The organism is Bacillus sp. S4 (assembly GCF_040838205.1).
GTDB lineage: Bacteria > Bacillota > Bacilli > Bacillales > Bacillaceae_G > Bacillus_A > Bacillus_A cereus_U.
Genome location: NZ_JBFPJI010000002.1, coordinates 1 through 57,671 on the forward strand (window position 1 = coordinate 1; position 57,671 = coordinate 57,671).

Below are 57,671 nucleotides of genomic sequence, written 5' to 3' on the forward strand. Positions count from 1 at the left end.
ATATATTGTAATAACACCCTTGATAAATTAATTACTAATTTCGCCTCAGTTTCCTCTAAAATCTCATCATTGGGATGTGAATAACTAAGTTGATTGCGTATATCATTGATATTATGTACTGCCTTGCCAATTGCATCTACACATTGATTTATTGGTTTATTGTACTCTTTTACATTAACTTTAAACTTCGGATGTTTTTGTTTAATTTCACTCCACAAATCCTGTATTTTAGGTTCTGCTTTAATGAAAATAATCCCTTCATTTTTGCATATCTCCTTTAAATAACCATGTAAAGCCGCATGTACTCTGTCGATAGCACTACTAAAAGAATGTTGGCTAATTAACGTTTCTGCATGATTAAGGACCTCTTTTACATACTCAAAATCATTTGTAAGTTCACCAAGTTCGATCAATCCTTTGCCTTGTAATTCATTAGCCCACTTAGTAATCTTTTCATGGAGCTCTACTTTTCCTTTATAATAAACTTCCTTAATGAACTCATTCTCTAAAGCCTGCCCATGGTAACTTAGAGGATATTTTTCAAGTACTCCCCTCAAAATCTTAGTTTGGTCTTCAGGAGTGCTACTACTTAAAATCTCAATAAAACGCTCTTTTGTAGTTCCTTCATAATCAAACGGATTTATGTCCAGTCCACAATAATGCGGGTAAAAATCTGCATGACTGTTATAAGAAAAATTACCTAAATACCCTCCGTTGACCCCTATATAAGAAACGACACTATTTACCTCTTTTTTTCCTAATTTATCCATAAAAACTGCCACCTTTGTATATTAGTCAATTAAACTATTATACCTAAAAGTGGCAATAGGTGAAATCTATTCTATGTCTTCCTTCAACAATCCCTCCTAGGCACGGAAACCGTGCATCGTAACCCGCGTAATATCGACCTCCTAAATCTTCTCATTTCGTCAGTTTTTAACCACTACACGCAATCATTCCGAAACTTATAACGACCTGTATGATGACTTGTTTTTACGCAATATAGAAGGGGATGGCTATGATGTTTATATTATAAAAATTGGCTGTCACTTCGGATGCTCTACTGGAAAGATAACCACGTCACAAAAATAGCCACTATCTCAAGCGGCTTTAATCGTTATATGCTAGATTCAGAAATCACTTTACTGCTACGAATTCATTTACAAGTCTAGCTCTACCTTCTTTTGGATATGCGTGTCTTTCTAGAAATTCTTGATGCCACGTTCTATCCTGGACGCTTAAATCCTCTATTTTATATCCTAAATAAGCGTTCAATTTATCCCGATTCAATTCGATTTCATGAACTAATCCTTTATAAGGAATACTGATTGAAATGTTATCTAAAAACGAAAATTGGCGTAGTAGGCGGGCGCTTTCTTGAGTTAGGATTTTATTAATCTTGTCGCCTGTTTCGAAGTATTCTTCGTATGCTTTAGCATCATTACCCGTTTTTTCATTTAGTGCGACATATTCTTCGAAAGAATTAACGTATTGAATGTTGACGTTTTTAGAATCCTCGCTTATGCATACGTCCTTTAGAAATGGGCTTCCTTGTATATTCTTTATATACAAACGTAATGCGGGATGACCTTGTGTAGCATCGATTACCCACGTTTTCCCTATCTTTTTTGATAGTACATCACCTTTTGCGCATAGATTTTTTATGTATCCAGGCGATAAGTTCCATAAAATTGCAGATTCTTCAACTCCAATTACTTTATCTAAAATCATTCGAATCCTCCTTTTTAGTGCGATAACGCACATTTATGTTGTTGTTTTTATATTAACATGCGTTATCGCATTTGTAAAGTTATGGATGTGTGTACACTATTAATAATAGAAGGTAGAGTGCGAGCATAATACGAGATATTAAGGGAAAATGAAAAATAAACGAAGTATACGCCACTGGCTACGAGAGAGATAAATGACAAGGGAGGACGGTAGCGATTGCCACTAACTAAACGGTAGGTAAGTGGACGAGGGCGGTATAGGTCGGTACATAAAGAGGCATTAGGAGGATTGGCGAACTGAGCGGATCAGTAGTACAAGACGCGGCAAAGGTCGGAAAATGTTAGCGAACGGAACCCGACTACACCACTAGCCGCATTATATGGAATCATGAAAAGAGCGTTAGGACTAACCATCCTAGCGCCTTTTTATATACCGCTATATGTATTCGAGTGTAGCCAAGTGTAATCGATTGTAGTTATCGATAGCTATCGTTATATATTCGTTGGCATCGTGTAAACTATATTCTATATATGAAATATAACGTAAGAATAACGGTGTAACAACATCGGTTACGCTTACAGGTATAGATCGCATGTTTACGCTTGTTTACTGGTACGAGATACCGAGGGGGATGTCGTTAGGACGGCGATAGGGATTCGTATAGGATTCGTTAGAATCTATTATGCGCATTAAGTGGGGATCGTGTAGGATCTTCGCTACATGAGCCGAACACCATATAGAGGACGCCCTCCATGACTCAGGGGGTTATAATCCATCGATCTGATCTGCCACACCCTCGTAATTTTATTTAATTTATGTTCGTGATCGTATACAACTCATGGCGTCGTAGAGGTCTAAGGATTCGAATGATCTTCGCTAGGGCTTCGTGAGAGATCTTCGCAAAAAAAGACAACGCCACTCAAAGCGCTGCCTCGTACTCTTTTACCTTTTTATAAAACGTCGCTTTCTTCATATTGACCGCTGCCATAAACTCGACTGCCATGATCTTCTTCGCTTTCCATTCACCATATAGTCGATCCCAGTCTGCGGGAAGTTCCATGATCGGGCGTCCGATATGTTTTCCTTTTTCCTTCGCTGCGTCGATTCCCTCTCGTTGGCGCTCCTTTATCGTTCTACGTTCTTGTTCAGCGATAGATGTATAAACCTCGATAATAATATTATTAATCATATCAATAACCCAGTCTTGCCCCGCAGGAACATCGGTCATTGTCGTAGGTAGATCGATAATTTTAACGCGGATCTTTTCTTTCTTAAAGTATTCGAGATACTCTTTGATCTGCTGCTTATTACGCCCGAGACGGTCGATCGATTTTATGTATAAGGTATCTCCTGCGCGCATCGCTTTAAGCATATTCTGAAAGCCGTCCCTTTCGAAGTCTTTTCCACTTGCCTTATCACTATAGATATATTTCTCATCTGTTACATATGGCTGCAATGCTTTATATTGTCGGTCAAGATTCTGATCGTTAGATGAGACCCTTAAATATGCGAAATTAATTGTCATAATGAAAACCCCTGTTTCTTTTTATCGTTAACCTAAATATACATCGCTAGTACATAAAGGTCAATTCTTTTATAGGCGTCTACAAAGGTTTAATTATGCAGGTTGATAGACGGATATAGGATCGTTTTCTCAGTGTCTACAAATGTGTACCTTTTTAGACTACTATCCACGACGTATATTTATATAACAGTACCCCGCTATATGTTTCGTGTTAGGATACACCGCCGTACTTAGCCACTTATCTGATCGACCAACACCCCGCACTATATTACCAACAGGCGCCCACATATCCAAGACACCCGACCATATGCCTACACACCTTACGGGGCGGCGTCACACGGCTCTACATGCTGCGCTATATCGTCTCAGCTAAGGATTTACTCGAATAACATAGAAGTTCGCACGGGCTAATCTATAGCGCCTGATAGGTGTTGTACATAACGCCATACATACGCACACTATACGGCTACACTACGATGTACTACATCAGCGCAGAGATAATCGTAAAGGATCGAGAGCAGCGAGAGAAGTATTCGATTGCTTTCTTCTTTCATTGTTGCGATTGAATTGTTATTCATGTCATTCATTGATCTTTTTTCTTCGTTGTTTTCTTCGAATGATTAAAGTCTGATCGATTGAATTTGATTAATCTTCTTCGCGTTGGATTTCGTTTGTGATTCGTTTCTTCTTTCTTCGCATTGAATCGAATTAAGTTATTGATTAAATTTTGTTTGTTGTATCTTCTTCGTATTTCTTTTCATGAATCTTTCTTGATCTTAAACTTCGAAACTTCCTTTAAGGGTCTTCTCTTGCTCGCTGCTGAATTTTAAGCGATCGGACATATCGCAACATCCCAAATCGAAAAAAGTCGCCATCCCCCAAAGACCGTGTACGAGGGCTATCAGCAGTCGGCTTCCCAAAGCGAGCACGATTTTTACCTTAGGGGGTTAAATATCACAAGCTCTAACGAAATAAACGCAGCCCAACGAATGACTTTTTACCCAATCCTCGACGAGCTTCTACTATATATAGATCCAAAAAAATTTCCGCATATATTTTTTTCGTTCAAGGTGTTTAACCCGAAATGCTGCGCTCCTGCACCTATGTTTTTGTAAGGATATCCGCAGCCTGTACGAATTACATACGAAGTCACCCGAAATATGTAAAGGTTGGCGTCTATGTTTACGTAAGCACGGTGACGATGCGAACAAAACTTATCCTCTTATTACGCATCACTTGACCGAAAATGATCGGGTCATCGCGTATATATTAACGTAAGGATGGCGACGGATATTATTTAAAAGACTTTCACGCCTTATCCTTATCTTATGCGTAATAGAAGAACAAAAAAGAACGTAGTTATATTTTTTAGTTATAGTTCTTTAATTCTTGTAAATCTAGTTGACCTGTAGCGGGCTGCATATAAGAAACGTAGTGTACTTCCTATGAGAAACGCAGTTTACCGCCAACTCATACGCAGTTCATTGCCTCATATGCAATTTACCGCTAAATAAAAAAGGAGCGATCAGGTAATGAAAACAGAAAATCTAGTCCAACAAGTAGAAGAAACGTTACAAGAAATCAGGAATCACGAGAATTATGCCAAGTCAGCAGCGGATATCCAAAAGGATCGGATCGATCAGCCGATGTTCGATAAATCTATCAATCCTAAAGAAAAAGATCGTACGCTAGATTTTATTAAAATGCCGACCAACCTGCGCTACTACTCATTTATGCAGGACTACAGCGTAACAGAAAGCGCGTTGATCCTATATCAAATCATTATCGATTTTTTCAACGCAGAAGAAAAGAAAGCATTTCCGTCACAATATCGCCTAGCGATGGAAACGGGCAAATCTATACGAACGATTAACCATAATATAAAAATCCTACAAAACGTCGGATTGGTAGCGGTTAAGCGCCGCGGGATCGGACGCAGTAACGAATATATTCCATTATTACCGCTAACATTAGATGAATTATTAAAACGATTCCCAAAAGCCGAGGAACGTTATTACAAGCATGCGCTAGCAGTCGAGAAGATCCGCAAGAATGACGAGGAAAAGAAACACGAGATCATGCAGCGCATAGAACTACGTAAAGTAAGAGAAGCCGCGCAGCAGGTCGAAGAAAAAAGCGAAGATCCGCAAGAAATGACGTTTTAAACATCGAAAAAGGGGGCGGCTGCGTGTCAATATACATAGAAATCCCCGAAAAGCATCGTAGATATCTCGATATGCCCGATGATAAGAAAAAAGAATTAGAGAAAAAGGCGAAGAAACGACGGCGACGGCGGAAAAACCTCGTGGACTATTCTACGAAACTAGGCGTAAAGGAGGCAGATCTAATAATCCAATTGACTGCGGATCATGTAGCCGATCAAGGTGAAGAAAAAACGCTATATGATCGAAATTTGCATAGTTCGCAGCAGAAAAATAAAAAAGAATCGATAAAAACAACGTTCAATGGCGGGCGCGATCTCAATAACTGGGATTACGTGAACAATAGACCGCTAAATTAAAAAATTCGGAGGTAACAAAAATGAGAAACAAAGCAAACGATCTAGTATTAATACTAAACGAGGACTTCAAAACGCAGCAGGTCGAAGAAATTCACGATATTATCGACGCACGAGCAAAACGGGATGAGTTAGCGGAAAGGATCGACATATTAGAGAAGGTCAAGGCGCTCGTATTACTACCTAATATCGGAATGTTAACGACAAGGCAGATCGCAGAATACTACGAAACCGATCCGACAACGATCCGTAAAGTATATTCACGTCACCGCGAAGAGATTCGAAGCGACGGATATGTGTCTATGACAGGAAAGGAATTAGTCCGTGACACCTTGTCACACACTAAATTCGAAACTAGGAAAGGTCATTATTTAGTCGATTTAGGGAACGGATCTAATATAAAACTAGCTACGTCAATGAATGGACTATTTTCACCCCGTGCCGTGCTACGATTCGGCATGTTATTACATGATAACAAGATTGCCGAACAAGTACGAACGCAACTATTAAATATTCGGGATAATGCGGACGACGGTACGAAAACGAAGGCAATCGACGCAGAATTACTAGAATTACGTGAGAAGGCAGCGAAGTATGATGCACTAATAGGCGATATGCCTGCCGAGGTTATCGGATCATATGAAACTATCATCAAATATGAGAAGGAAAAGCGCGAAGCAGCGGAACAAAAAGTAACGAAATTCATCGGAAATGATAGTCTAGTGCCATTCGATCACATCGGTGTAAATCATTTGGACGGCATGTCCTCGAATGCGGTGCGATTCATACTACAAGGACTAGGCGTACTAGGAAAACGACCAGTAGGCGGAATTTATACACCAAATGGCGAGTATAGAAAAAAGCAATGGTTTAGAGTTCACGAGAAAACGAGCGAGTACAACGGCGCTACATATCGTCAACTATATGTAACACGCGCTGGCATCATCGGAATTACGGAATTAGTCGAAGAATACGAGAATGCAGCAGGCTAAAAAACAATGTACATTCTGCCGTAAAATGAAGGATCTGAGCGAATACCACATGTGCGGTGGGCGAATGGCTAAATGCAAGAAATGTCATCGAGAAAAGCAGCAAAAAAGCTACGCTATGAGAGAGGCATTAAAGGCGACAAAATAAAAAAATGTAATAAAAACTAAAAAAAATATAACAATGACCGAAAAAAACGTATCAACAGAAGTACATATTAGGTGAGAAGTAAAGGTTACTAGATCTCTTATATTCTCATTTTGGCACTTCCGATGATCAAAAATAGCGGCGGGGTCTTCTCCTTCCTCGTCGTTATCTATTGGAACGGTTTTGGCGTTTGGATCACGCTATTATCGTTCAACGGTGATCCACTTCATTCCCTTTTTCTTCGTTGTCGCAGGTCTTGCATTTCCCTACCCGTCTTCCTGCGGCGACACCTTGAAAATAGTAAATTAACATAAATCAATTTCGGGCAAATAAAAGACCTAATTCGAGGCAATACGAAAAAGGTCGCTTTCATGTAATCGGTGGGAGCCCGCCTGCCATGCCTGTTTTATTTAAAATACCGATGTAACAACGTTCGTAACTCAATAGGATAGCGTTACACAACGAAAAGGAGCGGTGCAAATGTATCAAGTAACTAGCGATAAACTACGACTAATCCGAGCACTAGCGGGGATCAGTCAGCGAGAATTCGCCGATATCATCAAGGCGGATAAGAAAAGTGTAAGCGCGTGGGAAGTCGGCAAGTCACGACCTAACGAAGATAGTGTAAAAAAGATCGTCGATTTTGTAGGCGAGAATGATTTCATGCTACTAGATTCGACTGTATATGCGTTACCAATGCAAGAAATGATGATCAGATTAAAAGATCGAGCAGAACACAGATTATGATCGTAGAACATCACGGCGAACATATGACGATCGAGCACGACGAAGACGTTTTACAAATAGCGAATTTTAACGTTGAGCCTACGCCGCTTAAAGATCAAGAGCCGCCGCTAAACTATGCGACAGTTCGACATCTATATGAAAGAGCGCGGCACACGAAACGACGAGATCACGCCGTACTATATGTGATAGCTCGCGTTAATTATATCTATCAGAACGACAAACGAAAATAAACCAAAAAACTAATCGGGGGTACTTAAAATGACAACAACAACTAAATCTAGCGAACTACAAGGAAAACTAATGGAAGCACGAGGAATTCAAAAAGGACTAACTTCATATATGGCACAGGAATTTTTGCCGCAACTACGTTGGACAAGAACGAAAATAAACGGTGATCGCGACTTGACTGCGAGCGGGATCGCGAAGAAAGTCGAACAACATAGACGACAACAGGAAGTAGCGCTACTGGCTCATATTGACGGGCAGCATAAAGTATATACGGACATCGTAAAGGAAGTTCGCAGAGAAGCGGAAGATCTCTTAATTCAAGGCGTAGAGGCACCGAGCGAACGCGATCAAAAGTTGTTCGACATCGAAAAGAATAAACTTAAAAATGCGGCATTATTCGCGCCAACATCACAATCAAAAATCGCAGCACTAGGAAAATTCGCAGCACTAGGCGATCAAGGACAAGCATTCGCGCAACAAATTCAAGGCGAGTTCATGGAAATGGCACAAACTGCGATCACAGGCGCGTCAAATCCTGCCGACGTTATGGCATTAACGAAGTCACTAGGGCGAATTAATACGCAGCTAGAGGCGAGGGCATTCAGCGAGGAACAACACGAAGTAGCGGAAATCATAAAATCAGCTACGGCATTAGAAAAGATCCACTTCGTTAATACTGCGGTACTAGGGAACGCGTTAACGGAAGTATCAAAAGATGCGCTAGACTTCGCGAATGATAGAGATCGTTATCTAGTCGTACACGAAGAACGCAACAATCAATATCTTTTCGATCGTAATCACGGATATCTAATTAACTAGTAATAATAGTAGCGGATGCGCTAGAGCTTCCCTATAAAACGACAACGATCTATAACTAATCGATCAATAAAACATCGGAGGTAACAACAATGGAGAATATAACGCAGGCAGCAGAGCCAACAACGCAAGAAGTAACAAAGGCGAAGAAAATGAAAAGTTCCGACATCGTTGCGATGTTAGCAGAAGGACGAGAGCTGCACGGCAGTGCGTTTATTCTAGTAAATCAGGGTAGCGAAGACGTTTCAAATTGGACGATCATCACACAGGAGCCAAAAGGAAACGCAGGAATGTTTCGATATCAAGAGTCGATCAGACTGCGACAGGAAGTAGCGCAGCAGCATAGACCGTCAGTATTGTCGGGATGTCTATAATTTCACATAGCGTGTTGAATAATGAAGTCATAAATAAAAAACATATCGGAGGTAATACGATGGAATACGTAGATCAAAGGCGAGCGGAGTACGAAGCATGGAAGAAAGAACAGGCTGCGAAGAAAGAGGCAGAGAAAGTGAAGTAAGCCGCAGCAAGAGAGAAGAGACTAAAAGAGCAAGCCGAGATAAACCGTAGAGAGGTAGAACGCGGAGGAATCCGATCTGGCTGCGTATATGCACGTAATCTCGTTCCCGCGTTGGAAGAAGTGCCTTAAAGAGCAACGAACACAGTTTGTTCGAGGAATGGCGATGGCAAGGCATTTAAATAGCCGATAATATGCGGAAGGTTATCAAATGGAAATGATCGCAGCAGCTAACGATCATATCGATACGTATGTGATCAGCAACGAAGATTGGCGGGGAATATCCCGCCTTTCTTTCTTTTTGTAGACTATATTCAAAAAACACGATACCGAGAGTGGCGGCACTCTATATATCTTAGGCAACGAAACGGTCAAGGAAGAAGAAGTCGTTAAGGCGTTAGCTAAAACGAAATAATCGAAAATGATCGGCTAGGGCTTCGGCTCTAGTCGCTTTTTTATGCGTAAACGATATAGATTGGTAACGAATGGAATCGCATCATTTACATTCAAAGAAAATAACGTTTCTAGTGTGATTTGGCAGCCGTTATCGGAACTTATCCCCGACAGTGTGTTACAATTAAACGAAGCGGAAAGCGAGGATCTCCAATTGACTGGACGTGTGATTGGTTGGACAGTTTAAGAAGGTTGTATAAAAAAGGGAGATGGCGCAAAGATGGCGAGAGCAAACGAGAATGATATAACGGAGAAATTGGCAGAAGGTCACCGAAAATATGGTGACGGCAACTTTACAATACAGAACATCGGTGATGAAACTAACCCAAATTGGACTGTCTTAAAAAACGTGAGGAAGGGAGCGGCGGGTATTCACGAGGGCGAAGATATATTTAGCCTGCGATCAAAATATATAAAATAGTGCGGAGATGGGCGGGCATCACTTCGTCTGTCTTTCTTTTTATAGACTATATGCGGAAATTGCGATGCCGAGAGAAGCAATTCTAGACGATTAGATTTAATGTGATGAACAGGTTATGCGCCTATATGCGTTCTATTTCGATTTAATTAGATTAAGAGACGGGCGGAAGTGAGGTGAGCGGCAGATTTGCTACACCTTTTTTATTATTTATGTGATATATTTAGAAGATAATATTGTAAAAATTAGATAATACAATATTACGCAAGTTGCGTAATAAGAAGGAGAGGATCATGTGAAAATTGAGGAAGTAATAGCGTTGTTGAAAGAAAGTAACGCTAAGGAAGTTGGAAAAGAAATTGGTATGTGTGATAAAAGGTTGTTAAAGGGGTTAAAAAATGCAGGGTATAAATATAGTAAAAAAGATGGTATAGGTTGGTATTTTACAGGACAAGGGGAAGCGCCTTTAAAAGCGGATATCCGAGAATTTGTAGAGGTTGCCGATGCTAAGAAGCTAGAAACTACAAATGATGCACTTACGAAAAAAGAAATAAATATGTTTCGAAAACTCATGAGCGAATGGGTTCAGATTAAAAACGTATTTAATGAGATCATGCAAGAAAAGGAAAAGATTTTGGCGCAGAAGAATACTAATACGATTCATTCGTTACATGAACGCATTAGAGAAAGTGGATCGAAAGAAAAGGTTAGCAGAACGGTGAATCTCGGCAAGGAGGTATGTACGAAATTAGGTACAGTCGAAGATAAGCATCGTTTAAATCGTGATGAAATTGTAGAGATTGCGCTTTTTGAGTTCTTCAAGAAGTATAAGGTGTAATAGCGGTGAGAGGGACGTAGGATTTCGTTATCTACGCCCTTTTTTCGAATATAAGTGCATAAGGTTGCGCTGAGAAACACAATTTGAGACGATTATCTTGTCTTCCGTGGATATAGTATCATCTAAATGCGTCAGAATCGTCGATAGGAAAATCGGTAGAATAAAAGAGTTTTCAACGTTGACGTAGAGCCGTACTATAGCGTATAATATTAATTAACAAAAACGGTCAGTTGACCGCCCAAATGAACGTTCAGCAAACGATGAAAGAGTCGTTTATATATCGTAGGTAAATGACGGAACGGGAGTTCGAATCTCTCCTGGGACGCTAAAAAAACCTTGTTATCTTTTGATAACAAGGTTTTTTGTTTGTCTAAAAAGTGATGTGTGCATGCAAGATGCAATTGAAGAGAATTACGAGGGAGTTGCGGAGGAATTATACTATGAAATTTAATACGAAATTATTTTTATTAGGTGCGACGTCTGTATTGATTCTTAGTGCCTGCTCTACGAAAGAACAAGCAGAATACGAGCCATATAAGAAACACGACTCTGTTGCAACTGCGCAAGGGGAAGAGGAAACGTCCAACTCGACTAAGGTCGAAAAGGTTGCCGAAGAACCTGCGAAGGGCGAGAAGCCGCAGGGATCAGCGAAGGAAGATAAGGAGATTAACGATAGACGTCCATATTATAAAGATGCGAATAACGACGCACCAACCGTATCGCTAGAACAGTATGACGGAATCAAGGTCGGAATGTCTGCGAACAAAGTCAAAGAGATAGCAGGAACACCTAGATTCATCGAGAAATATAAGTCGTTCTCTATCTACGGATATCTAGGGCATAGTGGAGAAGGTTCGATGACTATAACGTTTAATCCTGATGGAAGTGTAACGAAGAAAGAGCAAGACGGTCTTAGAAATACTGGAGTTAAAGATGAGAAAGCTAACGAAGGGAAAGAGGACCGTGTAACAGGTAATCGTAACCATGATCCTAAACCTGCTACGAAATCTAGTACTAAAATTCCGAACGATTATTGCGGACACGGACACGATGAAACGAAGGAGCTAGCGCACGGCTGCGAAAAGATTATTGATAAAGATGCGCATAGAAGACATCTGGAGCAACAGGAAAGAGAATACGAAGAACAACAACGCGAGGAAGCGAAGAAATACCAATCTGAAATGACTGAAGAAGATAAGGCGAGAATCCTGCGTCAAGAAAAGCGCTGGAATACACCTAGTGGTGGTATTGGTGGTACGTGGCAAGATGAAATGAAAGAGATGGAGAGTCAGGAATAAAACAACGTATATTTCGATTGTATATATAATAAGAAGTTTAGTTGTATTAAACATAACTAATACGAGTAGAAGATTAACGCAAGAGGAAAGAAACTCGTGAGTAATTGTAACATAATATAGGTAATAGACAGATCGAGAGTTCGAATCTCTCTTGGACGCTAAAAAACCTTGTTACCAAAAGATAACAAGGTTTTTATTTAGTTATTAATAAATTTTTCAAAGACAAAACCGTAATCTTTCACGTTATATTGCTTTTTCGTATCAACGAGCCAGTTAAAGGCGATATCGTTCATTTCTTTAAACTGTTCTGCTAAATTTACTTGTGCATTTGAAATACGGCTGAAAGCGTTAGATGCCATATCTAAACTTTTATGTGCATACTGCAATGTAATGTCGTTGTCGTATGAAATTTCTTCGATTTTAAGAAGAGCCTTATATAAATCTTTTAATTCTTCAATATGTTTTTTATGAACATCAATTGAGTAATGCTCATCTCCCATTTGAAATTTAATTTCTACATCTAAATCAATCGTTCCTGCAGTTTCGAGTGCTACGTTTTTAATTTGATATTTACTATAGCTAAAGCGGCGTAATGTACGTTTTTTGCTTGTGGCACTTGTACCATCTAGATGAATTAATCCTTTGTTTGTGAAACAATATTCATCCGATTTTGATTTAATAAGAAAGTAAATTTTCTCCCCATCTTCATGCATCACGTAATCATCAGCTTCAACCTTATCATAATCTTTTGGTGTAATGACAGAACCTACATCGCTTAATCCTAAAACATCAGCAGCCATTTTTTTGAACATATATAATCCCCCTTATAAATTAAATTCTTAATTGTACAAAAATATATTAACATGATTTTAAACTTATTTTTGAAATCTTACAATTCTGTAAGGTAAGTGTAAGGAAGTTCGATGGTAACAAATTACTAATCCTATATAATGAAGATAACAACGATACATGAGGAGGAAGAGATGATGAAAGGATTAATCGTAACGGGTTTAACAGTAGCTTTTGGGTTTGTGGCGTATGAAAAGTTAACATATGTAATTGATGTTGTAAAACATTTAGTAGCGTAGAAAAAACTGCCATGAGAGGGAAAGGGAATGAGTGAATGAATGGAATGGTTATTTGGAATTATAGGTACTTGTAGTGTAGTTTTATTGTTCTTTGTCCCGAGTGGTATACTTAGTTCGACAACAAGTTTGTTCTTTTTAAGTTTGTTTGCTTGTACGATGCTTATTATTATGTTTTTGATGAAGCGAAGTAAACCGATCTTCTATTTTAGCATGATTGTTATGGCAATTATTTTTCTCCAAATTATTACCCTTGTTATATACCCCACAATTATAAAAGCTTTCCATTAATGATGAATCCTCTGCTTCTGTTGCTGAGGGTTTTTGTTTGTGAAAAATGAATTTCATTTAAAGGTTTTTGCTTTTTTGTTACGAAAATAGAATATTCCTATATTTCAAATAAATAATTTTGGAATGTTGTGTTCTCATTACGCATTTGATATATTTACTTTGAAGATCATTAAAATCTAGAAAAAGAGGCGGACGTATGGATAAAAAAGAAAATACGGTCGTATTGTTTCCGCAACTATCAGAACGCTATATTGATAAAGGTTTTTTAGCGTTGAAAGAGCGGGAATTCGAAGATGCATTGCGCTGCTTTGAAATATTACGTCAGTATAATGCAGAAACGGAACAAACAGAATTAGCTTCAGTTATTTGTTTGCTAGAATTAAAACGTATGGAAGAAGCGAAAGAAAAATGTGAGCAGTTGCTTGAAATAGGAGCTGTATTATTTGGTGATATTCTTGAAACGTATGTAACTATTTTAGTTCAAACAAATGATTATGAAGGTGTCATCGAAACTGTTGAGGAAGTTTTGCAAACGAAAGATATAAATCCTGAGCAAAAGGAAAAATTGGCGCAGCTTGCTTTGTTTGCGCAAGGGATGCTGAATGAAGAAGATATACCGCTAGTGGATTCGAATTTTGAATTAGAAGAATTTACCGAGGGGCTTTTTGGAGAAAACTTTGGTCAAAAGCTAAGAGTGATCCAGAAACTTTCGTTAAAAGACCTGGATCTCGCACTTCCTACTTTAAAGAAATTTTTAATAGACGAAGATCAGCACCCTTATTTAAAAACTTCTATTTTGTATAAAATGGTAGAAAATCAAATAGAAGAAGAGGTAGAAGTAGAGAAGTTTGGAAATACGATAAAGGTGATTCCAGCATTTACGGGTCATAATGAGGAGCAATCCGATAAAATTATACATAAATTCTCAAACCGATTAGAGCAAAATTATCCAGATATATTTGATGCGATGGTTACATACTGGAAAGAATTACAAATTAGCATTTTCCCATTCCCTCTATTAATGGACAAAGTAGAAATTTGGGCTGCCGTCTTAGAGAGAATTGGAAGAAAGCGTTTCGGATTGGCTATTGATGAAGAAGAACTTATGACAGCATACAATATTGAGTTTGAGGAATTTCATATTGCCTATCAATGGTTACTGCGCATTGAAAGAGAAGGGTATTTGCCCGTATAATTATGAAAAAGAATCGTTCAGTTATTGAAACGAGCACATTCTATGTTATAATGTAAGGGTTGCAAAAGGCAGAAATCTGCCTGTTTGTAAGAGAAGAGGAGTATAATTCTCTTACTTAATATGTTTCATATTAGTCTCGAACAAAATATACCGTAGTTGTCTTTTAGACAATTAGTAGATTGGAACATTGTATCTGAAAGCTTTTTGCTAGAGGGTTATTTGTACATTTGTTATTTCAAAAAAGAGATAATAAAAATCTTAATCTATAGAGGTATGTGCATACATTATTATAGTTGGAGGGAAAGAATAAATGTCTACAAAATGGGAAAAATTAGAAGGTAACGTTGGCGTTTTAACAATCGAAGTTGATGCTAAAGAAGTAAATAACTCTATCGACGCTGCATTCAAAAAAGTAGTAAAAACAATTAATGTACCAGGTTTCCGTAAAGGAAAAATGCCTCGTCCATTATTCGAACAACGCTTTGGTATTGAATCTTTATACCAAGATGCTTTAGATATCATCTTACCAAAAGCATACGGTGAAGCAATCGATGAAGCTGGTATCTTCCCAGTTGCTCATCCTGAGATTGACATCGAGAAATTCGAAAAAGGCCAAAACTTAATTTTCACTGCAAAAGTTACTGTAAAACCTGAAGTTAAATTAGGTGATTACAAAGGTTTAGCAGTAGAAAAAGTTGAAACAACTGTAACTGACGAGGATGTAGAGAACGAAGTAAAAGCTTTACAAGAGCGTCAAGCTGAACTAGTTGTTAAAGAAGAAGGAACTGTTGCAGATGGTGATACAGCTGTAATCGACTTCGAAGGTTTCGTTGATGGCGAAGCATTTGAAGGCGGAAAAGGCGAAAACTATTCTCTTGCAATCGGTTCTGGTACTTTCATCCCAGGTTTCGAAGAGCAAGTAATTGGTCTTAAATCTGGTGATTCTAAAGAAGTTGAAGTATCATTCCCAGAAGAGTACCATGCTGCTGAATTAGCTGGTAAACCAGCAACATTCAAAGTAACAATTCACGAAATCAAAACAAAAGAACTTCCTGAGTTAAACGACGAGTTCGCTAAAGATGCTGACGAAGAAGTTGCAACTCTTGATGAATTAAAAACAAAACTTCGTACAAACTTAGAAGAAGGCAAAAAGCACGAAGCTGAGCACAAAGTACGTGACGAAGTAGTAGAATTAGCTGCTGCTAACGCTGAAATCGACATTCCAGAAGCTATGATTGACACTGAGTTAGATCGTATGGTTCGTGAATTCGAGCAACGTTTAAGCCAACAAGGTATGAACCTTGAGCTTTACTACCAATTCACAGGTACTGACGCTGACAAATTAAAAGAGCAAATGAAAGAGGATGCACAAAAACGTGTAAGAATCAATCTTGTTCTTGAAGCTATCATTGAAGCTGAAAACATCGAAGTTACTGAAGAAGAAGTAACTGCAGAAGTTGAAAAAATGGCTGAAATGTACGGTATGCCAGTAGACGCTATCAAGCAAGCTCTTGGAAGCGTAGACGCTTTATCTGAAGATCTTAAAGTGCGTAAAGCTGTAGACTTCTTAGTAGACAACGCTGCATAATAAAATAACAAGGCGCGATTTTAATCGTGCCTTGTTTTATAAATATAGAAATATATTTATAAAACTTTTCGATGAAGAAGGAAAAGTTCCTTTGTAAGTCGAATATACATATTTCAAAAGTTTTAAAATTTTTTTGTTTGTACATAACTAGTCATATTATTTGTATTTCTCGCCACGTAGTGACATAATATGTATTTACATACGATACATTTATCGTGTACATACGAAGGCAAGAGGTTAGCACTTTGTAAGGGGTGTGAAAATATGTTTAAATTTAATGATGAAAAAGGTCAATTAAAATGTTCTTTCTGTGGTAAAACACAAACGCAAGTTCGAAAGCTAGTTGCAGGTCCAGGTGTTTACATTTGTGACGAGTGTATCGAGCTTTGTACTGAAATTGTACAAGAGGAGCTTGCGAAGGACGAAGAAGTAGAATTCAAAGATGTACCGAAACCGGTAGAAATTCGTGAAATCTTAGATGAGTATGTCATCGGACAAGATAACGCGAAAAAAGCTCTAGCGGTAGCGGTATATAACCATTACAAACGCATTAATTCTAACAGCAAAATTGATGATGTAGAATTGGCGAAGAGTAATATTTCACTTATTGGGCCAACTGGTAGTGGTAAAACATTATTGGCACAAACATTAGCGCGTATTTTAAATGTTCCATTTGCGATCGCGGACGCAACATCTTTAACAGAAGCTGGATATGTAGGGGAAGATGTAGAAAACATCTTACTAAAATTAATCCAAGCAGCTGATTATGATGTAGAGAAAGCGGAAAAAGGAATCATTTATATTGATGAGATTGATAAAGTGGCACGTAAGTCCGAAAATCCATCAATTACACGTGATGTATCTGGTGAAGGCGTACAGCAGGCACTTCTGAAAATTTTAGAAGGTACTGTAGCAAGCGTTCCACCTCAAGGTGGTCGTAAGCACCCGCATCAAGAGTTTATTCAAATTGATACAACGAACATCCTATTCATTTGTGGTGGAGCGTTTGATGGCATCGAGCCTATTATTAAACGTCGCCTTGGTGAGAAAGTAATTGGATTTGGTGCTGAGAAGAAAAATGCTGATGTAAATGAGAAGCATGTTTTATCTCACGTTTTACCAGAGGATCTTTTAAGATTCGGTTTAATTCCGGAGTTTATCGGTCGTCTTCCAGTTATTGCGAACCTAGAGCCGCTTGATGAAGATGCTCTTGTAGATATTTTAACTAAACCGAAAAATGCACTTGTTAAGCAATTCCAAAAACTATTGGAGCTTGACGATGTTGAGTTAGAGTTTGAAGAAGGTGCACTAGTTGAGATTGCGAAAAAAGCAATTGAACGTAAAACAGGTGCTCGTGGACTTCGTTCTATTATTGAAGGCTTGATGCTTGATGTAATGTTCGAACTGCCATCTCGCAAAGATATCGAGAAGTGTATTCTTACGAAAGAAACAGTAGCTGATAATGAACCGCCGAAATTGGTGTTACAAGACGGCACTGTACTTGATACAAAAACATCTGCATAATGCGAAGAAGAAACAGCAATTTTTATAATTGCTGTTTTTCTTTATGTTTAGCACTATTCCTCCCAGGAAATACTAAAAGGTAAAACATAGCGGGAGGAAATGAATTATGAGCTGGACAAATATATTTTTACTTGTTCAACTTGTTTTTGGCGTAATTGTCGGATTGTATTTTTGGCACTTACTTCGAAATCAGCGAACACAAAAAGTTTCAATTGATCGAGAATCGAAAAAAGAATTAGAGCAGCTTCGTAAAATGCGTGAGGTTTCTTTAACAGAGCCACTTGCGGAAAAGGTACGTCCTACATCCTTTATAGATATTGTAGGGCAAGAAGACGGGATTAAGTCGTTAAAAGCGGCTCTTTGTGGTCCTAATCCGCAACATGTGATCATATACGGTCCGCCAGGTGTCGGAAAGACAGCGGCAGCACGCCTTGTATTAGAAGAAGCGAAACGAAATCCGAAATCTCCATTTCGTACAAATGCAACATTTATCGAACTTGATGCAACGACAGCTAGGTTTGATGAGCGTGGTATTGCGGATCCATTAATTGGTTCAGTGCATGACCCGATTTATCAAGGAGCAGGTGCAATGGGGCAAGCGGGTATCCCGCAACCGAAAAAAGGGGCTGTAACAGATGCGCATGGTGGTATTTTGTTCATTGATGAGATTGGTGAATTACATCCAATTCAAATGAATAAAATGCTGAAGGTGTTAGAAGATCGGAAAGTATTTTTGGAAAGTGCGTACTATAGTGAAGAAAATTCGATGATTCCAACGTATATACATGATATTTTTCAAAAAGGTTTACCTGCAGATTTTCGCTTAGTTGGTGCAACGACGCGTTCACCAGAGGAAATTCCTCCTGCAATTAGGTCGCGTTGTTTAGAAGTGTTCTTCCGTGAGTTAGATACAGAAGAAATTCAAAAAGTAGCGAAAAATGCAGCTGACAAAGTGGAAATGCAAGTAGGTGAGAACGGTATCGAAATGATTGGAATGTATGCAAGAAATGGACGAGAAGCAATTAATCTCGTGCAAATTTCTGCTGGTATGGCGATAAATGAAGAACGACCTTTCATTAAAGATGAAGATATTGAGTGGGTTGTTCATTCTAGTCAGCTTACACCAAAGTACGAAAAACGTATTTATCCAATTCCGAGAATCGGTCTTGTGAACGGGCTTGCTGTATATGGGCCGAATACAGGTACGTTATTAGAGATTGAGGTAACAGCTATTCCTGCGAAAGATAAAGGGTCAGTGAATGTCACTGGAATTGTAGAAGAGGAAAGTATTGGTAGTCAAACGAAATCAATCCGCCGTAAAAGTATGGCGAAAGGTTCTGTTGATAATGTGTTAACAGTCCTTCGTTCTCTAGATGTGTTGCCAGAAGGGTATGATATACATATTAATTTTCCTGGTGGTATCCCGATTGATGGTCCGTCAGCAGGTATTGCTATGGCAACAGGTGTCTATTCAGCGGTGCATCGTACGTATGTGAATAATGAAGTAGCGATGACAGGTGAGATAAGTATCCACGGAGAAGTGAAGCCTATTGGTGGTGTGTACGCAAAAATAAAAGCTGCGAAAAAAGCGGGAGCTAAGAAAGTCATCATTCCGGCTGAAAACATGCAACCATTTTTGTATACAATAAAGGGAATTGAGATCATTCCTGTTCGCAAATTAAAAGAAGTATTTGAATTAACATTTATGCAGGAAAATATGCATCGTGAGCTTGATGCACATACTGCTTTGGACGAAACAGATGCGCAATCAATGTGAGAATATACAATAATAAAAATTTGCCAGACTTCGTTTAAGTTTGTATGCTTAAGCGGAGTCTTTTTTCTTTTCGTGAGGCACAAAAAAACAGGGGATTTACAATTGCGAAGAATCTCTGCAATTGCATCTAGATGTATTGTAATATAAAATAGTTGAACAGGAGTTTAATTTATTATGGAGGTGCTATGTCTAGTATGAATACGAATGAAAGAATTGTGCCCCTCCTACCATTAAGAGGCATTCTCGTATATCCAACGATGGTTCTGCATCTTGATGTAGGACGTGATAAATCGATACAAGCACTAGAGCAGGCGGCAATGGATGAAAATATCATCTTTTTAGCAATGCAAAAAGAAATGAATATCGACGATCCGAAAGAAGATGACATATATAGTGTAGGTACAGTGGCGAAAGTGAAGCAAATGTTAAAATTGCCGAACGGTACGCTTCGTGTCCTTGTAGAAGGTTTACATAGAGCAGAAGTAGTAGAGTTTATCGAAGAAGAAAATCTGGTACAAGTTTCTATTAGAACAGTAACTGAAGAAGTAGAAGATGATTTAGAAGAGAAGGCTCTTATGCGTACGTTACTGGAGCATTTCGAACAATATATTAAAGTTTCGAAAAAAGTTTCAAATGAAACATTTGCAACGGTAGCTGATGTAGAAGAACCCGGAAGACTAGCTGATTTAATTGCTTCTCACTTACCGATTAAAACGAAGCAGAAACAAGAGATTTTAGAGATTGTATCTGTGAAAGAACGACTACATACACTTATTTCGATTATTCAAGATGAACAAGAGTTACTTAGCCTAGAAAAGAAAATTGGACAAAAAGTGAAACGTTCAATGGAGCGCACGCAAAAAGAATATTTCTTACGTGAGCAAATGAAGGCGATTCAAACTGAACTTGGCGATAAAGAAGGCAAGGGCGGGGAAGTTGAAGAACTTCGTGAGAAAATTGAACAGTCGGGAATGCCTGAAGAAACAATGCAGGCTGCACTGAAAGAATTAGATCGTTATGAAAAGTTACCTGTAAGTTCTGCTGAGAGCGGTGTAATTCGTAATTATATTGATTGGTTATTAGCGCTTCCGTGGACAGAAGCAACAGAGGATATGATTGACCTCACTCATTCGGAAGAAATTTTAAATAAAGATCATTACGGTCTTGAAAAAGTGAAAGAGCGAGTACTTGAATATTTAGCTGTACAGAAGTTAACGAATTCATTAAAAGGACCAATTCTTTGTCTAGTAGGCCCTCCTGGGGTTGGGAAAACTTCGTTAGCGCGTTCTATTGCAACATCGTTAAATCGTAATTTTGTACGTGTTTCTCTTGGTGGTGTGCGTGATGAATCTGAAATTCGTGGTCACCGTCGTACATATGTAGGAGCGATGCCAGGACGTATTATTCAAGGTATGAAAAAGGCGAAAACAGTTAATCCAGTCTTCTTATTAGATGAGATTGATAAAATGTCTAACGATTTCAGGGGAGACCCATCAGCGGCGTTACTTGAAGTGTTAGATCCAGAACAAAACCATAACTTCAGTGATCATTACATTGAAGAGCCATATGATTTATCGAAAGTTATGTTCGTTGCAACTGCTAATACACTTGCAAGTGTTCCGGGCCCATTGCTTGACCGTATGGAAATCATTTCGATTGCTGGCTATACAGAACTTGAAAAGGTACACATTGCTCGTGAGCATTTATTGCCGAAACAATTAAAAGAGCACGGCCTACGAAAAGGTAATTTGCAAGTGCGTGATGAAGCGCTTCTTGAAATTATTCGTTATTATACACGCGAGGCTGGTGTTCGTACGTTAGAGCGTCAAATTGCAAAAGTTTGTCGTAAAGCAGCAAAAATTATCGTTACAGCAGAACGCAAGCGCATTGTTGTAACAGAGAAAAATATTGTTGATTTACTTGGTAAGCATATATTCCGTTATGGTCAAGCTGAAAAAACAGACCAAGTTGGTATGGCAACAGGTTTAGCTTACACAGCAGCGGGCGGCGATACACTTGCAATTGAAGTGTCTGTAGCGCCAGGAAAAGGGAAATTAATTTTAACAGGGAAACTTGGGGATGTTATGAAAGAATCCGCACAAGCCGCGTTTAGCTATATTCGTTCTCGTGCAGAGGAACTTCATATTGATCCGGATTTCCATGAGAAAAACGATATTCATATTCATGTTCCAGAAGGAGCAGTTCCAAAAGATGGACCGTCAGCAGGTATTACGATGGCAACGGCACTTATTTCTGCACTAACAGGTATTCCTGTAAGTAAAGAAGTTGGTATGACAGGTGAAATTACACTTCGTGGTCGTGTATTACCAATTGGTGGTTTGAAAGAAAAAACATTAAGTGCTCACCGCGCGGGATTAACAAAAATTATTTTACCGGCGGAAAATGAGAAAGATTTAGATGATATTCCAGAGAGCGTAAAAGAAAACCTTACGTTTGTGCTTGCATCTCATTTAGACGAAGTATTGGAGCACGCATTAGTAGGAGTGAAACAATGAAAGTAACAAAAGCAGATATTGTAATTAGTGCCGTTAAACCGGAACAATATCCAGACAGTGATTTACCAGAAATTGCCTTAGCAGGTCGTTCTAATGTCGGGAAGTCTTCCTTTATTAATAAAATTTTAAATCGTAAAAAGTTAGTACGTATTTCTTCTAAACCAGGAAAAACGCAAACGCTGAACTTTTTCTTAATCAATGAAATGATGCATTTTGTTGACGTTCCAGGTTATGGATATGCGAAAGTATCTAAAACAGAGCGCGCGGCATGGGGCAGAATGATTGAGACTTACTTTACAACACGTACGCAATTAGACGCAGCTGTATTAGTAGTTGATTTACGTCACCAACCAACAAAAGATGACATTATGATGTATGATTTCTTAAAGCACTATGAAATCCCAACAATTATTATTGCAACGAAAGCCGATAAAATTCCGAAAGGGAAATGGCAAAAGCATTTAAAAGTTGTAAAAGAAACGCTTGCTGTTGAAATTGGCGATGAAATCGTTCTATTCTCTTCTGAAACAGGTCTTGGAAAAGAAGAAGCATGGAAAGCAATTCATAAAATGACAAAAACGAAAAACGCGTGACGAATGTCGCGCGTTTTTTTTTATTTACTAAACTTTTAGCGTACGTTTAATGTAACTTCAATATTTCCTCTTGTTGCTTTAGAGTAAGGACATACACCGTGAGCGGCTTCTACAAGTTCTTGTGCTTCGTTATGAGAAACACCAGCAACATGTATGTCAAGTACAGCAGACAGTCCGAAACCACCATCTGTATCTTTACCGATAGAAACGTGTGCAGTCACTTCTGTACTTTCCACTTTCACACGTTTTGTACGAATTACAAGTTGCAATGCGCTATCAAAGCAAGCTGCATAACCAGCTGCAAATAATTGTTCTGGATTTGTTGCCTCTCCGCCTGCGCCACCTAGTGCTTTTGGCATTTTTACATCAAGATTTAATATGCCATCATCTGAAATTACCTTACCGTTTCTTCCACCTGTTGCTGTTACTGAAGCAGTATATAATTTATCCATGTTTATTCCCCTTTTCTATCATTAATTTTTTTCATTGTTTCAATTAATGTGTTTAATTGGATTAATAAAGAATGATATTCTTGCTCTGTAATTCCTAAATTTGTAGCCATCGTTGTCGGTAATGAACAAGCTATTTCTTTTAAATCTTTACCTTGTTCTGTTAATTCAATACAAACTTTTCGCTCGTCTTCTTTTGAACGAACACGTTGTACAAGTTTTAATGATTCCATCCGTTTTAACATAGGTGTTAAAGTACCAGAATCTAAAAATAGACGTTCTCCAATTTCTTTTACTGTTAGTCCGTCTCGTTCCCAGAGTACGAGTAAAGTAATGTACTGGGGATACGTAATGCCCATTTCTTCTAAATAGGGTCGGTAAAAACGAGTAACCTCTTTAGAACAAGCGTAAATAGAAAAACAAAGTTGGTTATCTAGATGTAGAGGATTTTCTTTCATAAGCAACTCCTTATATTTTTAAATTGTGCACAATTTAATTTTGTAAAATCAATATAACGAAAAATAAATACAATGTCAAATGCATTGCATTGAGAAAGTGAGTACTATATTTTGGAACAATCATACATATTTTCCTTCATGATGAAAGAAGATAGAAAAGATGATGTTATAATTAATATGGAATAGTTTCCATCACTTGATTATGAGGACTTTTTTTGGTAACGTACAAATAGAGTTATTATTTTATAATCATTATAAAGTAGAGAGTTCTTTATTAATCTTACTGAAGCTCCTTTATTACATATGGAGAAAAAATAATCAGTTGTTCACACGATTGTCAGATTCATAAGAGGAAAGTTGTATTATGATAGTAGATAAAGTGATAAAACGGGTGAAGGGGGACATGCTGCGTGCATATTCTTGTTGTTAGTGTAAATTATCGAACAGCCCCTGTAGAATTTCGTGAGAAACTCACATTTCAGGCAGCAGAGCTAGAGCAAGCAATGACTACATTACAAAACCAAAAGAGCGTACTAGAAAATGTCATTGTATCAACTTGTAATCGCACTGAGATTTACGCTGTTGTCGATCAATTACACACGGGACGGTATTACATTAAGAAGTTTTTAGCTGATTGGTTTCAGCTTGAAATAGAAGAAGTCGCACCATACTTGTCTATTTTTGAACAAGATGGCGCAATAGATCATTTATTCCGCGTAACGTGCGGTCTAGATTCTATGGTTGTTGGAGAAACGCAAATTTTAGGTCAAATAAAAGATAGCTTTTTAGAAGCGCAACAAGTAAAAGCGACAGGTACAATTTTTAATGAGTTGTTTAAGCAAGTGGTTACGTTAGCAAAACGTGCGCACTCAGAAACAACGATTGGTGAAAGTGCGATGTCTGTTAGTTATGCTGCTGTTGAGCTCGGAAAGAAAATATTTGGCGATTTAACAGATTGTCATGTACTTATTCTTGGTGCTGGTAAGATGGGTGAACTTGCACTGCAAAACTTATACGGAAGCGGTGCTCGTAAAGTAACAGTTATGAATAGGACGCTTACGAAAGCGGAAGTGATGGCTGAGAAATATATGGGACATGCAAAGCCTTTAAGTGAATTGCAATGTGCATTATTAGAAGCGGATATTTTAATTAGTTCAACGGGTGCATCAGAATATGTCATTACGAAAGAGATGATGACGAAAGTAGAGAGAATGCGCTCTGGTCGTCCGTTATTTATGGTTGATATTGCAGTACCACGTGATATTGATCCTGCGATTGATGAATTAGAAGGCTCTTTCTTATATGATATCGACGATCTGCAAGGTGTAGTTGAAGCAAACCGTGCTGAACGTTTAAAAGAAGCAGAGAAAATTCAATTTATGATTGAAGAGGAAATGGTTTTATTTAAAACGTGGTTAAGTACGCTTGGTGTTGTACCGTTAATATCGGCTCTTCGTGATAAAGCGCTAGCAATTCAAAGTGACACGATGGAAAGTCTTGAGCGAAAAATACCAAACCTTAGTAATCGTGAGAAAAAAGTAATTAGTAAACATACGAAAAGTATTATTAATCAATTGTTAAAAGACCCAATTTTAGTAGCTAAAGAATTAGCTGCTGAAGAGGGAGCTGGCGAAAAATTAGCTTTATTTGCGAAGATTTTTGATTTAGAAGTGGAAGAAGCGGGAAATACGGAAGAAGTAGAACATAAAAGAGCGTGGACACCATCCGTTCCATCTTTATAACTTGGAAGGATGATCGGATGAGTTTTTTAAATAACAGTATTATTTATCATATTGCAATTATTTTATATGCTTGTAGCATTAGTTTATATTTTATAGATTATTTTCAAAGTAACCGAAAGGCGAACCGATTTGCTTTTTGGTTACTTTCGATTGTATGGGTATTGCAGTCTATCTTTATGTTGCTTAGGGCTACAGATTCAGAAACGAATCCTATTTTAACTTTATTGTCAGGGATTTATTTTTATGTTTGGTTATTGATTACGATGTCATTAGTCATTAATCGATTTATGCGCATTGACTTTTTAGTCTTTTTTACAAATGTTGTAGCATTTGGCGTAAGCGCTTTTTCTATTTTTACACCGCTCGGAAAGATGTCGCCAGTACTTGCAGAGCAATTAGTTTCAGAACTTGTATACGTGCATGTCGGTATGGCGATTATTTCTTATGCAACGTTTACTGTATCGTTTATTTTTTCTATTATGTATTTATTGCAATATCGGCTATTAAAAAAGAAAAAATGGAATGCGAGATTAAGAAGGTTAGGGAATTTGCCGAAGCTTGAATCTATGTCTTACGGATTAAATTTATTTTCTGTTCCGTTTTTCTTATTAGCAATTATATTAGGATGCATATGGGGATATACAAAATTGGATAATTTCCATTGGTATGATACGAAAGTAATCGGGTCTTTTGTCGTTCTATTTGTATATTGTGCGGGCTTATATTTACGAGCGGCAGATGTGTTGCAGGGTAAGAAAATTGTGCTGTGGAATATCGGGGCATTTCTCGTAATGCTAGTTAACATTTTTCTATTAAGCAGTTTATCTAATTTCCACTTTTGGTATTTATAATGAGGAGAGAGAATTATGCGCAAAATTATTGTAGGTTCAAGAAAGAGTAAACTAGCATTAACACAAACAAATTGGTTTATCGATCAATTAAAAGCGCTTGGTTTACCATATGAATTTGAAGTGAAAGAAATCGTCACAAAAGGTGATGTTATTTTAGATGTTACTCTTTCAAAAGTAGGCGGAAAAGGTTTATTTGTAAAGGAAATTGAACATGCGTTACTTACGAAAGAAATTGATATGGCTGTACATAGTATGAAAGATATGCCAGCTGTACTTCCAGATGGATTAACGATTGGTTGTACGCCAAAGCGCGTTGACCCTCGTGATGCTTTTATTTCTAAAAACGGAGAATCGTTTAAAGACTTAGCAGAAGGCGCGATCTTAGGGACGAGTAGTTTGAGACGTAGTGCACAATTACTAGCTGCGAGACCAGATTTACAAGTGAAATGGATTCGTGGGAATATCGATACACGCTTACGTAAGTTAAAAGATGAAGATTACGATGCAATTATTTTAGCGACAGCTGGATTACAGAGAATGGGCTGGGACGGAGAAGTTATTACAGAACATTTAGATGAAACGTTATGTGTACCAGCCGTAGGACAAGGTGCGTTAGCAATTGAATGTCGTGAGGATGATAAGGATTTACTTCAGTTGTTAGCACATATTAATGATGCAGTAACAGAAAGAACAGTGGCTGCTGAACGAGTATTTCTTCATAAACTTGAAGGTGGATGCCAAGTTCCAATCGCTGGATATGCAACTCTTAAAGAAAATGATGCAATCGAATTAACAGCGCTTGTCGGTTCTATGGACGGTTCTGTTTTATTGAAAGAAATAGTAGTAGGCACTGATCCGAAGCAAGTAGGATTAGAGGCTGCGGACCGTTTAATTAAACAAGGAGCAAAAGAGCTCATTCTTGCTGCAAATAAGGAGCAACAATAAATATGGATGCTCTCGCTGGCAAAATAGTATTGGTTACACGTGCCCAGCATCAAGCGAAACAAATGAGTGTAGCAGTGAAAGAAAGGAGCGGAATTCCATTGGAAATTCCGCTTTTGCGTATGGAAGGCACATCTCATAGGCAAATTCAACGTATAACAAGGCAACTACATTCGTATGACTGGGTTATTTTTACGAGTAAAAATGGTGTAGCTTTTTTTCTAGATGGTTTAGAAACAAAAATACCATTAACTATTAAAATCGCTGCGGTAGGCGTGAAAACAAAATTAGAGTTAGAAAAAAGGGGCTATCAAGTTCATTTTGTTCCGACCTCATTTGTTGCAGAAACATTTGCCGAAGAGTTTCTAAAAGAATTAAGTGGAAACGAGCGTATTTTATTTCCGAAAGGGAATTTAGCAAGAGATGTAATCCCGGTTAAACTTAGGGAGTTTGGTGTTTTTCTAGATGAGCTAATCGTATATGGTACGAAGGTGAATGTAGAGAAAAAACAAGAACTTATAACAGCATTGAAATTAGGGGAAGTAAATATTATTACATTTACGAGCCCTTCAACTGTTGATAGTTTTGTTCGTTTACTTGAGGGTACAAACTGGAGAGAATGGACGAAAAAATGTACAATTGCTTGTATAGGGCCTATTACGGAAAAAGAGGCGCTCCTTTATTTTCCACATGTTATTGTGCCGAAAGAGTACACTGTAGAAGCATTACTACAATGCATTTGTGAATCTATAAAGTGAAACTTTAATCAGTGGGGGTTTTGTTCATCCCCCACTGATTATTAGCCCTCACCAATCGGGCGTTTACGGGCAGTTGATCTCCCGCCTAACTTCTTTGCTCCAGCCGAATTTTGAGGTGGGGGTCTTACTGCCCGCAAATAGCGGGATAAAATAAAAGAATGGGGATAGAAATCTATGAATTCTTTACAATTTAATCGTCATCGTCGTCTAAGACAAAGCGGGGGCATGCGTGCACTTGTGCGTGAAACATTTTTACATACAGAAGATTTTATTTACCCTATTTTTGTATTAGAAGGAGAAAATACTCGTAATGAAGTTCCTTCTATGCCAGGCGTATATCAAATGTCTTTAGACTTATTGCAAGCTGAAATGCAAGAGGTCGTTGATTTAGGTATTCGTTCTGTTATTGTATTTGGTTTACCTGTTGAAAAGGACGAAGTTGGATCATCGGCATATTGTGAGCATGGAATTGTACAGCGTGCAATTAAGCAAATTAAAGATGAGTTCCCAGAGCTAGTAGTAGTTGCAGATACATGTTTATGTCAATTCACAAGCCATGGTCATTGCGGTGTTATAGAAGATGGCGTTATTTTAAATGATGAGTCTCTTGCAGTTCTTGCAAAAACAGCTGTAAGTCAAGCGAAAGCAGGCGCAGACATTATTGCACCATCAAATATGATGGACGGATTCGTAACAGCAATTCGTCATGCATTAGATGAAAATGGTTTCGCGCATGTACCAGTTATGTCGTACGCTGTGAAATATTCATCAGCATTTTACGGACCGTTTCGTGATGCAGCACATGGTGCACCGCAGTTCGGTGACCGTAAAACATATCAAATGGACCCAGCGAACCGTATGGAAGCATTCCGTGAAGCAGAATCAGATGTAATGGAAGGGGCAGACTTCTTAATTGTAAAGCCAGCTCTTTCTTATTTAGATATCGTTCGTGATGTGAAAAATAACTTTAACTTACCAGTCGTTGCTTATAACGTAAGTGGTGAATATTCGATGATTAAAGCAGCAGCGCAAAATGGTTGGATTAATGAAAAAGAAGTTGTACTTGAGAAATTAATTAGCATGAAACGCGCAGGAGCAGACTTGATTATTACGTATCATGCAAAAGATGCAGCAAGATGGTTACAAGAAGGAGGCGCTAAATAATGAAAAAGTTCGATAAGTCGATTGCGGCGTTTGAAGAGGCACAAAATTTAATGCCTGGTGGCGTAAATAGCCCTGTTCGTGCCTTTAAGTCTGTTGGTATGAATCCGCTGTTTATGGAGCGCGGAAAAGGCTCTAAAGTATATGATATCGATGGGAATGAATACATCGATTACGTATTATCGTGGGGACCTTTAATTCATGGTCATGCGAACGACCGTGTTGTTGAGGCTTTAAAAGCTGTTGCTGAAAAAGGAACAAGCTTTGGTGCACCAACAGAAATTGAAAATAAATTAGCGCAGCTTGTTATTGAGCGCGTGCCATCAATTGAAATTGTACGTATGGTTAACTCTGGAACAGAAGCGACAATGAGTGCACTACGTTTAGCTCGAGGTTATACAGGGCGTAACAAAATTTTGAAATTCATTGGTTGCTACCATGGTCATGGCGATTCGTTATTAATTAAAGCAGGTTCTGGTGTGGCGACGCTAGGTTTACCAGATAGCCCTGGTGTACCAGAAGGTGTAGCGAAAAATACGATTACAGTAGCGTACAACGATTTAGAAAGTGTAAAATATGCTTTCGAACAATTCGGTGATGACATCGCTTGTATAATTGTAGAACCAGTGGCAGGGAATATGGGTGTTGTTCCCCCGCAACCAGGATTTTTAGAAGGACTTCGTGAAGTGACAGAGCAAAACGGTGCACTACTTATTTTTGATGAAGTAATGACTGGATTCCGTGTTGCTTATAATTGTGGACAAGGTTACTACGGCGTAACTCCTGATTTAACTTGTTTAGGTAAAGTAATCGGTGGTGGCTTGCCGGTAGGAGCATACGGTGGTAAGGCAGAGATTATGCGCCAAGTTGCACCGAGCGGACCGATTTACCAAGCCGGAACATTATCGGGTAATCCACTTGCAATGACAGCAGGCTATGAAACGTTAGTGCAGTTAACACCAGAATCATATGTGGAATTTGAGCGTAAAGCAGAAATGTTAGAGGCTGGACTACGTAAGGCAGCTGAAAAGCATAATATCCCGCATCACATTAATCGTGCAGGTTCTATGATTGGTATTTTCTTTACAGATGAGCAAGTTATTAATTATGATACAGCAAAATCTTCAAACTTAGAATTCTTTGCAGCTTACTATCGTGAAATGGTAGAACAAGGTGTATTTTTACCACCTTCTCAATTTGAAGGTTTATTCTTATCGACAGCACATAGTGATGCAGATATTGAGGCGACAATTGCGGCGGCCGAAATTGCAATGTCAAAATTAAAAGCATAATTTCTTAGAGAAAATCGCTTTCCATTAGGGGAGCGATTTTTTTTATTCATAAAGTAGCCTTAGGGAACATAAATCTGTAATGACCTATAGTTTGGGAGGGGGAAAAGAAGTGGCAACAGATCATTCATTACGATTTTCATTAAAAGAATCTGTTTGGTTCCAGAAGGGACAGGAAGTCGAAGAACTTTTGTCAATTTCGTTAGATCCAGACGTTGAGATAGAGGAGCTCGATCATGAAGTTATCGTGAGAGGGCAATTAGATTTAACGGGAGAGTACGTTGCAAGGCAAGATGATTCAGCTTATTCATTAAGAGAGCTATCACCAGCAAAGGCAATTGATTATGTAGAAACAAGGGCAGATGGGGTTAATGAGCTTGTCCATTCCTTTCCGCTCGAAATATCAATTCCAAGAAATCGAGTGAAAGTAATTGAAGAATTATATGTATCAATCGAGGAATTTGATTATGAATTAAAGGAAAATGGTTGCTTACAACTATTAGCGGATATATCTATTACAGGTTTATGTGACGAAGAAAGAAACGAGGATGAAGAGGAAGAGACGGCGTATGCCGAGTTGGAAGCTGATTCAGCTGAAGAAGATGAAAGTAGACCTGCGCCGCACGAAGAGGTACCAGCCTATAAAGAATCAGATGGATGGGAAGATTATGCATTTGAACCGTTTCAGTTAGAAGAAAGAAAAGAGCAAGAAATAGAAGAAGAGGAATTAGAAGAACATGAACTTGTGGAGCGTGAAGAGGAGCAAGAAACGACGCCACAATTTGAATTGTTCGGGCGGAAAAATTTCAAGAAAGAAAAAGCGAAAAAGCAGGAAGAGCCAGAGGAAGAAGCATATTCACAGCGAGATGAAAATGCACTTTATTTAACGAAATTATTTACGAAAGAACCAGAAGAAGAATTTACGAAGTTAAGAATGTACTTCGTACAAGAAGGAGATACAATTGAAGCTGTTGCAGAACGTTATGAAACGACTGTACAAAGCTTATATCGTGTAAATCAATCAGAAGATATATATTTAACTACAGGGCAAATTATATATATTCCTGTTTCAAAAGCAACAGCGAAATAAGTGAGTGAGTTTTTTCACTCACCTCTTTTCTTTTCCTAGAAGCTATGTTTTGAATAAGAAAGGGTTATTCGTATGGATATTGAATTACGAAATCGCTATGAACCCATTGTGAGGCAATATAGATTGGACACTCAACATATGGAAGAGCACGGAAGTGTAATGAAAATTTATACGAATCAAGGTCCGTATGCGTTAAAGAAAATACAAGATAGAAAATTAGAGCGGAATAATTTTTTGCACCATATTCAATATTTGAAGGAGAAAGGTTTTTCGAATTATGTACCTATCTATCATGCGACGGACGGGAATTATGTTTTAAGTGATGGGACGTATAGCTATTATTTAATGCCTTGGTTAGAACGTGCGGAAGGAAATGGCGAAGATAATGATCAATACCATAAGATGTTTCAAACGCTCGGGACGTTGCATCAAAAAACGGTGAAAGAGGAAACTTATACAGAAGAAGATTTAGAAAAACATTATACAAATATATCCGAACGTTGGGAAAATGATGGTGAGATATTAGAAGAGTTTCTTGTAGAATCTGAAGCGAAGTGGTATATGTCGCCATTTGAATTACAATATTGTACGTATTATCACCATGCTATGAGAGCACGTGAGTTCGCAACGAAACAATTAAGTGAATGGCATGATGCAATGAAAGAAAAGGAAACGACACGTACTACTTTCGTTCATGGAAATGTATCGCTTAATCACTTTTTATTTGATTATGAACGAAACGGTTATTTTATTAGTTTAGAAAAGTCTCAGTTTGCTACACCGGTACAGGATATCGTCAGCTTTTATTCAAGGTCTTTAAACACATATCCAATTGCGCGGAGTGACCGCTTTGAATGGTATCAAATGTATCAAAAAAATTTTCCATTTACGAAAGAGGAGCAGATTCTTATGTTTGCGTATATGACGTACCCGTCGCATTTTATTCGGCAAATTCAGTCGTATACGAAAAGAAGAAAGAGTCGTAATGAAGAAAATGAGCTTCGCGGGGTGAAAAGCCTGCAGCAATCGCATTGGCTCATTAGCAATACAGAATATTTCCTTTCGCAGTTACAAGCTGCCCAGCAAGGGAACGGATAAAGAAGATAAGTAGGGAGAACCCTGCTTATCTTTTTTTATTAGTTCCATAAAGAGATAAAGGTCATAGTTTCAAATTTATCTTGACGAATAAGGTTTCGTTTTTTACACTATTGTATATAATAATTAACAATCACATAAATGCAACGAAGGGGAAGAGTATAACATGAAACGTCTTCAGAGAGGGGAACCATTGGCTGGGAGGTTCTCTAGATAGTTATGTTAGAAGGTAGCCCTGGAGCATCTTTTCTGAACGGAATGGTTCTCATTAGGAAAAGACGGATTTGTCCGTTATCAAATTAAGAGTATAAGCAAATTCTGAATTTGTTTGTAAATAAAGGTGGTACCGCGATGTCCCTCGTCCTTTTTTGGATGAGGGGCATTTTTTATTTTAAGGAGGGAAAATAATGTCAAACACGGAAAAGAATTTACCAACTAAATATGATCATATGTCCGTTGAAGAAGGCCTTTACAAGTGGTGGCTTGAAGGCAAATATTTCGAAGCAACAGGAGACGAGAAGAAACAACCATATACAATTGTAATCCCACCTCCGAACGTAACTGGTAAGTTACACTTAGGTCATGCTTGGGATACAACTCTTCAAGATATTTTAACTCGTACAAAGCGTATGCAAGGTTATGATGTATTATGGCTTCCAGGAATGGACCATGCTGGTATCGCAACGCAAGCGAAAGTAGAAGGGAAACTTCGTGAAGAAGGTATTTCACGTTACGATCTTGGCCGTGAGAAATTCCTTGAAAAAGCTTGGGAATGGAAAGAAGAATACGCTTCTCACATTCGTCAACAATGGGGGAAAGTTGGTTTAGGACTAGACTATTCTCGTGAACGCTTCACATTAGACGAAGGTTTATCTAACGCTGTTAATAAAGTATTCGTTCAATTATATGAAAAAGGCTTAATTTACCGCGGTGAGTATATCATCAACTGGGATCCAGCAACACGCACAGCTCTTTCTGATATTGAAGTAATTCATAAAGAAGTTCAAGGTGCATTCTACCATATGAACTATCCGCTAACAGACGGTTCAGGTCACATTCGCCTTGCAACTACTCGTCCAGAAACAATGCTTGGTGATACAGCGGTAGCAGTTCATCCAGAAGATGATCGTTACAAACATTTAATCGGAAAAACAGTAACACTTCCAATCGTAGGCCGTGAGATTCCGATTATTGCTGATGAATACGTAGAAAAAGACTTCGGAACAGGCGTTGTAAAAATTACACCAGCTCATGACCCGAATGACTTTGAAGTAGGTAACCGTCATGACTTACCACGTATTTTAGTAATGAACGAAGATGGAACAATGAACGAAAAAGCTGGTAAGTACAACGGTATGGATCGTTTCGAATGCCGTAAAGAGTTAGTGAAAGACTTACAAGAAGCTGGCGTATTAGTAGAAATTGAGCCTCATATGCACTCAGTAGGTCATAGTGAGCGTAGCGGTGCAGTTGTTGAGCCTTACTTATCAACACAATGGTTCGTAAAAATGGCTCCACTTGCAGAAAAAGCGGTAAAACTTCAACAAAAAGAAGAAGAAAAAGTAACGTTCGTACCAGAGCGTTTCGAAAACACATACTTACGCTGGATGGAAAACATTCATGACTGGTGTATTTCTCGTCAATTATGGTGGGGCCACCGTATTCCAGCTTGGTATCATAGAGAAACTGGTGAAGTATACGTAGGCACAGAAGCGCCAGCGGATATTGAAAACTGGAATCAAGATAATGACGTGCTTGATACATGGTTTAGTTCAGCGCTATGGCCATTCTCAACACTTGGCTGGCCGAATGAAGATGCAGCAGACTTTAAAAAGTTCTATTCAACAGATGCTTTAGTAACTGGTTATGACATTATCTTCTTCTGGGTATCTCGTATGATTTTCCAAGGTTTAGAGTTTACAGGAGAGCGTCCATTTAAAGATGTATTAATTCACGGTTTAGTTCGTGATGAGCAAGGGCGTAAAATGAGTAAATCTCTTGGTAACGGTATTGATCCAATGGATGTTATCGAGAAGTACGGTGCAGATGCAATGCGCTATTTCTTATCAACAGGAAGTGCACCAGGTCAAGATTTACGTTTCAGCATGGAAAAAGTAGAATCTACTTGGAACTTCATTAATAAAATTTGGAACGCATCACGTTTCGTATTAATGAACATGGATGACATGAAGTATGAAGAAATCGATTTAACTGGTGAAAAATCAGTTGCAGATAAGTGGATTTTAACTCGCTTAAACGAAACAATCGAAAGTGTAACACGTAACATGGATAAATATGAGTTCGGTGAAGCTGGTCGTTCATTATACAACTTCATTTGGGATGATTTCTGTGACTGGTACATTGAGATGGCGAAACTGCCACTATACGGTGAAGATGAAGCAGCTAAGAAAACAACTCGTTCTATTTTAGCTTACGTATTAGACCAAACAATGCGTCTATTACATCCATTCATGCCATTTGTAACAGAGAAAATTTGGCAGCATTTACCGCATGAAGGCGAGTCTATTACAGTAGCAGCATGGCCAACAGTTCGCGAAGATTTACAAGATAAAGAAGCGGCAGCAGAAATGCACCTTCTAGTTGATATCATTCGCTCTGTTCGTAACATCCGTGCGGAAGTAAATACACCAATGAGCAAAAAAGTTCAAATGCAAATTAAAGCAAAAGACGAGGTAGTACTAGCTCAGCTTACGAAAAACAGTTCTTATATTGAGCGTTTCTGTAACCCAAGTGAACTAACAATTAAGATTGATTTACAAGCGCCAGAAAAAGCGATGACTGCAATCGTATCAGGTGCAGAGTTATTCTTACCGTTAGCTGATCTTATCAATCTTGATGAAGAGAAAGCGCGTCTTGAAAAAGAACTTGAGAAGTTCGATAAAGAAATAGAACGTGTACAGAAGAAACTTTCAAACCAAGGATTCGTAGCAAAAGCTCCTGCAGAAGTTATTGACGGAGAGCGTGCGAAAGAGCAAGATTATCTAGAAAAACGCGAAGCGGTTCGTCAACGCCTAGCTGATCTTGAAAAATAAAATGTTTTTCAGAGACTCACTATATTGGTGAGTCTCTTTTCTTTGCGTATAATAGAATTAAGAAGTTTGTCTTTTGAAAGGGGAATAGCAAACGTGATACATACATACGAAGAAGCGATAAGCTGGATTCATAGCCGATTGAAATTTGGGATAAAACCAGGACTAGAAAGAATGCAATGGATGTTAGAAGAACTCGGAAATCCAGAGCGTCATATAAAATGTGTTCATCTTGCCGGCACAAATGGAAAAGGTTCAACTTTAACATATATGCGCTACATGTTAGAAGGCGCGAAATATAAAGTAGGAACGTTTACATCGCCTTACATAGAAACATTCAATGAACGTATTAGTATAAACGGAATACCGATTGCAGATGAAGAGATTGCGGAACTTGTAAATATGGTAAAGCCAGTCGTTGAAAAATTAGATGAGACGGAATTAGGAGAAGCGACTGAATTTGAAATCATTACAGTAATGGCAATTTGTTATTTCGGTAAAGTTAATTTCTGTGATGTTGTTTTATTTGAAACGGGGCTTGGGGGAAGATTTGATTCTACAAATGTTATTCATCCGGTTCTCACGATTATTACGAATATCGGTCACGATCATATGCATATTTTAGGCAATACACTAGGAGAAATTGCATATGAAAAGGCAGGAATTATTAAGTCTGGTGTTCCAGTTATTACTGGTGTGAAAAATGAAGAAGCATTACAAGTAATTCAAAAGGTTGCTAAGGAAAATCATGCAAGTTTATATGAATTTGGAAAACAGTTTACAACATTACATAAACATTCTAATGAAGATGGGGAACATTTTGATTTTGCTTGTCCATTCGCCTCATTTGAAAATGTTCGGATTTCAATGAAAGGTATTCATCAAGTAGGCAATGCAGCGCTAGCGCTTATGGCAGTCATGTATTTAAAAACATATTTATCATTTTTAATTAATGAAGAGGAAATGAAAGCTGGCTTACAAGAAGCCTACTGGATTGGTCGATTTGAAAAGTTACAAAGTAATCCAGATATTATAATAGATGGTGCTCATAATCCAGAAGGTATTGAAAGTCTTGTAAAAACAGTAGAGGCACATTATAAAAAGAAGAATATAATAGTTTTATTTACTGCTCTTGGTGACAAACAGTTACATAACATGGTAGGGCAATTAGAAAAAGTTGCTGATGAAATAATATTTACGACGTTTGCCTTTGATCGTGCCATTTCTGCTGACAAGCTTGCATCGTATTCACAACAAGAGTCAAAATTAGTTTTTGAAGATTGGAAAGAGGCAATTGATACAAAAGTTGGTATGATTGGAGAAAATGATGTCTTTATCATAACAGGTTCTCTTTATTTCATTTCTGAAGTTCGAAAATATATTCGCGAGAAAAACTAGATAGTCTTTGCTATCTAGTTTTTTGTTCTACAAATGAAGTCAAATGCATACATATAAGATAAATATATAGGGTTATTTGGCGAATTTCTCTGACAAATATCTCGTTTTTTTGCGAAGTGAATATGATATGATGCGGACAACGATAAGAGGTGAGGTGTGAGTGTATGGACAAGCAATCACGAACGATCTCAGTGAAAGTAAATGGAACAGAAGCGAAGTATGAGGAAAAGAAGAAAGATGAGTTTGACTGGATGGTAATAGAAAGTGAAAGACTAAAAAACGTTGTTCCGTTTCAAAAAGCGAAATTAGTGTCTAAGGAAAAAAAACGAAAGAAGTGGAGTAATACAATAATTGCAATCGTTGCAACTGCAATTGTTATTGGTACGGCGTTTGGAATGGGAATGCTGCATGTACTTAAAGGACAAGGAACGACAGGGGGAAGCGAAGTAACAGCTTCGAAGCAGATGGGGAATGAAGAATCAAAGGTGGGTGGAACGGCAGAACAAACACCGGCACCAAAAGAGGAAAAACAAAAAGCGCAGGTAGGAACGTCATTAGACCCGATGAAACTATTTTTCGTTCAAGGAGGGCTTTATTCCTCTGAAGAAAAAGGACAGGCTGCTATTAAAGAGTGGAAAAGTAATGGGGGCGTGGCTACTTTGAAACCGAGTGGTGATAAGTATGCGTTAGTTGTTGGTATTACGAGCGATGAACAGGGTGTTAATCAATTAATAGATCAGTATAAGCAAGATGGTGTTTCAGTTTTGAAAAAAAATTGGGATATTACAGATACAGCATTGCTCAAAAATGATAAAGAAGTAGGAATGTTTTTAGCGAAAGTGCAGCCATTATATACTCATTTAACAAAATATGTGTCCAGCGTACAAACTAGTGGAAAAAGTAATTCAAAAGATGTAGAGGCGATTGAAAAAGAGTGGAAAGCTATTGAAAAGGAAGGGAAGAGTATGAAGCGTGAAGATGCGAAGAAGCTTTATACGTATACGTCAATAGCGGTGCAAACGATTAAGGAAGGGAAGAGCGATAAGGGATCTGTGGCTAAATTAAATCAAGTTATTATTGATGGATTACTTTCGTACGAAAAAATGGTTTCACAAAAAGTAAAATAATAAGATAATAAGATGAAGGAGAAAGAAGTACATATACTTCTTTCTTTTCTTTTGAATTTAGAGCAAAGTGCTTTCTGTATGGGCAGAATATAATCGTATTTAAAAAGAACTATTATTTTGTTTAGAGAAAATGATATTTCTAGAATTTGTGGGGAAACTATTCCTTTGATACGATTGATTTGAATTATTCTGCTTCATGCGAGAAGGGAAGGAGAAAATATGAGGAAAATTATTTTAGCTTCAGGATCACCTAGGAGGAAGGAACTGCTTGAATTAGCTGATGTGCCATTTGAAATCGTTGTTAGTGAAGTAGAAGAGACGATTGGTGCATATTTGTCACCTTCTGATATTGTTATGTCGCTTGCTTTGCAAAAAGCATCTGCTGTGGCAGAAAATCATAGTGATCACGTTGTATTAGGTGCAGATACAATTGTTACATATGATTCACGTATTCTTGGAAAGCCGTTTAATGAGGCTGAGGCGAAAGAAATGTTACGATTATTATCGGGGAAAACACACGAAGTATACACAGGTGTTGCAATTATATTGAAAGAAAAAACGGTAACTTTTTATGAACGTACAGAAGTAACATTTTGGGAATTAACAGAAGAGGAAATAGACGTATACGTTGCATCGAAGGAACCGCTTGATAAAGCAGGAAGCTATGGAATTCAAGGTAAAGGGTCTATTTTTGTTCAACATATTCAAGGGGACTACTACAGTGTAGTTGGCTTGCCAATTGCGCGTCTTGTCCGTGAACTAAAACAGTTTGATAGCGATGTAACCCATGCGTAAAATTGCATGGGGTTTTCTTTAGGAGAAATCGTAAAAAAAGGGGTGGAGAGATGAACGGTATTCGTGATGTTGTGAGAGAAGAACAGCCACGGGAGCGTTTATTGTTAGAAGGAGCAGGAAGTTTATCGAATCGAGAACTTCTTGCAGTTTTACTCAGAACGGGTTCTAAAGAAGAAACGGTGTTAACGTTATCAGATAATATTCTACATCATTTTGACGGCCTACGAATGTTAAAGGATGCAACGTTAGAAGAGATGATGAGCATTCATGGTGTTGGGATTGCAAAGGCGTCGCAGCTTATGGCTGCTTTTGAATTAGGTAGAAGAATGGTACGTTTAGAATATCAAAATAGATATAGTATTCGAAGTCCAGAAGATTGTGCGAGTTATATGATGGAAGAGATGCGTTTTTTGCAACAGGAGCATTTTGTTTGTTTATATTTGAATACGAAAAATCAAGTTATACATAGGCAAACTATTTTTATTGGAAGTTTAAATACGTCGATTGTGCACCCAAGGGAAGTTTTTAAAGAAGCGTTCCGTCGGGCAGCAGCCTCTATTATATGTCTTCATAACCATCCCTCAGGAGATCCGGCGCCGAGCCGTGAAGATATTGAAGTTACAAAACGACTAGTAGAATGTGGTCGAATTATTGGAATTGAAGTGCTTGATCATATCATAATAGGTGACCATAAATTCGTGAGTTTAAAGGAAAAAGGTCATATTTAAGACTATTCTTTTTACCTATTTTGTTTTATAATGTGATTTATGAGTTTTTTGTAGAAAATTATCTACAAGAAGGATACAGATATAAAAAAACGTACTGTTTTTATAAATATAAAGTAAGAAAAATGAGTCCGTGAAAATAAGAAGGGAAGATAAATGATATGTTTGGATTTGGTGGATTTACTCGCGATCTTGGAATTGACTTAGGAACAGCGAACACGCTTGTATATGTGAAAGGAAAAGGTGTAGTTTTACGTGAACCTTCAGTAGTAGCATTACAAACTGATACGAAACAAATCGTTGCGGTAGGTAGCGATGCAAAACAAATGATTGGTCGTACACCAGGAAACGTAGTGGCACTTCGCCCTATGAAAGATGGTGTAATTGCTGATTATGAAACAACAGCAATAATGATGAAATACTACATTCAACAAGCTCAAAAATCAAATGGATTCTTCTCACGTAAGCCATACGTAATGGTATGCGTACCATCTGGTATTACAGCTGTAGAAAGACGTGCGGTAATCGATGCGACTCGTCAAGCTGGTGCTCGTGATGCTTATCCAATCGAAGAGCCATTTGCAGCAGCAATTGGTGCAAACTTACCTGTTTGGGAGCCGACTGGTAGTATGGTTGTTGATATCGGTGGTGGTACAACAGAAGTTGCAATTATTTCTTTAGGTGGTATTGTAACAAGTCAATCAGTTCGTGTTGCTGGTGATGATATGGACGATTCAATCATTCAGTACATTAAGAAAAGCTACAACTTAATGATCGGTGAAAGAACAGCTGAAGCACTAAAATTAGAAATCGGTTCTGCAGGCGAGCCAGAGGGTATCGAGCCTATGGAAATTCGCGGTCGTGATTTAGTAAGTGGTTTACCAAAAACAGTACTAATTCAACCAGAAGAAATTGCAGATGCATTAAAAGATACAGTAGATGCAATTGTAGAATCAGTTAAAAATACGTTAGAAAAAACTCCACCTGAATTAGCAGCGGATATTATGGACCGTGGTATCGTATTAACAGGTGGGGGGGCATTACTACGTAACTTAGATAAAGTTATTAGTGAAGAAACAAATATGCCAGTTCTTGTTGCAGAGGATCCATTAGATTGCGTAGCAATTGGAACGGGTAAAGCATTAGACAATATCGACCTTTTCAAAACTGCTGCTCGATAATATTGCAAAATAAAAATCAATGAAATTAAGAGGGTGTGAACGTGCCACAGTTTTTCTTAAACAAAAGATTAATTGTTTTGTTAGTTAGTATTATTCTTCTCGTGGCATTGATTGGAATCTCATTGAAAGAACGGAACAGTTTATCATGGCCAGAGCAGTTTATAAAAGATACTGTCGGTGTTGTAGAACGTGTATTCCAAAAGCCAGCGAATTATGTTGCCGGATTCTTCGAAAACGTAGAAGATGTAAAGCGCACGTATGAAGAGAATAAAAAGCTGAAAGCAAAATTAGATACTACCGCAGATTTATCTGTAGTAGTGAAAAATTTAGAGGATGAGAATAAAAAACTACGAGAATTAACTGGTAAAGAAAAGTCTCGTGGTGATTATACGGAAGTACAAGCTAGTGTGGTTTCTCGTAATCCCGATAAATGGTACGATTTAGTTGCAATTGATAAAGGAGCACAGCAAGGGATTAAAAAAGATATGGCTGTTGTAACTCCGAAAGGTTTAGTTGGACGCGTAAAAAGTGCATCTCAGTTTACATCGTCAGTAGAGTTGTTAAGTTCTATGAGCCGAACAAACCGTGTTTCTGCTATTGTACAAGGACAAGAAAATATCTTTGGATTGATTGAAGGTTACGATAAAGAAAAACAACTACTTCTTTTCACAAAGATTAGCTCTGATGCAAAAGTAGAAAAAGATCAACTAGTTGTAACATCTGGACTTGGTGATATCTTCCCAAAAGGTCTTGCGATTGGGAAAATTGTTGATGTTCAGCCAGATCCATACGGTTTAACAAAAACAGCTTATGTAAAACCATCCGCTGATTTGAATGATGTAGAGCATATTATAGTTGCAAAACGTGATATGCCTACAGCGTCGTTAGAATAGGAGGGGGAGAAGAGATGATGACGATTTTAAAAAGAGCAGCTCTTCCTCTTCTGCTCCTTTTTGTTTTTTTATTTGAAAATATGTTCTCTACTGTTGTTCCAACAGACGTCTTTTGGAAAAATAGTATAGCAGCACCGCATTTCTTTATAATTGTGTTATGTTTTATTACAGTGTACTATAGTCCGATTCAAGGGATTTACTACGGACTATTATTTGGTTTCTTATTTGATACCGTATACACAGAACTTGTCGGTATATATATTTTTGCTTATCCGATTTTAGCTTATTTAGTTTATAGTGTGATGAAGGTATTACAATTGAATTTATTTATTGTCGCTTCTATCGTACTGGCTGGCATTGCAGCATTAGAGTATTATGTGTATGGGTTTTTAACTTTGTTAGGACGTACTCACATGTCAGCATCTGTCTTTTTCACAGACCGTCTCCTTGCTACTTTATTGCTAAATGGAATTTTCTTGTTAATAGTTTGTTTCCCACTGAGACGATATTTAGTGCGTCTTTCAAAAGCGATAGAAGAAAAGGAAAAAAGGATTTTCTAATTTTATGTCGAATTGAATCGGTGGGGTGAACTTTAGTGGAAGAAAAAAAGCAACAAAATGTAACGATAAAAGGGACAAAAGATGGAATAACACTTCATTTAGATGATTGCTGTTCATTCTCTGAGCTACTAAAAGAATTGGATGAAAAGCTTTCTACACATTACTATGAGGGTGACGGACGTTCTTTAATTGAAGTGCGTGTTAAAGTAGGAAATCGCTATTTAACAGAAGTACAACAAGAAGAGATTCGTACGTTAATTCGCAATAAGAAGAACCTTGTTGTGGAATCAATCGAAAGTGATGTTATAACAAAAGCAGAAGCAATAGCTTGGAAAGAAGAAACAGAAATTGTCCCTATTTCCAAAATTGTTCGCTCTGGACAAGTGTTACATGTAAAAGGCAATTTATTATTAATTGGAGATGTTAATCCAGGCGGAACGGTTATCGCTGGGGGGAATATTTTTGTCTTGGGATCATTAAGAGGAATTGCACACGCGGGGTATGATGGAGATTCAGAAGCTGTTATTGCTGCATCTAGTATGAACCCTATGCAACTTCGAATTAGTGATGTGACAATGCGGGCTCCGGAAGAGAAAGAAGACGGAGCAGAGGCGGCAGAATGTGCGTACATTAATGAGAACAATCACATTGTTGTCGATCGCCTGCAACTTCTCACTCATCTTAGACCTAATTTAACCAAGTTAGAAAGGGGAATTGTATAGCTGTGGGAGAGGCAATAGTAATTACATCTGGAAAAGGCGGAGTAGGTAAAACTACAACGTCTGCGAACATTGGTACAGCCCTTGCGTTATCTGGAAAAAAAGTATGTTTAATTGATACAGATATCGGTTTACGCAATTTAGACGTAGTAATGGGGCTGGAAAATCGTATTGTATTTGATCTTGTTGATGTCGTTGAAGGACGTTGTCGTTTACCTCAGGCTCTTATTAAAGATAAGCGTTTTGATGATCTTTATTTATTACCTGCAGCACAAACGAGCGATAAATCGGCGGTAACACCTGAACAAATGGATGAATTAATACAAGTATTACGTCAAGATTATGATTACATATTAATTGATTGTCCTGCGGGGATTGAGCAGGGGTTTAAAAATGCAGTAGCAGGTGCGGATAAAGCAATCGTTGTAACAACACCAGAAGTATCCTCAATGCGTGATGCGGATCGTATTATCGGGCTTTTAGAGAAAGAGGATATTGAACCACCGAAACTTGTCATTAACCGTGTGCGTAGTCATATGCTTCATGAACAGGATATGTTAGACGTTGATGAAATCGTACGTACACTGTCAATCGAGCTTCTTGGAGTTGTCGAGGATGATGATGAAGTTATTCGTGCTACGAATACAGGTGAACCTGTAGCACTGCAACCTAGTGGGAAAGCAGCAATAGCTTATCGTAATATTGCAAGACGCTTGTTAGGTGAGAATGTACCATTACAAGCATTTGAACAAGAAAAAGTATCGGTATTTACAAAGATGAAAAATTTCTTTGGAATCCGTTAAAAGCACTTCGCATAAATGCGGAGTGCTTTCTTTTTTCTTCGCATGAATATCTTCCTTCTATAACTCATACATATGTACAAACTGTATATAACTGTTTCTATTTGAATAAGGCTAACGAAAGAAAGGAGACAGTATGAAGAATAGACGTGTGGAAGAAATTAAAAAGCGGATTGCGAAAAGGAAAGCAGAGCAAGAAAGGATGGAGGAAGAGCGGTATTTTGCGGGAGGAGATTTTGATAGCGAAACGGTCTTTATTGAAGAGGGGGAGAAGGAAATTCATCCTCTATTTCGAAAAGAAGTTTTTCTCTTCAAAGTGTTGCTATCAGCAATATTAGTTCTTTCTGTTGCTATTTTATACAAGAATGCTCCTTCTTCTTTCGATGGTGCTAAAGCAGTTACAGAAAAAGTGATGAAAGAGGAGTTTCAGTTTGCCACTGTAGCGAAATGGTACGAAAAGCAGTTTGGAAAACCTCTCGTATTCTATTCGCCTAATGAGAGAAAGGAAGGAGCGATTCAGCAAAAGGATTATGCAATTCCTGCCTCTGGAAAGGTGATGCAAGGCTTTCAAAAAAATGGTCAAGGTGTATTTGTCCAAACAGCTACAAATGCAACAGTTGAGTCAGTGAATGAAGGGCTAGTTGTTTTTGCAGGCAAGAAAGAGGAACTTGGAAATACAGTTCAAATTCAGCACGCTGATGGCACGGAGTCATGGTATGCAAATTTAAATGATATGTCAGTAAAATTATATGATTACGTTTCAAAGAAACAAAAAATTGGAATAGTGAGTAATGATGAAAATAATAAAAATGGAAAATTTTATTTTGCAATAAAAAAGAATGAAAAATTTATTGATCCAATTCAGGTGATTTCATTTGATTAAATATAGGGATGTTTTCACGAAAATTTCCGTGCATCCGTTGTTTTGGGTTATTATTGTTATTGGTATTTTTACGGCGCGTTTTAAAGAGTTGCTATTGTTATTTTGTATCGTTCTCATTCATGAGCTTGGGCATGCTTTTGCCGCAGCGTATTATAATTGGCGTATTAAACAAATTCAGCTTTTGCCGTTTGGTGGCGTAGTCGAGATGGAAGAACATGGTAACAAATCATTGAAAGAAGAATTAATTGTCGTTATGGCGGGGCCAATTCAGCATATATGGATGATTGTGGCCGCTTACATTTTGTATCAAGCGGGCTGGGTAACTGATGATTTGTACCATTTCTTTGTATGGAATAATGTCATTATTTTAGGGTTTAATCTATTGCCTATTTGGCCACTTGATGGCGGAAAAGTATTATTTAATGTATTATCATATCGTTTTCCCTATTTACAAGCACATGAAAAGATGATGAAATTGTCATGTGTTTTTTTTAGTGTAATATTAGGATGGCAGTTACTTTGGAATAGTAATAACATTATGATGTGGGTATTACTCGTTTTTCTAGCGATTTCTTTATATCAAGAATGGAAACAAAGACGGTACGCATTTATGCGTTTTTTATTAGAACGTTATTATGGGAATAAAAGAGATATTGAAAAAATAGCACCTATTGAGGTGAACACGGAAGATCATTTATATACGATTTTCACAAAATTTCGCAGAGGATATAAACACTCTATTATCGTCCATGGAAAATATAAAGAGCATTACACATTGGACGAAAATGAATTGTTGTATGCGTATTTTGCTGAAAAACGAACAACCTCATCTGTTGAAGAATTAATTGGTTAGTGTTGACGACGACACTAACCTTTTATATTGTAAGGAAAAGAAGTGAAAAGTGAGGAAATAATTTTGAAGACGTTATATATTAACTACACTGGTTCGGAAAAGCGTGTTGCGATAGAAGAGAAACAAAAAATTGTCGAGCTTTTATGGAAACGGAATGAAGAGCAGGAGATTGTCGGACATATTTATGTTGGGCGTATCGTAAGAACAATTGCTGGAATGAACGCAGCCTTTGTAAATATCGGATTAGAAAAACATGCATATCTTTCGTTTGATGATGTACCATCTTCATATCGCATACATGAAGGGCAGGCGATACTTGTACAAGTTGTGAAAGAGGCAATTGATACGAAGGGGCCAAAATTAACGGCGAAGGTAGAATTTACCGGAAAATATGTTGTTTACATGCCGTATGATGACATGCGCGCTGTTTCTCGGAAAATAAAAAATAATAAAAGAAGACAACAGTTACTGGGAATTGAAGTAGAAGGAACGGGTGGATACATTTTCCGTTCTGCTTCTGAAAAAGGAACGATCGATGAAATACAAGCTGAAATGCAGGGGTTGCAGAAGTTATATGAAGAGTTAAAAAGAAAAGAAGATCAAGGGAAGGCGCCCTTACTACTTCATCAACCAGCGACGTTTTTAGATCGTGTATTTCAGGAGAACCCAATTGAAACAATTGAAAAAATAGTTGTAGATACGAGAAGTATAGTAAAAGAATTAGAAGAAAAAGTAGGGGAAGAAAGAGTATCCTTTTATAATGAAAAATCTTCGATGTTTAACCATTTTGGAATAGATCGTGAAATCGAGAAAGCACTTCAACAAATTGTGTGGCTACCAAATGGTGCCTATCTAATTGTAGAACAAATGGAGACGATGACTGTAATTGATGTGAATACAGGTAAATTTACTGGAAAACAAAATTTACAAGATACCGTATTTCGCACAAATGAAATGGCTGCTGAAGAGATTGCTCGTCAATTAAGACTTCGTGATATTGGCGGGATGATATTAATTGATTTTATTAATATGAAAAGACGGGAAGATAAAGAGAAGGTAAGAGAACGCCTCATAGCTGCTATGCAAGATGATCGCACATATACAAGAGTGCTTGGGTTTACAGAGCTAGGTATTTTAGAGATGACGCGAAAACGTAAGAAACATTCGTTACGTGACGTATTATTAGAAGAATGTGTACCTTGTAAAGCGACGGGGTATGTTATGTCTTATGAAACAATTGCATATGAGCTAGAGAGAGAGTTAATTACATATGGCAATATAGAAGATGAAGCAGTATTAATCGCTGCACCAAAAATTTTGCAAAAACATTTTTCACAAAAAGAATTACAAAAAAATATTCCATTTGAAATTTATTTCAAAGATGATATTATCGAAAAGTACGCTATTATCCGTTTTGGAAGTAAGAAAGAAATTGTAGAACGGAAAAAATAGTTAGCAGAACATTCATTGACAATAGTCAATGAGTCATGGTAATATTTTTATGTTATAGTTTATAGCACCTAAACTGCTATATGCTACAACCGCACAAGACAGGTTCCCTAAAGACATTTTATGTCTACCTCGTTTTTGGCGAGTCTTAGTAATTAAGAGGAGGTGCAAGTATGTACGCAATTATCGAAACAGGTGGAAAACAAATTAAAGTTGAAGCTGGTCAAGCAATCTACATTGAAAAATTAGATGTTGAAGCTGGTGAAACTGTTACTTTTGACAAAGTTCTTTTCGTTGGTGGCGAAAACGTGAAAGTTGGTAGCCCAGTTGTAGAAGGTGCAACAGTTACTGCGAAAGTTGAAAAACAAGGTCGCGCTAAGAAAATCATCGTTTTCAAATACAAAGCGAAAAAGAACAATCGTAAGAAACAAGGTCATCGTCAACCTTACACTAAGCTAGTAGTTGAAGCTATCAACGCTTAATTCTGGTTAAGATGATTAAGATTACGATAAGTCGCACGAAACTAGGAAGTATCCAATCATTTAAAATGACTGGACATGCCAATTATGCGCCACATGGACAAGATCTTGTCTGTGCTGGAACTACAGCGGTTGTGTTTGGTTCTATAAATGCAGTGGAAGAACTTTGTAATGTGCAGGCAACTATTGAACTCGGAAGTGATGGCGGATTCTTGACGTATGAATTGCCTAATGATTTAGACGCTCATACAGCAGAAAAAGCACAAATACTTTTAGAAGGATTGGTTGTTTCACTTAAGACGATTGAACTTGATTACGGAAAATATATCCGTTTAATAGAAAAAGTGCAGGAGGTGTAACGTATGTTAAGATTAGATCTTCAGTTTTTCGCATCTAAGAAAGGTGTAGGTAGTACAAAGAACGGTCGTGACTCTCAGTCAAAACGTCTTGGTGCTAAACGCGCAGATGGTCAAACGGTTTCAGGTGGTTCAATTCTTTACCGTCAACGCGGTACAAAAATTTATCCAGGTGTTAACGTTGGTCGTGGTGGCGATGACACTTTATACGCGAAAGTTGACGGCGTAGTACGCTTTGAGCGTCTTGGTCGTGACCGCAAACAAGTGAGCGTATATCCTGTTGCTCAAGAAGCATAAGAACTCACGGAAAACTCTAACCTGAGTGCAGGTTAGAGTTTTTCTATATTAAGGGGTATCTAAATGAATGAAAAATGGACAATTATAGATGCATTGCGCCATTCAAGACATGATTGGCTCAATCGTTTGCAGATGGTTAAAGGAAATCTTTCCCTTGGAAAAGTGGAAGAGATTCATAGGCTCATCGATCGTTTTGTCCAAGAAGCGAGACAAGAATCCAATCTGATAGGGCTATCAATGCCTTTATTTTCAGAGTGGATTTTAACATATAATTGGAAACAGCAACCGTGCTTATTGGAGTACGAAGTATTAGGGAAAGTACATAACTTATCTCATCTAGATGAGACTGTATGTACATGGACGAATCAGTTTTTCTCGATGCTTCAGCATAGTTTAGACGTATATGTTGAAAATTATGTTTGTATCACAATTGAATGTGACGCGGAGAATGCTCGTTTCTTTTTTGATTTTCGTGGAAAGCTAACGAATGTAGAAGAACTACAAACGTGGCTTGCGAACCAAAACAATAAATGGTATTCCATTTCTTATACAGTACGAGACGAAGAAGTCTCAGTTATATTACAACTAATCGAAAAAAGTGTGGTGAAATAATGTTTGTAGATCAGGTCAAGATATATGTAAAAGGCGGCGACGGTGGTAACGGAATGGTTGCGTATCGTCGTGAGAAGTATGTACCTAAAGGTGGCCCAGCAGGTGGCGACGGTGGTAAAGGTGCAGATGTTGTTTTTGTTGTTGAGGAAGGCTTACGTACATTAATGGACTTCCGCTACCAACGTCATTTCAAAGCTGATCGCGGTCAGCACGGAATGAGTAAAGGTCAGCACGGTCGTAAATCTGAAGATTTAATCGTAAAGGTTCCACCAGGAACAATAGTGAAAGATGAAAAAACAGGTGAAATTCTTGCCGATTTAGTAACGCATGAACAAACAGCTGTAATCGCAAGAGGTGGCCGTGGTGGCCGTGGTAACTCACGTTTCGCAACAGCGACGAACCCAGCGCCAGAAATCGCTGAGAACGGGGAACCAGGTCAAGAACGTGATGTCACGCTAGAACTTAAAGTGCTAGCAGATGTTGGACTTGTTGGATTCCCAAGTGTAGGTAAATCTACATTATTATCTGTTGTATCATCAGCGCGTCCGAAAATTGCAGAATATCACTTTACAACAATCGTTCCGAATCTTGGTGTTGTTGAAACTGGTGATAACCGCAGCTTCGTTATGGCTGACCTTCCTGGACTAATTGAAGGCGCACACTCCGGCGTTGGACTTGGACACCAATTCTTACGTCATATCGAACGTACACGTGTAATTGTGCACGTTATCGATATGTCTGGTTTAGAAGGACGTGAGCCATATGAAGATTATGTCACAATCAATAATGAACTAAAAGAATACAATATGCGTTTAACTGAGCGTCCACAAGTTGTTGTTGCAAACAAAATGGATATGCCAGATGCAGAAGAAAACTTACAAGCATTTAAAGAGAAATTGGGAGACGAAGTAAAAATTTTCCCAATCTCAGCTGTAACGAAACAAGGTGTTCGTGACTTACTATTTGAAGTAGCGAACTTATTAGAAACAACACCAGAATTCCCAATGTACGATGATGTAGAAGAATCTGAAGCAAGTGTAATGTACAAATTTGAATCTGAATCTAATTTTGAAATTACACGCGAAAGTGATGGCACATTTGTTATTTCTGGTTATGACATTGAGAAAACATTCAAGATGACAGACTTCTCACGTGATGAATCTGTACGCCGATTTGCTCGTCAAATGCGTGGAATGGGTATTGATGAAGCCCTTCGTGCACGTGGTGCAACAGACGGAGATATTGTAAAAATTCTTGAATATCAATTTGAATTTATCGATTAAGACTGCCGAAATATGGCGGTCTTTTTTTTTTGCTATTTTAGTCCAGTAAGGATCCGATTCGTATAGGCGAACCATAAGTCGATATAGGAAAAAATCCCCATTGATTAAAGTTTCAATTTATAATGAAAAAAGGAGTGGTTTTAGAAAAATATTTTATGGGGAGAAAAGGAACATGTATAAAATATTAATTGTAGAAGATGATGAAAAAATTGCAGAGATATTAGAGGAGCATTTAGAAAGGTATGGATATCAATCTTTCAGAGTAAGCGATTTACGTCATATAAAAGATGAGTTTGTAAAAGTAAGTCCTCATCTTGTGTTACTTGATATTAATTTACCATACTTTGATGGCTTCTACTGGTGCCGCCAAATCCGCATTGTATCGAATGCGCCAATTATTTTCGTGTCTGCAAGGACAGGGGAAATGGATCAAGTGATGGCGATTGAGAATGGCGGGGATGATTATATTACAAAGCCGTTCCATTTAGATATCGTAATGGCAAAGGTGAAGAGTGCACTTCGCCGCGGGTATGGTGAATATGCTTTGGCCGCGGAAAGTGATTGTTTAGGTGTTAATGGATTGTTATTATTCCCATCACAGCACACAGTAGAGTGGAAAGGGCAACAAACTGAACTTACAAAAAATGAATTTTATTTATTAGAATGTTTAATGAAACAAGCGAATCAATACGTGACACGTGAAGAGCTGTTAGAGGCCTTATGGGATGAAGTAGCTTTTGTTGATGATAATACATTAACTGTGAATGTAAAGCGTGTAAGGAAGAAACTTGAGGAGTTAGGCATTAAAAATGCAATTGTCACAAAGCGTGGGTACGGTTATGCTCTTCTTACTGAGTGGGGCGAAGGGCATGAAGATTAAAAGCTACCTCATAGACCGTTTTTCCTTAATCCTTTCTTACATTATAAGCCTTTGTTTATTTGGGCTCGTATTGCAGTTGCAAAGCCTTTTAGAAAAGCGTTCGCTGGACTGGAGTACATGGCTATACGGACTGTTATTAGGGACAGTTGTGTTTAGTGTATACCTTATTTACGATTACCGAAAACGAAGTGTGTTTTTAAAGAGAATAGAACAGTATATTGCCGGTGGACATACATTACATGACTCTTTACTTATCGATACTTCTTATACGTCAGAGCAAGAACTGGTTGTTGAAGCGTTTACGCTATTAAGGCAGCAATATATGAATGAAGTTCATAAACAGCATGCAAAAGAGCAACAGCAAATGATTTTCATGAATCAATGGATCCATCAAATGAAAACACCAGTATCCGTTATTGAATTATTGTTACAGAAATATGGTAAGGAACACCGTGAAGCAAGGGGAACGATTGAAAGTATTCGTGAAGAAAATAACCGTATTTTAAATGGGTTAGATTTAGCGTTACATATGGCAAGGTTAGATCAGTTTTCGAAAGATTATAAAGTAGAAGTAGTAAATGTTATAGAGGTCATTCGAGATATTATTAATGAAAATCGAAAGTCATTCATTCAATCTTCTGTATTTCCGAAAATGATGTTTGAAGAAGAGACTTGTATGATTGCGTCTGATAGAAAGTGGCTTAGTATCGCCTTGGGCCAAATTGTTGTGAATGCAATTAAGTATACAAAAATTTCAGAAGCAGAGAAAAAAGAAATTCAATTTCAAATTGAAGAGAAGGATCAAAAGGTATTACTACATATTAGAGATAATGGAATTGGTATTCCAGAGCAAGATGTAAAGCGTATATTTGATCCGTTCTTTACGGGAATAAACGGCCGTAAAACAAGGGAAGCGACAGGGATGGGTTTATATATTACGAAGGAAATCTGCGGTAATTTACATCATGGAGTGTATGTACAATCAACTGAAGGGGAAGGAACAATAGTTACGTTCCAATTTGCAAAAGATGAAGAATATCATACATTAATGAGAAAAATGACAAAATTGTAAGATAACAAATGGTTTTGTAAGGGAAATCACTCGTTTCTTTTTCTTATTTTTCTTATAGTAAATGTAAGAAGAAAACACATAGGGGGATTAGAAATGAGTGTTCTTGAAGTAAAAGGGTTAACAAAGGTGTATCAATCAAAAGGTTCAGTAGCGACGACTGCTTTAAATGATATAAATTTTAAAATTGAAGAAGGCGAATTTGTAGGAATTATGGGGCCTTCAGGAAGCGGAAAAACAACGCTTTTAAATTTATTAGCGACAATTGATAAGCAAACTTCAGGTCATGTGCTTGTAAATGGTGAAGAAATTAATCAAATGCGTGCTGCAAAATTGGCGGAATTTCGCCGTACACATCTAGGATTCATTTTCCAAGATTTCAACTTACTTGATACGTTATCCATTAAAGAAAATATTATTTTGCCGCTTGTAATGGCGAAGAAATCTGTAAAAGAAATTGATGCGAAAGTACTTGAAATTGCGAGGTTTTTAAACATCGAAGAAATTTTAAATAAAAAAGTATACGAAGTATCAGGAGGACAGCAACAACGTGCAGCTGCTGCAAGGGCGATTATTCATGAACCAACATTAATTTTAGCGGATGAGCCAACGGGAAACTTAGATTCTAAGTCAGCGAAATCATTAATGGGAGCACTTCAAGATTTACATGAGCAAAAGAAAGTAACGATTGCAATGGTAACGCATGATCCGGTAGCGGCTAGTTATTGTGAACGTATCCTCTTCATACGTGATGGAGAGATCTTCTCAGAAATACATAAAGGAAGAACGAAACAAGCCTTTTTCCAAGAAATTTTGGACGTACTTGCGATGCTAGGGGGGGAATATCATGAACTTTCGCCAGCTCGCGCTTAACAATGTAAAAGGAAATTGGCGTAATTATAAAGCGTTCCTTATTAGTAGTTGTTTATCGATTGTCGTATTTTTCATGTATGCTTCCTTCATTTATCATCCAGATGTCGTAAGCGGTAATATTAGTATGAAGACGATGATTTCAAAAGGATTAGAATCGATGAATTATATTGTAGTCATCTTCTCAGCACTCTTTATTTTATATGCGAACTCAACGTTTTTACGAGCAAGAAAAAAAGAATTCGGTTTATTAACATTAATAGGTGGAACGAAGTCTCAGCTCGGCCGAATGATTATATTAGAGCAACTGATGTTAGGTAGTATTGCAATTGTAGTAGGTATTGGGATTGGAATGCTTTGTTCAAAACTTTTCTTCCAAGCATTAAGTGTATTGTTGAAAATAGATAAAACACTTCCGCTTGTATGGAATGGAAAAGCAGTTCTTATTACAGCTGGCATATATTTTATCCTCTTTTTAATCCTATCACTGTTTAGTGTTTGGACAGTAGGACGCTTGCAAATTATTGATTTATTAAGAGAGGCAAGAAAACAAAAAGTAGAGCCTTTTGCATTTACATGGTTAGGTGTAGCTGGTATAGGATGTATTATTGCCGCATATGTGCTTAGCTTCCAAGTGACATTTATGAATTTTATAATGCTGTTTTTACCGATTGTAGGGCTGACAATAGGCGGAACGTATTTACTGTTTACGCAAGGTAGTACAGTCGTATTAAAAGCATTGCAAAAAAGAAAACAATCTTTTTATACGTATCCAAATATGTTCGTACTTAGCAATCTTATTTATAAAATGAAAGATAATGCTCGTTTTCTATTTGTAATTTCTATCATTACGGCGGTTGTTTCTTCAGCAGTTGGTACACTGTACGTGTTCTTTGAGGATATGAGTTATAAAACAGTAGCTAGTGCTCCGCATGCTATTTCGTATGAAGAAAAGGGGGTAAATACGCATAACATCATCAGTGAAGGGAAAGCACAAGAACTAATAAAAAAACACGGATTTGAAGAAGCGCGAAAAGTAACGTATGTAAAACTTCCTGCAACTCAAAAGGTAACGATGTTTAACGGTGAACATGAGATGCCGTTAGGGATTATCTCTGAAAAGGAATATAATAAAGAAGCGCGTAAACAGAACGTGCCAGAAGTGCAAAATAAGCCGGGGAGTGCAACGATGGTTGTAGTTGATATGATGAATGATATTGTCAAGCCGGATCTTACGAAGCCATTTGAATTTAAATTGAACGGACAAAAACAGTCTATTAAGCTAAATGATCCAGTATCAAAGTCTGTTTTTAATGATGGTGGCTATTTGATTGTGAATGATGAGGATTTTGTGAAATATTCACAGCTCGTAGCAGATGAAGAAAAGACGAAATATTATGGATATTATATTGAAGATTGGAAAGGAACAGAAAATCTTGTACTAGACTTAAAGAAAGAAATTGCACAAGAACAACAACAGAATTTCCACAATTCTATCCTTACGTATAAAGCGATAAAGGAGCAAGGAGCAATTACAATGTTCATCGGCTTCTTCGTAGCAGTACTGTTCTTCTTCTTCGCTTGTAGCATGACATACTTTAAATGGTTTAATGATAAAGAACAAGATCGTATTCAATTTAAGTCATTAAAAAGAATTGGTATGACAGATAAAGAAATTCGTAAAATTGCAATTCGACAAATGGGTGTTATCTTCTTTATCCCAATTTTAATCGGTACAATTCATAGTGGATTTGCCCTTCATACGTTAGGGGAAATGCTTTATATCGATTTATGGAAATCAGGTGCGATTGTAATTGGAGCATATATTTTAGCTTCTGCCATTTACTTTATGATCGCGCAAAGAGGATATTTAAAACACGTAAAAAGCTAGGGAAACCTCTAGCTTTTTACGTGTGTAGTAAGTTACAGGAGGACGGTAGATGAACATTAGGCAACTAGCGCTGCAAAATATAAAGGGGAATTGGCGTAATTATAAAGTGTTTTTCTTAAGTAGTTGTTTTGCAATATTTGCTTCTTATGCATATATGTCTGTAATTGTACATCCGTATATGCAAGAGACAATGTGGTATCAAAATGTACGCTGGGGACTTATCGTATGTAATGTTATAATTATTTCTTTTTTCGTTATATTTATTTTGTATTCTACTTCTATTTTCATAGAGGCACGCAAGAAAGAATTAGGACTATATATGTTAATGGGGGCGACGAAGTCTAACGTAATAGGAGTGATTATGGCCGAGCAAATATTGATCGGGATTTTCGCTAATATTTTCGGTATCGGGCTTGGCATGATCTTTTTAAAACTCTTTTTTATGGTGTTTAGCATGTTACTTCGCCTTCCAAAAGAACTTCCTGTTATATTTGACATGAGAGCGATTGGTGTAACGTTTGTTACATATATGGTCGTATTTATTTTCTTATCTTTTATAAGTGCTTTACGTATATGGAATATAAAAATCATTCGGTTATTAAAAGAATTTCGAACAGATAAACGGGAGAGGAAAACATCAAAGTGGCTTTGTTTATTCGGTTTTGCTTGTTTAGTGGGCGGATATGCGTTAGCACTACAAGTGACGATGACAACGATAGCATTATACTTTTTTCCGGTTGTTATACTCATTTCTTTTGGGACGTATTTCTCATTTACACATGGCGCTACACAAATATTAGAAGTGATAAAAAGAAATAAAAGGATTATGTATACATATCCGTATTTATTTATAGTGAATCAATTGTCACATCGAATGAAGGAAAATAGTCGCTTTTTCTTTCTGTTGTCTATGGCAACAACGTTTGTCGTTACGGCGACAGGTACGGTGTTCTTATATTTTTCTAGCATGCAAGATATGTGGCGTGGCGGAGGAGTACACTCATTTTCATACATAGAAAAAGGCACTTCTGCTCATGAAGTTTTCGAGAAAGACAAGGTTGAAAACTTATTACATCAATATGGATATGATGATTTTCAATCTATGAGTTTTGTTGGAGTGTATGCATCCTTTCAGTCCAATAAGGGAGAAACAACAATAGCACCGCTTATAAGGGAAAGTGAATACAATCAAGAGGCAAGAAAACAAAAACAGAAAATGTATCATCCTAAAAAAGGAACAGTTACACTTGTTTATTATAATAAACGTAATTATCCAAATCTATATAATCAAAAAGAGATTCAATTGCAAGTTATGAATCAAACATATCAATTTGTATATAACGGTCAGAAAGAAGGGGTGGAATTTAATTATCACCCCGCGCACATTAATGGTCTGTTCTTCGTCATGAATGATGAAGATTTTGACAGTATAGCAAATACAATTCCGGATTCTGAAAAAATGATATATAGAGGCTACACATTACCAAATATTGAAAGTGCGAAGGGGTTAAATGAAGATTTACGGAAACATATGAAACATGATACAAATGATGCGTTTCGAAGTAATATGGAATTATATGTGAATATGAAAGAAGGTGGTGATATTACTCTATTTATAGGCTCATTCATTAGCATATTATTCTTCCTTACGTCATGTAGCATCGTATATTTTAAATGGTTTCATAATATTGCATCCGATCGAAAGCAGTACGGGGCGCTCTCTAAACTTGGAATGACGAAGGAAGAAGTGTGGAAGATTTCTCGTTGGCAATTGTGTATGCTATTTTTTGCGCCAATTATAGTAGGGAGTATGCATAGTGCAGTTGCGTTATATACGTTTCATAATACTCTTTTTATGGACGGATCATTAAGAAAAGTGGGCTTGTTTATTCTGTTTTACATTGCTGCATGTATCATCTATTTCTTCTTCGCTCAAAGAGAATACAAGAAACATTTAGACTAGCGAATGCTAGTCTTTTTTTAATATTCGAAATTCTCATAGAAGAATATAAAAAAGTATGGTATAACAGTAAGAAAACGAAAAAGAGGGAAAAGACGATGATTCGAGTAGGATATTTAGGACCAGAAGCGACATTTACAAATATGGCGGTGAGTCGTTTTTTTCCGGAAGCAGAGCATGTACCGTATCGAACGATTCCGGATTGTATTGATGCAGCTGCAAATGAAAATGTAGATTATGCGGTCGTACCGTTAGAGAACGCCATAGAAGGTTCAGTTAATATAACGGTTGATTATCTCGTACATGAGCAGCCACTTTCCATTGTAGGAGAAATTACAGTGCCAATTCAGCAACATTTACTCGTACACCCGCAGTACGAAGAAGTGTGGAAAGAAGTATACGCTGTACATTCTCATCCGCATGCCATTGCACAGTGCCATAAATTTTTAAATGAGGAATTAAAAGGCGTAACTGTTCGAGATATGACATCAACAAGCGCTGCTGCGCAATATGTGAAAGAACATTCTGAAGAAAAAGTTGCCGCCATTGCAAATGAAGCAGCGGCAGAAAAATACGGATTAACAATTGTAAGGCGTGACATTCATACGCATAAAAACAACCATACGCGTTTCCTTGTTCTGCATAAGAAAAAGAAAGCAGTACTCCCAAACAACGGAGAAAATCGCGGTGAGAAAACGACGCTTATGATAACGTTACCTGCGGATTATGCAGGAGCGCTGTATCAAGTGTTATCAGCTTTCGCATGGAGAAAATTAAACTTATCAAAAATCGAATCTCGCCCGATGAAAACAGGTCTTGGAAATTACTTTTTCTTAATCGACGTAGATAAAGCATATGATGACGTATTATTGCCAGGCGTAATGATGGAACTTGAAGCACTTGGCTTTTCTGTT

At 37.7% G+C, this 57,671-nt stretch carries 56 protein-coding genes and 2 other annotated features (1 of these 58 running past the window's edge); of the genes, 50 read left to right on the forward strand and 6 right to left on the reverse strand.

What is annotated here, in order from left to right; translation table 11 throughout:
* The 3 genes from AB3X48_RS00335 to AB3X48_RS00345 all read right to left on the reverse strand — a co-directional run.
* Positions 1-770 (reverse strand): abortive infection family protein (locus AB3X48_RS00335; protein ID WP_367958494.1); only part of this gene is annotated, 770 nt, incomplete at its 3' end.
* Positions 771-1,137: 367 nt separating this feature from the next.
* Positions 1,138-1,731, reverse strand: coding sequence for a hypothetical protein (locus AB3X48_RS00340; protein WP_367958496.1), 594 nt, complete (start codon positions 1,729-1,731; stop codon positions 1,138-1,140).
* Between the two features lie 919 nt (positions 1,732-2,650).
* Positions 2,651-3,256: a recombinase family protein gene (locus AB3X48_RS00345; RefSeq protein ID WP_367958498.1), complete on the reverse strand. Its 606-nt coding sequence runs from the start codon at positions 3,254-3,256 to the stop codon at positions 2,651-2,653.
* Between the two features lie 1,532 nt (positions 3,257-4,788).
* On the opposite strand from AB3X48_RS00345, the gene AB3X48_RS00350 reads away from it, so the two are divergent.
* The 11 genes from AB3X48_RS00350 (at position 4,789) to AB3X48_RS00400 (ending at position 12,223) form a co-directional block, all read left to right on the forward strand.
* Positions 4,789-5,421, forward strand: a complete 633-nt coding sequence (locus tag AB3X48_RS00350; RefSeq protein WP_367958500.1) for a helix-turn-helix domain-containing protein — start codon at positions 4,789-4,791, stop codon at positions 5,419-5,421.
* A gap of 23 nt (positions 5,422-5,444) precedes the next feature.
* Entirely contained in the window at positions 5,445-5,777 is a 333-nt protein-coding gene (locus AB3X48_RS00355; protein ID WP_367958502.1) for a hypothetical protein, read from the forward strand.
* 20 nt (positions 5,778-5,797) lie between these two features.
* Positions 5,798-6,766, forward strand: coding sequence for a phage antirepressor KilAC domain-containing protein (locus tag AB3X48_RS00360; protein ID WP_367958504.1), 969 nt, complete (start codon positions 5,798-5,800; stop codon positions 6,764-6,766).
* Positions 6,767-7,388: 622 nt separating this feature from the next.
* On the forward strand, positions 7,389-7,655 hold the full coding sequence (locus AB3X48_RS00365) for a helix-turn-helix transcriptional regulator (RefSeq protein WP_367958506.1): 267 nt from the start codon (positions 7,389-7,391) through the stop codon (positions 7,653-7,655).
* A 258-nt stretch (positions 7,656-7,913) separates the two neighbouring features.
* Complete coding sequence (locus AB3X48_RS00370; RefSeq protein ID WP_341087337.1) at positions 7,914-8,702, forward strand: hypothetical protein; 789 nt, start codon at positions 7,914-7,916, stop codon at positions 8,700-8,702.
* Between the two features lie 89 nt (positions 8,703-8,791).
* Positions 8,792-9,073, forward strand: coding sequence for a hypothetical protein (locus tag AB3X48_RS00375; RefSeq protein WP_367958509.1), 282 nt, complete (start codon positions 8,792-8,794; stop codon positions 9,071-9,073).
* Complete coding sequence (locus tag AB3X48_RS00380; protein ID WP_341087341.1) at positions 9,064-9,219, forward strand: hypothetical protein; 156 nt, start codon at positions 9,064-9,066, stop codon at positions 9,217-9,219. The genes AB3X48_RS00375 and AB3X48_RS00380 overlap by 10 nt, the downstream gene beginning before the upstream one ends.
* Before the next feature lie 454 nt (positions 9,220-9,673).
* Positions 9,674-9,856: a hypothetical protein gene (locus AB3X48_RS00385; protein WP_341087342.1), complete on the forward strand. Its 183-nt coding sequence runs from the start codon at positions 9,674-9,676 to the stop codon at positions 9,854-9,856.
* A 33-nt stretch (positions 9,857-9,889) separates the two neighbouring features.
* The gene (locus AB3X48_RS00390) at positions 9,890-10,090 is read left to right on the forward strand and encodes a cytoplasmic protein (protein WP_201031839.1); all 201 of its coding nucleotides are present in this window, start codon (positions 9,890-9,892) and stop codon (positions 10,088-10,090) included.
* 292 nt (positions 10,091-10,382) lie between these two features.
* On the forward strand, positions 10,383-10,925 hold the full coding sequence (locus tag AB3X48_RS00395) for a CopG family transcriptional regulator (protein WP_367958512.1): 543 nt from the start codon (positions 10,383-10,385) through the stop codon (positions 10,923-10,925).
* A gap of 440 nt (positions 10,926-11,365) precedes the next feature.
* Positions 11,366-12,223, forward strand: a complete 858-nt coding sequence (locus tag AB3X48_RS00400; protein WP_199715026.1) for a hypothetical protein — start codon at positions 11,366-11,368, stop codon at positions 12,221-12,223.
* A gap of 197 nt (positions 12,224-12,420) precedes the next feature.
* Here AB3X48_RS00400 and AB3X48_RS00405 read toward each other — a convergent pair whose 3' ends face one another.
* Positions 12,421-13,035 carry a PH domain-containing protein gene (locus AB3X48_RS00405; RefSeq protein WP_199715025.1) on the reverse strand — a complete coding sequence of 205 codons (615 nt, stop codon included), beginning with the start codon at positions 13,033-13,035 and terminating at the stop codon, positions 12,421-12,423.
* A gap of 315 nt (positions 13,036-13,350) precedes the next feature.
* Here AB3X48_RS00405 and AB3X48_RS00410 point away from each other — a divergent pair, with 315 nt between their 5' ends.
* The 7 genes from AB3X48_RS00410 to yihA all read left to right on the forward strand — a co-directional run bounded on the left by AB3X48_RS00410 (position 13,351) and on the right by yihA (position 22,792).
* Positions 13,351-13,599, forward strand: a complete 249-nt coding sequence (locus AB3X48_RS00410) for a hypothetical protein (RefSeq protein WP_002112074.1) — start codon at positions 13,351-13,353, stop codon at positions 13,597-13,599.
* Between the two features lie 196 nt (positions 13,600-13,795).
* On the forward strand, positions 13,796-14,794 hold the full coding sequence (locus AB3X48_RS00415) for a hypothetical protein (RefSeq protein ID WP_016106250.1): 999 nt from the start codon (positions 13,796-13,798) through the stop codon (positions 14,792-14,794).
* A 310-nt stretch (positions 14,795-15,104) separates the two neighbouring features.
* Positions 15,105-16,382, forward strand: a complete 1,278-nt coding sequence (gene tig, locus AB3X48_RS00420; protein WP_002112071.1) for a trigger factor — start codon at positions 15,105-15,107, stop codon at positions 16,380-16,382.
* A 264-nt stretch (positions 16,383-16,646) separates the two neighbouring features.
* On the forward strand, positions 16,647-17,906 hold the full coding sequence (gene clpX / locus AB3X48_RS00425) for an ATP-dependent protease ATP-binding subunit ClpX (protein WP_000472285.1): 1,260 nt from the start codon (positions 16,647-16,649) through the stop codon (positions 17,904-17,906).
* Between the two features lie 106 nt (positions 17,907-18,012).
* Positions 18,013-19,683 (forward strand): ATP-dependent protease LonB, encoded by a 1,671-nt coding sequence (lonB, locus tag AB3X48_RS00430; protein ID WP_002112070.1) that lies wholly within the window; start codon positions 18,013-18,015, stop codon positions 19,681-19,683.
* Between the two features lie 185 nt (positions 19,684-19,868).
* Entirely contained in the window at positions 19,869-22,199 is a 2,331-nt protein-coding gene (lon, locus tag AB3X48_RS00435; RefSeq protein WP_002112067.1) for an endopeptidase La, read from the forward strand.
* Positions 22,196-22,792, forward strand: a complete 597-nt coding sequence (yihA, locus tag AB3X48_RS00440; protein ID WP_002088829.1) for a ribosome biogenesis GTP-binding protein YihA/YsxC — start codon at positions 22,196-22,198, stop codon at positions 22,790-22,792. The genes lon and yihA overlap by 4 nt, the downstream gene beginning before the upstream one ends.
* A 35-nt stretch (positions 22,793-22,827) precedes the next feature.
* Here yihA and AB3X48_RS00445 read toward each other — a convergent pair whose 3' ends face one another.
* On the reverse strand, positions 22,828-23,244 hold the full coding sequence (locus AB3X48_RS00445; protein WP_367958517.1) for an organic hydroperoxide resistance protein: 417 nt from the start codon (positions 23,242-23,244) through the stop codon (positions 22,828-22,830).
* A 2-nt stretch (positions 23,245-23,246) separates the two neighbouring features.
* Positions 23,247-23,699, reverse strand: a complete 453-nt coding sequence (locus AB3X48_RS00450; protein ID WP_002112064.1) for a MarR family winged helix-turn-helix transcriptional regulator — start codon at positions 23,697-23,699, stop codon at positions 23,247-23,249.
* A gap of 410 nt (positions 23,700-24,109) precedes the next feature.
* On the opposite strand from AB3X48_RS00450, the gene hemA reads away from it, so the two are divergent.
* From hemA to pheA, 32 genes are all read left to right on the forward strand, one after another.
* On the forward strand, positions 24,110-25,441 hold the full coding sequence (gene hemA, locus AB3X48_RS00455; protein WP_002160352.1) for a glutamyl-tRNA reductase: 1,332 nt from the start codon (positions 24,110-24,112) through the stop codon (positions 25,439-25,441).
* Positions 25,442-25,458: 17 nt separating this feature from the next.
* The gene (locus tag AB3X48_RS00460; RefSeq protein ID WP_002112062.1) at positions 25,459-26,292 is read left to right on the forward strand and encodes a cytochrome c biogenesis protein; all 834 of its coding nucleotides are present in this window, start codon (positions 25,459-25,461) and stop codon (positions 26,290-26,292) included.
* A 15-nt stretch (positions 26,293-26,307) separates the two neighbouring features.
* Positions 26,308-27,237, forward strand: coding sequence for a hydroxymethylbilane synthase (hemC, locus tag AB3X48_RS00465; protein ID WP_002199254.1), 930 nt, complete (start codon positions 26,308-26,310; stop codon positions 27,235-27,237).
* Between the two features lie 2 nt (positions 27,238-27,239).
* Entirely contained in the window at positions 27,240-27,992 is a 753-nt protein-coding gene (hemD, locus tag AB3X48_RS00470) for a uroporphyrinogen-III synthase (protein WP_016106246.1), read from the forward strand.
* A 174-nt stretch (positions 27,993-28,166) separates the two neighbouring features.
* A complete protein-coding gene (gene hemB / locus AB3X48_RS00475; RefSeq protein ID WP_367958521.1) occupies positions 28,167-29,156 on the forward strand; it encodes a porphobilinogen synthase in 990 nt (329 codons plus the stop codon).
* On the forward strand, positions 29,156-30,445 hold the full coding sequence (gene hemL, locus AB3X48_RS00480) for a glutamate-1-semialdehyde 2,1-aminomutase (protein WP_002112056.1): 1,290 nt from the start codon (positions 29,156-29,158) through the stop codon (positions 30,443-30,445). Before hemB ends, hemL begins: the two co-directional genes overlap by 1 nt.
* Before the next feature lie 79 nt (positions 30,446-30,524).
* Positions 30,525-31,532, forward strand: a complete 1,008-nt coding sequence (gene spoVID, locus AB3X48_RS00485; protein WP_195743226.1) for a stage VI sporulation protein D — start codon at positions 30,525-30,527, stop codon at positions 31,530-31,532.
* Positions 31,533-31,604: 72 nt separating this feature from the next.
* Positions 31,605-32,630 (forward strand): spore coat protein YsxE, encoded by a 1,026-nt coding sequence (gene ysxE / locus AB3X48_RS00490; RefSeq protein WP_016106243.1) that lies wholly within the window; start codon positions 31,605-31,607, stop codon positions 32,628-32,630.
* A 134-nt stretch (positions 32,631-32,764) separates the two neighbouring features.
* Positions 32,765-32,996, forward strand: a binding site (T-box leader).
* A gap of 38 nt (positions 32,997-33,034) precedes the next feature.
* The gene (locus tag AB3X48_RS00495) at positions 33,035-35,680 is read left to right on the forward strand and encodes a valine--tRNA ligase (protein ID WP_367958524.1); all 2,646 of its coding nucleotides are present in this window, start codon (positions 33,035-33,037) and stop codon (positions 35,678-35,680) included.
* A 93-nt stretch (positions 35,681-35,773) separates the two neighbouring features.
* Positions 35,774-37,075 carry a bifunctional folylpolyglutamate synthase/dihydrofolate synthase gene (locus AB3X48_RS00500; RefSeq protein ID WP_016106241.1) on the forward strand — a complete coding sequence of 434 codons (1,302 nt, stop codon included), beginning with the start codon at positions 35,774-35,776 and terminating at the stop codon, positions 37,073-37,075.
* A 164-nt stretch (positions 37,076-37,239) separates the two neighbouring features.
* Positions 37,240-38,202: a hypothetical protein gene (locus AB3X48_RS00505; RefSeq protein WP_016106240.1), complete on the forward strand. Its 963-nt coding sequence runs from the start codon at positions 37,240-37,242 to the stop codon at positions 38,200-38,202.
* A 219-nt stretch (positions 38,203-38,421) separates the two neighbouring features.
* Complete coding sequence (locus AB3X48_RS00510) at positions 38,422-38,997, forward strand: Maf family protein (protein ID WP_016106239.1); 576 nt, start codon at positions 38,422-38,424, stop codon at positions 38,995-38,997.
* A gap of 50 nt (positions 38,998-39,047) precedes the next feature.
* Positions 39,048-39,725 carry a DNA repair protein RadC gene (radC, locus tag AB3X48_RS00515; RefSeq protein ID WP_002015368.1) on the forward strand — a complete coding sequence of 226 codons (678 nt, stop codon included), beginning with the start codon at positions 39,048-39,050 and terminating at the stop codon, positions 39,723-39,725.
* A gap of 158 nt (positions 39,726-39,883) precedes the next feature.
* Positions 39,884-40,903 (forward strand): cell shape-determining protein MreB, encoded by a 1,020-nt coding sequence (gene mreB, locus AB3X48_RS00520; RefSeq protein ID WP_002015369.1) that lies wholly within the window; start codon positions 39,884-39,886, stop codon positions 40,901-40,903.
* Positions 40,904-40,944: 41 nt separating this feature from the next.
* Complete coding sequence (gene mreC / locus AB3X48_RS00525) at positions 40,945-41,796, forward strand: rod shape-determining protein MreC (protein ID WP_002160359.1); 852 nt, start codon at positions 40,945-40,947, stop codon at positions 41,794-41,796.
* A 14-nt stretch (positions 41,797-41,810) separates the two neighbouring features.
* The gene (gene mreD, locus AB3X48_RS00530; RefSeq protein ID WP_002160360.1) at positions 41,811-42,356 is read left to right on the forward strand and encodes a rod shape-determining protein MreD; all 546 of its coding nucleotides are present in this window, start codon (positions 41,811-41,813) and stop codon (positions 42,354-42,356) included.
* 35 nt (positions 42,357-42,391) lie between these two features.
* The gene (gene minC / locus AB3X48_RS00535; protein ID WP_002160361.1) at positions 42,392-43,078 is read left to right on the forward strand and encodes a septum site-determining protein MinC; all 687 of its coding nucleotides are present in this window, start codon (positions 42,392-42,394) and stop codon (positions 43,076-43,078) included.
* 2 nt (positions 43,079-43,080) lie between these two features.
* Positions 43,081-43,878: a septum site-determining protein MinD gene (gene minD / locus AB3X48_RS00540; protein ID WP_000503308.1), complete on the forward strand. Its 798-nt coding sequence runs from the start codon at positions 43,081-43,083 to the stop codon at positions 43,876-43,878.
* 133 nt (positions 43,879-44,011) lie between these two features.
* Complete coding sequence (gene spoIVFA / locus AB3X48_RS00545) at positions 44,012-44,758, forward strand: stage IV sporulation protein SpoIVFA (protein WP_016106238.1); 747 nt, start codon at positions 44,012-44,014, stop codon at positions 44,756-44,758.
* A complete protein-coding gene (locus AB3X48_RS00550; protein WP_016106237.1) occupies positions 44,751-45,611 on the forward strand; it encodes a M50 family metallopeptidase in 861 nt (286 codons plus the stop codon). The genes spoIVFA and AB3X48_RS00550 overlap by 8 nt, the downstream gene beginning before the upstream one ends.
* A gap of 63 nt (positions 45,612-45,674) precedes the next feature.
* Positions 45,675-47,063 (forward strand): Rne/Rng family ribonuclease, encoded by a 1,389-nt coding sequence (locus AB3X48_RS00555; protein ID WP_016106236.1) that lies wholly within the window; start codon positions 45,675-45,677, stop codon positions 47,061-47,063.
* Positions 47,064-47,140: 77 nt separating this feature from the next.
* Positions 47,141-47,219 (forward strand) — a sequence feature (ribosomal protein L21 leader region).
* 14 nt (positions 47,220-47,233) lie between these two features.
* Positions 47,234-47,542: a 50S ribosomal protein L21 gene (gene rplU, locus AB3X48_RS00560; RefSeq protein WP_000270907.1), complete on the forward strand. Its 309-nt coding sequence runs from the start codon at positions 47,234-47,236 to the stop codon at positions 47,540-47,542.
* An 11-nt stretch (positions 47,543-47,553) separates the two neighbouring features.
* Positions 47,554-47,898, forward strand: a complete 345-nt coding sequence (locus AB3X48_RS00565) for a ribosomal-processing cysteine protease Prp (protein ID WP_002160364.1) — start codon at positions 47,554-47,556, stop codon at positions 47,896-47,898.
* 3 nt (positions 47,899-47,901) lie between these two features.
* On the forward strand, positions 47,902-48,192 hold the full coding sequence (gene rpmA, locus AB3X48_RS00570; RefSeq protein ID WP_000944957.1) for a 50S ribosomal protein L27: 291 nt from the start codon (positions 47,902-47,904) through the stop codon (positions 48,190-48,192).
* A gap of 63 nt (positions 48,193-48,255) precedes the next feature.
* Complete coding sequence (locus tag AB3X48_RS00575; protein WP_016106235.1) at positions 48,256-48,804, forward strand: sporulation initiation phosphotransferase B; 549 nt, start codon at positions 48,256-48,258, stop codon at positions 48,802-48,804.
* Positions 48,804-50,087: a GTPase ObgE gene (obgE, locus tag AB3X48_RS00580; protein WP_002015378.1), complete on the forward strand. Its 1,284-nt coding sequence runs from the start codon at positions 48,804-48,806 to the stop codon at positions 50,085-50,087. Before AB3X48_RS00575 ends, obgE begins: the two co-directional genes overlap by 1 nt.
* Positions 50,088-50,259: 172 nt before the next feature.
* Positions 50,260-50,967 carry a response regulator transcription factor gene (locus AB3X48_RS00585; protein ID WP_016106234.1) on the forward strand — a complete coding sequence of 236 codons (708 nt, stop codon included), beginning with the start codon at positions 50,260-50,262 and terminating at the stop codon, positions 50,965-50,967.
* Entirely contained in the window at positions 50,957-52,039 is a 1,083-nt protein-coding gene (locus tag AB3X48_RS00590; RefSeq protein WP_033714877.1) for a HAMP domain-containing histidine kinase, read from the forward strand. The genes AB3X48_RS00585 and AB3X48_RS00590 overlap by 11 nt, the downstream gene beginning before the upstream one ends.
* 93 nt (positions 52,040-52,132) lie before the next feature.
* Complete coding sequence (locus AB3X48_RS00595; protein WP_002015381.1) at positions 52,133-52,909, forward strand: ABC transporter ATP-binding protein; 777 nt, start codon at positions 52,133-52,135, stop codon at positions 52,907-52,909.
* Positions 52,884-54,797: an ABC transporter permease gene (locus AB3X48_RS00600; RefSeq protein ID WP_016106232.1), complete on the forward strand. Its 1,914-nt coding sequence runs from the start codon at positions 52,884-52,886 to the stop codon at positions 54,795-54,797. The genes AB3X48_RS00595 and AB3X48_RS00600 overlap by 26 nt, the downstream gene beginning before the upstream one ends.
* A 49-nt stretch (positions 54,798-54,846) precedes the next feature.
* Positions 54,847-56,760 carry an ABC transporter permease gene (locus AB3X48_RS00605; protein WP_016106231.1) on the forward strand — a complete coding sequence of 638 codons (1,914 nt, stop codon included), beginning with the start codon at positions 54,847-54,849 and terminating at the stop codon, positions 56,758-56,760.
* A 95-nt stretch (positions 56,761-56,855) separates the two neighbouring features.
* A protein-coding gene (gene pheA / locus AB3X48_RS00610) for a prephenate dehydratase (RefSeq protein WP_002160369.1) crosses the window boundary here: on the forward strand, positions 56,856-57,671 show its 5' portion. 36 nt of this gene lie beyond the right edge of the window; the window shows 816 of its 852 coding nt (coding positions 1-816); the start codon lies at positions 56,856-56,858; its stop codon lies off the right edge, out of view.

Excerpts from the sequence above, each read along its gene's own strand:
- AB3X48_RS00585 (WP_016106234.1), top strand. The coding sequence starts at position 50,260 with ATGTATAAAATATTAATTGTAGAAGATGATGAAAAAATTGCAGAGATA.
- hemB (WP_367958521.1), top strand. The coding sequence starts at position 28,167 with ATGAATTCTTTACAATTTAATCGTCATCGTCGTCTAAGACAAAGCGGG.
- AB3X48_RS00460 (WP_002112062.1), top strand. The coding sequence starts at position 25,459 with ATGAGTTTTTTAAATAACAGTATTATTTATCATATTGCAATTATTTTA.
- yihA (WP_002088829.1), top strand. The coding sequence starts at position 22,196 with ATGAAAGTAACAAAAGCAGATATTGTAATTAGTGCCGTTAAACCGGAA.
- AB3X48_RS00575 (WP_016106235.1), top strand. The coding sequence starts at position 48,256 with ATGAATGAAAAATGGACAATTATAGATGCATTGCGCCATTCAAGACAT.
- AB3X48_RS00505 (WP_016106240.1), top strand. The coding sequence starts at position 37,240 with ATGGACAAGCAATCACGAACGATCTCAGTGAAAGTAAATGGAACAGAA.
- AB3X48_RS00510 (WP_016106239.1), top strand. The coding sequence starts at position 38,422 with ATGAGGAAAATTATTTTAGCTTCAGGATCACCTAGGAGGAAGGAACTG.
- AB3X48_RS00405 (WP_199715025.1), bottom strand. The coding sequence starts at position 13,035 with ATGTTCAAAAAAATGGCTGCTGATGTTTTAGGATTAAGCGATGTAGGT.
- AB3X48_RS00595 (WP_002015381.1), top strand. The coding sequence starts at position 52,133 with ATGAGTGTTCTTGAAGTAAAAGGGTTAACAAAGGTGTATCAATCAAAA.
- AB3X48_RS00340 (WP_367958496.1), bottom strand. The coding sequence starts at position 1,731 with ATGATTTTAGATAAAGTAATTGGAGTTGAAGAATCTGCAATTTTATGG.
- obgE (WP_002015378.1), top strand. The coding sequence starts at position 48,804 with ATGTTTGTAGATCAGGTCAAGATATATGTAAAAGGCGGCGACGGTGGT.
- AB3X48_RS00360 (WP_367958504.1), top strand. The coding sequence starts at position 5,798 with ATGAGAAACAAAGCAAACGATCTAGTATTAATACTAAACGAGGACTTC.
- spoVID (WP_195743226.1), top strand. The coding sequence starts at position 30,525 with ATGACCTATAGTTTGGGAGGGGGAAAAGAAGTGGCAACAGATCATTCA.
- AB3X48_RS00400 (WP_199715026.1), top strand. The coding sequence starts at position 11,366 with ATGAAATTTAATACGAAATTATTTTTATTAGGTGCGACGTCTGTATTG.
- lonB (WP_002112070.1), top strand. The coding sequence starts at position 18,013 with ATGAGCTGGACAAATATATTTTTACTTGTTCAACTTGTTTTTGGCGTA.
- hemL (WP_002112056.1), top strand. The coding sequence starts at position 29,156 with ATGAAAAAGTTCGATAAGTCGATTGCGGCGTTTGAAGAGGCACAAAAT.
- AB3X48_RS00605 (WP_016106231.1), top strand. The coding sequence starts at position 54,847 with ATGAACATTAGGCAACTAGCGCTGCAAAATATAAAGGGGAATTGGCGT.
- rplU (WP_000270907.1), top strand. The coding sequence starts at position 47,234 with ATGTACGCAATTATCGAAACAGGTGGAAAACAAATTAAAGTTGAAGCT.
- hemC (WP_002199254.1), top strand. The coding sequence starts at position 26,308 with ATGCGCAAAATTATTGTAGGTTCAAGAAAGAGTAAACTAGCATTAACA.
- spoIVFA (WP_016106238.1), top strand. The coding sequence starts at position 44,012 with ATGAAGAATAGACGTGTGGAAGAAATTAAAAAGCGGATTGCGAAAAGG.
- AB3X48_RS00495 (WP_367958524.1), top strand. The coding sequence starts at position 33,035 with ATGTCAAACACGGAAAAGAATTTACCAACTAAATATGATCATATGTCC.
- rpmA (WP_000944957.1), top strand. The coding sequence starts at position 47,902 with ATGTTAAGATTAGATCTTCAGTTTTTCGCATCTAAGAAAGGTGTAGGT.
- ysxE (WP_016106243.1), top strand. The coding sequence starts at position 31,605 with ATGGATATTGAATTACGAAATCGCTATGAACCCATTGTGAGGCAATAT.
- AB3X48_RS00350 (WP_367958500.1), top strand. The coding sequence starts at position 4,789 with ATGAAAACAGAAAATCTAGTCCAACAAGTAGAAGAAACGTTACAAGAA.
- AB3X48_RS00345 (WP_367958498.1), bottom strand. The coding sequence starts at position 3,256 with ATGACAATTAATTTCGCATATTTAAGGGTCTCATCTAACGATCAGAAT.
- lon (WP_002112067.1), top strand. The coding sequence starts at position 19,869 with ATGTCTAGTATGAATACGAATGAAAGAATTGTGCCCCTCCTACCATTA.
- clpX (WP_000472285.1), top strand. The coding sequence starts at position 16,647 with ATGTTTAAATTTAATGATGAAAAAGGTCAATTAAAATGTTCTTTCTGT.
- AB3X48_RS00365 (WP_367958506.1), top strand. The coding sequence starts at position 7,389 with ATGTATCAAGTAACTAGCGATAAACTACGACTAATCCGAGCACTAGCG.
- AB3X48_RS00370 (WP_341087337.1), top strand. The coding sequence starts at position 7,914 with ATGACAACAACAACTAAATCTAGCGAACTACAAGGAAAACTAATGGAA.
- AB3X48_RS00410 (WP_002112074.1), top strand. The coding sequence starts at position 13,351 with ATGGAATGGTTATTTGGAATTATAGGTACTTGTAGTGTAGTTTTATTG.
- AB3X48_RS00600 (WP_016106232.1), top strand. The coding sequence starts at position 52,884 with ATGAACTTTCGCCAGCTCGCGCTTAACAATGTAAAAGGAAATTGGCGT.
- radC (WP_002015368.1), top strand. The coding sequence starts at position 39,048 with ATGAACGGTATTCGTGATGTTGTGAGAGAAGAACAGCCACGGGAGCGT.
- AB3X48_RS00565 (WP_002160364.1), top strand. The coding sequence starts at position 47,554 with ATGATTAAGATTACGATAAGTCGCACGAAACTAGGAAGTATCCAATCA.
- AB3X48_RS00590 (WP_033714877.1), top strand. The coding sequence starts at position 50,957 with ATGAAGATTAAAAGCTACCTCATAGACCGTTTTTCCTTAATCCTTTCT.
- tig (WP_002112071.1), top strand. The coding sequence starts at position 15,105 with ATGTCTACAAAATGGGAAAAATTAGAAGGTAACGTTGGCGTTTTAACA.
- mreB (WP_002015369.1), top strand. The coding sequence starts at position 39,884 with ATGTTTGGATTTGGTGGATTTACTCGCGATCTTGGAATTGACTTAGGA.
- AB3X48_RS00390 (WP_201031839.1), top strand. The coding sequence starts at position 9,890 with ATGGCGAGAGCAAACGAGAATGATATAACGGAGAAATTGGCAGAAGGT.
- mreD (WP_002160360.1), top strand. The coding sequence starts at position 41,811 with ATGATGACGATTTTAAAAAGAGCAGCTCTTCCTCTTCTGCTCCTTTTT.
- AB3X48_RS00415 (WP_016106250.1), top strand. The coding sequence starts at position 13,796 with ATGGATAAAAAAGAAAATACGGTCGTATTGTTTCCGCAACTATCAGAA.
- hemD (WP_016106246.1), top strand. The coding sequence starts at position 27,240 with ATGGATGCTCTCGCTGGCAAAATAGTATTGGTTACACGTGCCCAGCAT.
- AB3X48_RS00450 (WP_002112064.1), bottom strand. The coding sequence starts at position 23,699 with ATGAAAGAAAATCCTCTACATCTAGATAACCAACTTTGTTTTTCTATT.
- AB3X48_RS00385 (WP_341087342.1), top strand. The coding sequence starts at position 9,674 with ATGCGTAAACGATATAGATTGGTAACGAATGGAATCGCATCATTTACA.
- AB3X48_RS00380 (WP_341087341.1), top strand. The coding sequence starts at position 9,064 with ATGTCTATAATTTCACATAGCGTGTTGAATAATGAAGTCATAAATAAA.
- AB3X48_RS00445 (WP_367958517.1), bottom strand. The coding sequence starts at position 23,244 with ATGGATAAATTATATACTGCTTCAGTAACAGCAACAGGTGGAAGAAAC.
- AB3X48_RS00375 (WP_367958509.1), top strand. The coding sequence starts at position 8,792 with ATGGAGAATATAACGCAGGCAGCAGAGCCAACAACGCAAGAAGTAACA.